General features: G+C 72.8%; 48 protein-coding genes and 1 tRNA gene (2 of these 49 cut by a window edge). 18 read left to right on the top strand and 31 right to left on the bottom strand.

Features of this window, described 5'->3' with window-relative positions; genetic code table 11:
- A protein-coding gene (gene mca / locus ACNHYB_RS14845) for a mycothiol conjugate amidase Mca (protein ID WP_418276124.1) crosses the window boundary here: on the bottom strand, positions 1-831 show its 5' portion. Its footprint begins 66 nt before the window's first position; the window shows 831 of its 897 coding nt (coding positions 1-831); its start codon is at positions 829-831; its stop codon lies off the left edge, out of view.
- Between the two features lie 53 nt (positions 832-884).
- On the opposite strand from mca, the gene ACNHYB_RS14840 reads away from it, so the two are divergent.
- The 5 genes from ACNHYB_RS14840 to ACNHYB_RS14820 all read left to right on the top strand — a co-directional run bounded on the left by ACNHYB_RS14840 (position 885) and on the right by ACNHYB_RS14820 (position 4,600).
- Positions 885-1,307, top strand: a complete 423-nt coding sequence (locus tag ACNHYB_RS14840) for a DUF4307 domain-containing protein (RefSeq protein ID WP_418276123.1) — start codon at positions 885-887, stop codon at positions 1,305-1,307.
- 219 nt (positions 1,308-1,526) lie between these two features.
- Complete coding sequence (greA, locus tag ACNHYB_RS14835) at positions 1,527-2,006, top strand: transcription elongation factor GreA (protein ID WP_418276122.1); 480 nt, start codon at positions 1,527-1,529, stop codon at positions 2,004-2,006.
- 215 nt (positions 2,007-2,221) lie between these two features.
- Positions 2,222-2,752, top strand: coding sequence for a diaminobutyrate acetyltransferase (gene ectA / locus ACNHYB_RS14830; protein WP_418276121.1), 531 nt, complete (start codon positions 2,222-2,224; stop codon positions 2,750-2,752).
- Between the two features lie 152 nt (positions 2,753-2,904).
- A complete protein-coding gene (ectB, locus tag ACNHYB_RS14825; RefSeq protein ID WP_418278074.1) occupies positions 2,905-4,152 on the top strand; it encodes a diaminobutyrate--2-oxoglutarate transaminase in 1,248 nt (415 codons plus the stop codon).
- Positions 4,153-4,189: 37 nt separating this feature from the next.
- On the top strand, positions 4,190-4,600 hold the full coding sequence (locus ACNHYB_RS14820; protein ID WP_418276120.1) for an ectoine synthase: 411 nt from the start codon (positions 4,190-4,192) through the stop codon (positions 4,598-4,600).
- A 96-nt stretch (positions 4,601-4,696) separates the two neighbouring features.
- Here the strand turns inward: ACNHYB_RS14820 and ACNHYB_RS14815 are convergent, their stop codons facing one another.
- From ACNHYB_RS14815 to ACNHYB_RS14790, 6 genes are all read right to left on the bottom strand, one after another.
- On the bottom strand, positions 4,697-5,989 hold the full coding sequence (locus ACNHYB_RS14815; protein WP_418276119.1) for an RNA polymerase sigma factor: 1,293 nt from the start codon (positions 5,987-5,989) through the stop codon (positions 4,697-4,699).
- A 31-nt stretch (positions 5,990-6,020) separates the two neighbouring features.
- Positions 6,021-6,389, bottom strand: coding sequence for a YciI family protein (locus tag ACNHYB_RS14810; RefSeq protein ID WP_418276118.1), 369 nt, complete (start codon positions 6,387-6,389; stop codon positions 6,021-6,023).
- Positions 6,390-6,399: 10 nt separating this feature from the next.
- Entirely contained in the window at positions 6,400-6,558 is a 159-nt protein-coding gene (locus ACNHYB_RS14805; RefSeq protein WP_418276117.1) for a hypothetical protein, read from the bottom strand.
- A gap of 127 nt (positions 6,559-6,685) precedes the next feature.
- Positions 6,686-7,906 carry a threonine ammonia-lyase gene (gene ilvA / locus ACNHYB_RS14800; protein WP_418276116.1) on the bottom strand — a complete coding sequence of 407 codons (1,221 nt, stop codon included), beginning with the start codon at positions 7,904-7,906 and terminating at the stop codon, positions 6,686-6,688.
- The gene (locus tag ACNHYB_RS14795; protein ID WP_418276115.1) at positions 7,899-9,176 is read right to left on the bottom strand and encodes an AI-2E family transporter; all 1,278 of its coding nucleotides are present in this window, start codon (positions 9,174-9,176) and stop codon (positions 7,899-7,901) included. The genes ilvA and ACNHYB_RS14795 overlap by 8 nt, the downstream gene beginning before the upstream one ends.
- Before the next feature lie 81 nt (positions 9,177-9,257).
- Complete coding sequence (locus ACNHYB_RS14790) at positions 9,258-9,869, bottom strand: YdeI/OmpD-associated family protein (protein ID WP_418276114.1); 612 nt, start codon at positions 9,867-9,869, stop codon at positions 9,258-9,260.
- Between the two features lie 108 nt (positions 9,870-9,977).
- Here ACNHYB_RS14790 and ACNHYB_RS14785 point away from each other — a divergent pair, with 108 nt between their 5' ends.
- Positions 9,978-11,570, top strand: a complete 1,593-nt coding sequence (locus ACNHYB_RS14785) for a Na+/H+ antiporter (protein WP_418276113.1) — start codon at positions 9,978-9,980, stop codon at positions 11,568-11,570.
- Positions 11,571-11,581: 11 nt separating this feature from the next.
- Here the strand turns inward: ACNHYB_RS14785 and ACNHYB_RS14780 are convergent, their stop codons facing one another.
- Positions 11,582-11,923, bottom strand: a complete 342-nt coding sequence (locus tag ACNHYB_RS14780; protein WP_418276112.1) for a YciI family protein — start codon at positions 11,921-11,923, stop codon at positions 11,582-11,584.
- A 192-nt stretch (positions 11,924-12,115) separates the two neighbouring features.
- Between ACNHYB_RS14780 and msrA the strand changes: the two genes are divergently transcribed.
- Complete coding sequence (gene msrA, locus ACNHYB_RS14775; RefSeq protein ID WP_418276111.1) at positions 12,116-12,781, top strand: peptide-methionine (S)-S-oxide reductase MsrA; 666 nt, start codon at positions 12,116-12,118, stop codon at positions 12,779-12,781.
- Between the two features lie 183 nt (positions 12,782-12,964).
- Positions 12,965-14,548, top strand: coding sequence for an ATP-dependent DNA ligase (locus ACNHYB_RS14770; protein ID WP_418276110.1), 1,584 nt, complete (start codon positions 12,965-12,967; stop codon positions 14,546-14,548).
- Positions 14,549-14,583: 35 nt separating this feature from the next.
- On the opposite strand, the gene ACNHYB_RS14765 is transcribed toward ACNHYB_RS14770, so the two are convergent.
- On the bottom strand, positions 14,584-15,474 hold the full coding sequence (locus ACNHYB_RS14765; RefSeq protein WP_418276108.1) for a LysR family transcriptional regulator substrate-binding protein: 891 nt from the start codon (positions 15,472-15,474) through the stop codon (positions 14,584-14,586).
- Positions 15,475-15,526: 52 nt separating this feature from the next.
- Here ACNHYB_RS14765 and ACNHYB_RS14760 point away from each other — a divergent pair, with 52 nt between their 5' ends.
- Positions 15,527-15,907: a DUF5997 family protein gene (locus ACNHYB_RS14760; RefSeq protein ID WP_418276107.1), complete on the top strand. Its 381-nt coding sequence runs from the start codon at positions 15,527-15,529 to the stop codon at positions 15,905-15,907.
- Between the two features lie 165 nt (positions 15,908-16,072).
- On the opposite strand, the gene ACNHYB_RS14755 is transcribed toward ACNHYB_RS14760, so the two are convergent.
- Positions 16,073-16,396 (bottom strand): SelT/SelW/SelH family protein, encoded by a 324-nt coding sequence (locus ACNHYB_RS14755; RefSeq protein WP_418276106.1) that lies wholly within the window; start codon positions 16,394-16,396, stop codon positions 16,073-16,075.
- A gap of 25 nt (positions 16,397-16,421) precedes the next feature.
- Between ACNHYB_RS14755 and ACNHYB_RS14750 the strand changes: the two genes are divergently transcribed.
- On the top strand, positions 16,422-17,678 hold the full coding sequence (locus tag ACNHYB_RS14750) for a class I SAM-dependent methyltransferase (protein ID WP_418278073.1): 1,257 nt from the start codon (positions 16,422-16,424) through the stop codon (positions 17,676-17,678).
- Positions 17,679-17,784: 106 nt separating this feature from the next.
- Here the strand turns inward: ACNHYB_RS14750 and ACNHYB_RS14745 are convergent, their stop codons facing one another.
- The 7 genes from ACNHYB_RS14745 to ACNHYB_RS14715 all read right to left on the bottom strand — a co-directional run bounded on the left by ACNHYB_RS14745 (position 17,785) and on the right by ACNHYB_RS14715 (position 26,502).
- Complete coding sequence (locus tag ACNHYB_RS14745; protein ID WP_418276105.1) at positions 17,785-18,186, bottom strand: FKBP-type peptidyl-prolyl cis-trans isomerase; 402 nt, start codon at positions 18,184-18,186, stop codon at positions 17,785-17,787.
- A 150-nt stretch (positions 18,187-18,336) separates the two neighbouring features.
- A complete protein-coding gene (locus ACNHYB_RS14740; RefSeq protein WP_418278072.1) occupies positions 18,337-19,575 on the bottom strand; it encodes an RNA polymerase sigma factor in 1,239 nt (412 codons plus the stop codon).
- 106 nt (positions 19,576-19,681) lie between these two features.
- Complete coding sequence (locus ACNHYB_RS14735) at positions 19,682-20,104, bottom strand: YciI family protein (RefSeq protein ID WP_418276104.1); 423 nt, start codon at positions 20,102-20,104, stop codon at positions 19,682-19,684.
- A 39-nt stretch (positions 20,105-20,143) separates the two neighbouring features.
- Complete coding sequence (locus ACNHYB_RS14730) at positions 20,144-20,572, bottom strand: YciI family protein (protein ID WP_418276102.1); 429 nt, start codon at positions 20,570-20,572, stop codon at positions 20,144-20,146.
- A 160-nt stretch (positions 20,573-20,732) separates the two neighbouring features.
- The gene (locus ACNHYB_RS14725; RefSeq protein ID WP_418276101.1) at positions 20,733-21,572 is read right to left on the bottom strand and encodes a Bax inhibitor-1/YccA family membrane protein; all 840 of its coding nucleotides are present in this window, start codon (positions 21,570-21,572) and stop codon (positions 20,733-20,735) included.
- A 234-nt stretch (positions 21,573-21,806) separates the two neighbouring features.
- Positions 21,807-25,166: an efflux RND transporter permease subunit gene (locus ACNHYB_RS14720; RefSeq protein WP_418276100.1), complete on the bottom strand. Its 3,360-nt coding sequence runs from the start codon at positions 25,164-25,166 to the stop codon at positions 21,807-21,809.
- A 103-nt stretch (positions 25,167-25,269) separates the two neighbouring features.
- Positions 25,270-26,502 carry an MFS transporter gene (locus tag ACNHYB_RS14715; RefSeq protein WP_418276099.1) on the bottom strand — a complete coding sequence of 411 codons (1,233 nt, stop codon included), beginning with the start codon at positions 26,500-26,502 and terminating at the stop codon, positions 25,270-25,272.
- 66 nt (positions 26,503-26,568) lie between these two features.
- Here ACNHYB_RS14715 and ACNHYB_RS14710 point away from each other — a divergent pair, with 66 nt between their 5' ends.
- Positions 26,569-27,063 carry a MarR family winged helix-turn-helix transcriptional regulator gene (locus ACNHYB_RS14710; RefSeq protein ID WP_418276098.1) on the top strand — a complete coding sequence of 165 codons (495 nt, stop codon included), beginning with the start codon at positions 26,569-26,571 and terminating at the stop codon, positions 27,061-27,063.
- A gap of 67 nt (positions 27,064-27,130) precedes the next feature.
- On the opposite strand, the gene ACNHYB_RS14705 is transcribed toward ACNHYB_RS14710, so the two are convergent.
- Positions 27,131-28,027, bottom strand: a complete 897-nt coding sequence (locus ACNHYB_RS14705; RefSeq protein WP_418276097.1) for an EamA family transporter — start codon at positions 28,025-28,027, stop codon at positions 27,131-27,133.
- 71 nt (positions 28,028-28,098) lie between these two features.
- Between ACNHYB_RS14705 and ACNHYB_RS14700 the strand changes: the two genes are divergently transcribed.
- Positions 28,099-29,010: a LysR family transcriptional regulator gene (locus ACNHYB_RS14700; RefSeq protein ID WP_418276096.1), complete on the top strand. Its 912-nt coding sequence runs from the start codon at positions 28,099-28,101 to the stop codon at positions 29,008-29,010.
- 74 nt (positions 29,011-29,084) lie between these two features.
- Here the strand turns inward: ACNHYB_RS14700 and ACNHYB_RS14695 are convergent.
- The 6 genes from ACNHYB_RS14695 to eno form a co-directional block, all read right to left on the bottom strand.
- Positions 29,085-29,158: transfer RNA gene (locus ACNHYB_RS14695), tRNA-Leu, on the bottom strand.
- 117 nt (positions 29,159-29,275) lie between these two features.
- The gene (locus tag ACNHYB_RS14690) at positions 29,276-30,727 is read right to left on the bottom strand and encodes an NAD(P)/FAD-dependent oxidoreductase (RefSeq protein ID WP_418276095.1); all 1,452 of its coding nucleotides are present in this window, start codon (positions 30,725-30,727) and stop codon (positions 29,276-29,278) included.
- A gap of 85 nt (positions 30,728-30,812) precedes the next feature.
- The gene (locus ACNHYB_RS14685) at positions 30,813-31,766 is read right to left on the bottom strand and encodes an exopolyphosphatase (protein WP_418276094.1); all 954 of its coding nucleotides are present in this window, start codon (positions 31,764-31,766) and stop codon (positions 30,813-30,815) included.
- A gap of 136 nt (positions 31,767-31,902) precedes the next feature.
- A complete protein-coding gene (locus ACNHYB_RS14680) occupies positions 31,903-32,382 on the bottom strand; it encodes a DUF501 domain-containing protein (RefSeq protein WP_418278071.1) in 480 nt (159 codons plus the stop codon).
- Between the two features lie 134 nt (positions 32,383-32,516).
- The gene (locus ACNHYB_RS14675) at positions 32,517-33,257 is read right to left on the bottom strand and encodes an FtsB family cell division protein (RefSeq protein WP_418276093.1); all 741 of its coding nucleotides are present in this window, start codon (positions 33,255-33,257) and stop codon (positions 32,517-32,519) included.
- A gap of 254 nt (positions 33,258-33,511) precedes the next feature.
- Entirely contained in the window at positions 33,512-34,795 is a 1,284-nt protein-coding gene (gene eno / locus ACNHYB_RS14670; protein WP_418276091.1) for a phosphopyruvate hydratase, read from the bottom strand.
- A 191-nt stretch (positions 34,796-34,986) separates the two neighbouring features.
- On the opposite strand from eno, the gene ACNHYB_RS14665 reads away from it, so the two are divergent.
- The 3 genes from ACNHYB_RS14665 to ACNHYB_RS14655 all read left to right on the top strand — a co-directional run bounded on the left by ACNHYB_RS14665 (position 34,987) and on the right by ACNHYB_RS14655 (position 38,015).
- Positions 34,987-35,661 (top strand): hypothetical protein, encoded by a 675-nt coding sequence (locus tag ACNHYB_RS14665; protein WP_418276089.1) that lies wholly within the window; start codon positions 34,987-34,989, stop codon positions 35,659-35,661.
- 138 nt (positions 35,662-35,799) lie between these two features.
- Positions 35,800-37,332 carry an ABC transporter permease gene (locus ACNHYB_RS14660; protein WP_418276087.1) on the top strand — a complete coding sequence of 511 codons (1,533 nt, stop codon included), beginning with the start codon at positions 35,800-35,802 and terminating at the stop codon, positions 37,330-37,332.
- A 14-nt stretch (positions 37,333-37,346) separates the two neighbouring features.
- Positions 37,347-38,015 (top strand): ABC transporter ATP-binding protein, encoded by a 669-nt coding sequence (locus ACNHYB_RS14655; protein ID WP_418276085.1) that lies wholly within the window; start codon positions 37,347-37,349, stop codon positions 38,013-38,015.
- A gap of 128 nt (positions 38,016-38,143) precedes the next feature.
- On the opposite strand, the gene ppdK is transcribed toward ACNHYB_RS14655, so the two are convergent.
- The 5 genes from ppdK to mfd form a co-directional block, all read right to left on the bottom strand.
- On the bottom strand, positions 38,144-40,774 hold the full coding sequence (gene ppdK / locus ACNHYB_RS14650) for a pyruvate, phosphate dikinase (RefSeq protein ID WP_418278070.1): 2,631 nt from the start codon (positions 40,772-40,774) through the stop codon (positions 38,144-38,146).
- A gap of 98 nt (positions 40,775-40,872) precedes the next feature.
- Positions 40,873-41,793 carry a pyruvate, water dikinase regulatory protein gene (locus tag ACNHYB_RS14645; RefSeq protein WP_418276084.1) on the bottom strand — a complete coding sequence of 307 codons (921 nt, stop codon included), beginning with the start codon at positions 41,791-41,793 and terminating at the stop codon, positions 40,873-40,875.
- Between the two features lie 362 nt (positions 41,794-42,155).
- The gene (locus ACNHYB_RS14640; protein WP_418276083.1) at positions 42,156-42,710 is read right to left on the bottom strand and encodes a DUF4190 domain-containing protein; all 555 of its coding nucleotides are present in this window, start codon (positions 42,708-42,710) and stop codon (positions 42,156-42,158) included.
- Positions 42,711-43,137: 427 nt separating this feature from the next.
- Positions 43,138-47,298 (bottom strand): endo-1,4-beta-xylanase, encoded by a 4,161-nt coding sequence (locus ACNHYB_RS14635; protein ID WP_418276082.1) that lies wholly within the window; start codon positions 47,296-47,298, stop codon positions 43,138-43,140.
- A 161-nt stretch (positions 47,299-47,459) separates the two neighbouring features.
- Positions 47,460-51,140 (bottom strand): transcription-repair coupling factor, encoded by a 3,681-nt coding sequence (gene mfd / locus ACNHYB_RS14630; RefSeq protein ID WP_418276080.1) that lies wholly within the window; start codon positions 51,138-51,140, stop codon positions 47,460-47,462.
- 284 nt (positions 51,141-51,424) lie between these two features.
- Between mfd and ACNHYB_RS14625 the strand changes: the two genes are divergently transcribed.
- The 3 genes from ACNHYB_RS14625 to ACNHYB_RS14615 all read left to right on the top strand — a co-directional run bounded on the left by ACNHYB_RS14625 (position 51,425) and on the right by ACNHYB_RS14615 (position 55,613).
- Entirely contained in the window at positions 51,425-52,387 is a 963-nt protein-coding gene (locus ACNHYB_RS14625; RefSeq protein ID WP_418276079.1) for a glycosyltransferase, read from the top strand.
- A gap of 107 nt (positions 52,388-52,494) precedes the next feature.
- Positions 52,495-54,189: a hypothetical protein gene (locus tag ACNHYB_RS14620; protein WP_418276078.1), complete on the top strand. Its 1,695-nt coding sequence runs from the start codon at positions 52,495-52,497 to the stop codon at positions 54,187-54,189.
- Between the two features lie 2 nt (positions 54,190-54,191).
- Positions 54,192-55,613, top strand: coding sequence for a hypothetical protein (locus tag ACNHYB_RS14615; RefSeq protein WP_418276076.1), 1,422 nt, complete (start codon positions 54,192-54,194; stop codon positions 55,611-55,613).
- Between the two features lie 83 nt (positions 55,614-55,696).
- Here the strand turns inward: ACNHYB_RS14615 and ACNHYB_RS14610 are convergent, their stop codons facing one another.
- On the bottom strand, positions 55,697-56,383 hold the full coding sequence (locus ACNHYB_RS14610; RefSeq protein WP_418276075.1) for a hypothetical protein: 687 nt from the start codon (positions 56,381-56,383) through the stop codon (positions 55,697-55,699).
- Positions 56,384-56,397: 14 nt separating this feature from the next.
- Positions 56,398-57,671: the final stretch of a PKD domain-containing protein gene (locus ACNHYB_RS14605; protein WP_418276074.1), read on the bottom strand. Its footprint extends 2,410 nt past the window's final position; the window shows 1,274 of its 3,684 coding nt (coding positions 2,411-3,684); its start codon lies beyond the right edge, outside the window; it ends in the stop codon at positions 56,398-56,400.

The following is a 57,671-nucleotide window of genomic DNA, read 5'->3' as shown; positions in this document are numbered from 1 at the left end:
GGCGAGCTCGAAGTCCTCGGTGGACCAGACGTCCGCCTCGATGTCGCGGGGGACGGCGAAGAAGAACCCCGCCGGGTCGATCTGCGAGGCGTGCGCCACCAGGGCGGCGTCCCGCTGGGCGAAGTAGTCGGCGACCTCGATCCGGGTGGTGACCTCGCGCTCGGGGATCTCGCGGGCGTCGCGCGAGGAGATCCAGTCGCCGAACGGCGACTCCAGGCCCGCGCCGAGCATGGCCTCGTGGGCGGCCCGCAGGCGGTCGATCGAGAAGCCGTGGTTGTAGTAGAGCTTGAGCGGTTCCCAGGGCTCGGCCCCTCCCTCGACGACGTACCGCTGCGCGTCACCGGCGGCGTGGTACGCCTCGAAGGCGACCTCGTGGCAGCGGATGTGGTCGGGGTGCGGGTACCCGCCCGAGGGGTCGTACGTGGTCATGACGTGCGGACGGAACGTCCGCACCAGCTCGACCAGGGGTGCGGAGGCCTCCTCGAGGTCGAGCAGGGCGAAGCAGCCGTCCGGCAGCGGGGGCAGGGGGTCGCCCTCGGGCAGCCCCGAGTCGACGAACCCGAGCCAGTGGTGCTGCACGCCGAGCGCCGCGGCGGCGGCAGCCATCTCCAGGCGGCGCACCGCCCGCTTGGCCTCCAGCGTGGTGAACTCGTGGCCCTCCGGCACCGCGAAGGTGGGGTTGAGCACGTCCCCGCGCTCCCCGCCGGTGCAGGTCACGACCAGCACCTCGACACCTTCGGCCGCGTAGCGCGCCGTGGTGGCGGCGCCCTTGCTCGACTCGTCGTCGGGGTGCGCGTGCACCGCCATGAGACGCAGTGGTTCGCCGGACAAGGGTCCTCCTGGAGGGGGTTCGGAGCTGCCTGGGAGTCAGGGACAATGGTGTCATGTCCTCATCGCAGTCCCCCACCACGCCGGTCGGCCGGTACGGGGCGGCGCCCCGGGCAGATCGAGGTCCCCTCGGCCGCGGCGGGAAGGTCGCGATCGGCGTGGCGCTGGCCGTCGCGGTGGGCCTGGTCGCCTGGTACACGTTCCTCCAGCAGCTGGCCCAGCCCGTCACCCACGACATGATCGGCTTCGACGTGCGTGGCGCGGAGAGCATCGACGTCACCTTCCAGGTGCACATGCCGCCGGGCACGACGGCGGTCTGCACCGTCGAGGCGCTCTCGCCCAGCTACGCCCAGGTCGGCACCGTCGACGTCGAGGTGGGGCCCTCCGAGACCCGCACCACCGTCTACGAGGTGCCCGTCGGCACCTCGCAGACGGCGACGACGGGCGTGGTGGCGGGCTGCACCGCCACCGACCGCTGACGACGGGTCCGAGGACCGGACCGAGGGCGGACCGAGGGTGGACCCGCAGGGTTCACCCGCCCGCGTCGGCCGCGGATGCGCCAAGATCTGCGGCGTGTCGGCTATCCTGAGGGATTCACACGCCAGTCCCGCACGAGCCGACGCGCGTGCCGACGTCGTCGGTACGACCTCGCGCGGCCCGATCCGGGCATCATCGAGCACCAGGAAAGGAGAGCCCTCGTGGCCGACAACGTCACCTGGCTCACCCAGGAGGCTCACGACCGGTTGAAGTCGGAGCTGGACCACCTGTCCGGCCCTGCCCGCACCGAGATCGCCGAGCGCATCGCCGCCGCCCGCGACGAGGGTGACCTCAAGGAGAACGGCGGCTACCACGCCGCCCGCGAGGAGCAGGGGAAGAACGAGGCCCGCATCCGCGAGCTGACCGAGAAGCTGCGGCACGTGCAGGTCGGCCGTCCGGCCGACGACGGCACGGTCGAGGCCGGCATGGTCGTCACCGCGCTGGTCGCCGGGGACGAGATGACGTTCCTGCTCGGCTCGCGCGAGATCGCGGGGACGACCGAGCTCGACGTCTACTCCCCCACCTCGCCGCTGGGCGCCGCCATCGACGGCAAGAAGGTCGGCGACAAGGCGAGCTACACCGCGCCGAACGGTCGCGAGATCCCGGTGGAGGTCACCTCCGCCACCCCGTTCGCGGGCTGACGCGCGGGTCCGTGGGCGCCGTCGCAGGTGCCCACGGACCGGCGTCCGGCACCCTCCCGGACGACACGCCGGGGCGCGACACGCCGAAGCGGGCAGATCGACGGACAATCCGCGACCTAGCAGCGGTGAGACCCCCGCTCCGGGGGTCTCAGGGCGGGTTCCGGTCATGGTCAGGGTGAGAAATTCTCACAAGTATGTCTATGGTCGGTGACGGTATGACGATCTTCGACACAGCCCCAGACGCCCCCGACTCCGACGCGGACACCTCCGACAGTGCCCCGCTCGTGATCCGCCGCCCCACCGTCCACGACGGCGGGGCCATGTGGCGGGTCGCCCGCGACTCCGGGTCGCTGGACCTCAACTCCTCCTACAGCTACCTGCTGCTGGCCGACCACTTCGCCGACACGTGCCGCATCGCACTCCTGGGCGACGACGTCGTCGGCTTCGTGACGGGGTACCGGCTGCCGGCCGACCCCAGCCGCTACTTCCTGTGGCAGGTGGCCGTCGACGCCGCCGCCCGCGGACGGCGCCTGGCCGGACGCCTCGTCGACGCCGTCATCGACGACCTCGACGGTGTCACCTCGCTGACCACCACCGTGACCGAGGACAACCTCGCGTCCCGGGCGGTGTTCCGCCGCTGGGCCGACGAACGCGGCGCCACGCTGGCGGAGACCGACGGCTTCACCACCGAACACTTCCCCGACGGCCACGAGGCCGAACCGCTCCTCGTGATCACGGGGTTCTGAGCACGACGACGACTCCGGGCTGCGCCGGTCCCGCGCGCAGGTGACGACGCAGCCCCCGTTCCACTCGACGCACCCGCGCGCACCACCTCAGAGGAGTGTCCTTCGTGACAACCTTGACCCCCCCGACCGACGCCCAGGCCATGGACGACCCGATGGGCTTCGCCGCCCTGGAGTCCGAGGTCCGGAGCTACTCGCGTGCCTGGCCCGTGGTCTTCGACCGCGCTGTCGGAGCCACCGTCTACGCCGAGGACGGCACCGAGTACCTGGACTTCTTCGCCGGCGCCGGCTCCCTCAACTACGGGCACAACAACCCCGTGCTGAAGAAGGTCCTGCTCGACTACCTCAGCAGCGACCGCATGGTGCACTCCCTCGACATGTTCACCTCGGCCCGCCGGGAGTTCCTCGAGACCTTCCACTCGCTGATCCTGCAGCCGCGCGGGCTCGACCACAAGGTCGTCTTCCCCGGGCCGGGCGGCGCCAACGCCGTCGAGGCGGCGCTCAAGCTCGCCCGCAAGATCACGGGCCGCGAGTCCGTCATCAACTTCACCAACGCGTTCCACGGCATGACGCTCGGTGCGCTGTCCGTCACCGGCAACTCGATGAAGCGCGGCGGCGCGGGCATCCCCCTCGTCCACGCCACGCCGATGCCGTACGACGACTACTTCAACGGTGACGTCGACGACTTCCAGTACTTCAAGCGCCTCCTGGAGGACGGCGGCTCCGGCCTCAACGAGCCCGCCGCCGTCATCGTCGAGACGGTGCAGGGCGAGGGCGGCATCAACGCCGCGCGCGCCGAGTGGCTGCGCGGCCTGGCCGACCTGTGCCGCGAGCACGGCATCCTGCTGATCCTCGACGACATCCAGATGGGCTGCGGACGCACCGGCGGGTTCTTCTCCTTCGAGGAGGCCGGCATCGTGCCCGACATCATCTGCCTGTCGAAGTCGATCTCCGGCTACGGCCTGCCGATGGCGATCACCCTCGTGCGTCCCGAGCTGGACGTGTGGGAGCCCGGCGAGCACAACGGCACGTTCCGAGGGTTCGCCCCGGCGTTCGCCACGGCGTCCGAGGCGATCCGGACCTACTGGTCCGACGACACGCTCGAGAAGGACGTGAAGGCCAAGGGCCTGCTCATCGAGAGCCACTTCAACTCGGTCGTCTCGCGCTTCCCCGAGCGTGAGCTCGTCGCCAAGGGTCGCGGCCTCGCCCGCGGCCTGCAGCTGCCCGACGGCGACCTCGCCGGCCAGGTGACCGAGCACGCGTTCCGTCACGGCCTCCTCGTGGAGACGTCCGGGCCGAACGGTGAGGTCGTCAAGCTGCTGCCCCCGCTGACCATCACCGAGGACGAGCTGCGCCGCGGTCTGGCCATCCTGGACGACGCGTTCGCCGCCGTCCTGGCCTGACCCGCCCGCCGACCCGAACGACCGAGGAGAACCACCCATGATCGTCCGCACCCTCGACGAGATCACCGACACCGACGCCGACGTCAAGAGCGAGAACTGGCGCTCCAAGCGCATCATCCTCGCCAAGGAGGGCGTCGGCTTCTCGGTGCACGAGACCACCCTGTACGCCGGCACCGAGAGCTTCTTCTGGTACGCCAACCACATCGAGGCCGTGTTCATCACGTCCGGCGAGGGCGAGATCGAGGACCTCGCCACCGGTGAGGTGCACCAGCTCGCCCCCGGCTCGCTGTACCTGCTCAACGACCACGACAAGCACAAGGTGCGCCCCCGCACCGACATCACGTGCGTGTGCGTGTTCAACCCGCCGGTCACCGGCCGCGAGGTGCACGACGCCGACGGCGTCTACCCGCTGATCACCGAGCCGGAGCCCGCCACCGCGCAGGCCTGAGACCTCCGTCCCGCGGGAACGACCCTCTCGCGGCGGATCGACCGTCCGTCGATGCCGCCGCCGGAGGGTCGTCGCCGTCTCAGGAGCGTCGCCGTCTCAGGGTGCGGCGTCCGGCAGGTCGTCCAGCCGACGGCGCAGCAGCCGGCGGTCCCCCTCACGGTCGACCAGGTCCAGGGCCGCACGCAGCGCCGACGCCGCCGGAGCCCGTCGGCCCAGCCGGGTGAGCATCTCGGCGCGCACGGCGGGCAGCAGGTGGTAGCCGGCCAGGCGCGGGTCGTCCGCCACGGCGTCCAGCGCCGCCAGCGCCGCGACCGGCCCGGACACCTGCCCGAGGGCCACCGCGCGGTTCAGCGCGACCACGGGTGATCCCGTCATGGCGACCAGCACGTCGTACAGCGCGAGGATCTCGGCCCAGTCGGTCTCCGCGGACCGCGGTGCCCGCGCGTGCAGGGCCGCGATCGCCGCCTGGACCTGGTAGGGGCCGGGCCGGCGCGACGCCAGGGCGTCGTCGAGCAGCCGCAGACCCTCCCGCGTCTCGTCGTCGCGCCACCGCGAGCGGTCCTGCTCCGCCAGCACCACGGCCGCGCCGTCCCGCCCCGTCCGGGCGTCACGCCGGGCGTGCTGGAGCAGCATCAGCGCCAGCAGGCCCTGCGCCTCCGCCTCGTCGGGCAGCAGACGGACCACGAGCCGGGTCAGCCGGACGGCGTCGCCGGCCAGCGCCCGCCGCTCCGCCGCGCCCGCCACGTCGTCGGCGGGTTCCGCCCACGCGTCGTAGCCCTCGGTGAACAGCACGTACAGCACGGTCAGGACGCCCGCGGTGCGGTCCGCGAGGAGCTCCGGGGGCGGCACCCGGAACACGATGCCGGTCCGCCGGATCCGCCGCTTGGCACGCACCAGCCGCTGCGCCATCGTCGCCTCCGGCACGAGGAAGGCGCGCGCGACCTGCGCCGTCGTCATGCCCGTCAACGACCGCAGCGTGAGCGCCACCCGCCCCTCGACCGGGATCGCCGGGTGACAGCAGGTGTACACGAGGCGCAGCAGGTCGCCGTCGGGGTCGTGCGGGTCCCCCGCGAACCCTGACGGCTCCTCGACGAGCGCCGGGTCCTGCGACGGCGTCGTGCGCTCCTCGGCGCGGGACGCCGTCACGACCCGTTCCGCCTCGGTCCGACGACGGCGCAGCACGTCGATCGCGTGCCGCCGCGCCGTCGTCGTCAACCAGGCACCGGGCCGGTCGGGCACGCCGTCCCGGCCCCAGGTGCGCAGCGCGGTCGCGAACGCCTCCTGCGTGCACTCCTCGGCCAGGTCCAGGTCGCCCGTCGAGCGGGCCACCGCGGCGAGGACGCGCGCCCACTCGGTGCGGAACGCGTCCTCGACCGCGGCGGACGTCACGGCGCGCACCCTCGCGGCGCCGGGCGGATCGTCACGCCGTCCCGGCCGGTCCGTCCAGGTCCAGCGGCCAGACCGGACGGAGCTCGATCGCCCCCGCGTGAGCCATCGGGTGCTCGGACGCGACGACGATCGCCGTGTCCAGGTCGGGGGCCTCGATGACGTCGAAACCGCCGATCGCCTCCTTGGCCTCGGCGAACGGCCCGTCGGTGACCAGCACCTTCCCGCTCCGCACCCGCACGCCGACGGCGTCCTCGGGCGGGCGCAGCCGGTCGCCCGCCGAAGCGGTCCCGTCGCCGTAGTAGCGGTCCACCCATCCCTGGATGGAGGGCGCTCCCGCGGCGTCGGCGTCGGTCAGGTCGGGGTCGTCGGGCGTGGACAGCACCAGCATCAGGTAGCGCATGTTCGTCTCCTCAGCGGACTCGGTCGACCGGACGGAGCACGAGGGGGCCGTAGAGCAGCACGTCCGCGGTCTCGATGCCGTCCCCGACACCGTAGCGCCGCTGTGCGACGGCGCGCCGGTGGCGCTCCACCTCCGGGCCTCGGCGCAGGATCGTCTCCAGGAACCTCATGGCCTTCTCCGTCCGGTCGGCGGCGGCCCTGGTGGCCGCTCTCGTCAGCACGACGAACGGCGACGGCGCAGATCGACACCCGGAAGGAACTCATCTCGGCGGCGGCCGGGCGTGCCGTCGCCGGACGTCAGGTGACGAGGTACCCGTCGCGCCGCAGCCGGTCCAGCACGGCGGCGCAGTGCTCGGGCCCCTTGGCCTCGAGCTGGAGCGTCACCAGCACCTCGGACACCTCCAGCGTCGTGTCGGTGCGCCGGTGGTCCACCCGCACGATGTTGCCCTCGGCGGCGGCGATGGTCTCCAGCAGCGAGGCCAGGGCGCCCGGCTCGTCGTCGAGCCGCACCGAGATCTGCAGGTACCGGCCCGCGGCGACCAGACCGTGCTGCACCACCCGCTGGAGCAGCAGCGGGTCGATGTTCCCGCCGGTGAGCACCGGCACGACCGTGCCCGCGAACGCGCCCGGCGCGGCGAGCACCGCGGCCACGGACACCGCGGCGGCCGGCTCCACCACCAGCTTGGCGCGCTCGGCGACCAGGAGCAGCGCCCGGGACATCTGGTCCTCGGTGACGGTCACCACCTCGACGCCGAGCCGGTGCAGCACCTCGAAGGGCACGTCCCCGGGCGTGCCGACGGCGATGCCGTCCGCCATCGTGCCGCTCAGCTTCGCCGACAGGGGCCGACCGGCGGCCAACGACGCCGGGTAGGCGGCCGCGGAGTGCGCCTGGACCCCCACCACCCGCACGTGGGGCGCCGCCTCGGCGAGCACCGTCGCGATGCCGGCCGCCAGCCCGCCGCCCCCGAGCGGCACCACGACCGTCCCGACGTCGGGCACCTGCTCGAGGATCTCCAGCGCGACCGTCCCCTGACCGGCCACCACGTCCACGTGGTCGAACGGGTGGATGAGGGTCTTGCCGGTCCGGGCGACCTCGGCCCGCGCCTCGGCGAGCGCCTCGTCCACGCTGGTGCCGACCTGGCGCACCTCCGCGCCGTACCCCCGCGTCGCGGACAGCTTGGGCACCGAGGCGCCGAGCGGCATGTAGACGAGCGCCGGGATGCCGAGCTGCTGCGCCGCGAGCGCCACCCCCTGGGCGTGGTTGCCGGCCGACGCGGCCACGACACCGCGCTCCTTCTCCTCGGCTCCCAGCCTCGAGAGCCGCGTGTACGCGCCCCGGATCTTGAACGACCCGGCCCGCTGGAGGTTCTCGCACTTCAGCACGACGTCGGTGCCCGCGATCTGCGCCAGCGCACGGAAGCGCTGCACGGGGGTGCGGGTGATGGTGCCGGCCAGCAGGTCTGCGGCGGCCCGCACGTCCGCGAGGGTCACTCGGTCCAGGGGCGTCGGTTCAGTCACGTCGTCCAGTATGGGGGCCGTCGGCAGCGTCCCCGTCGTGGTGCTCGTCGCTCCCGGCGTCCTGCGGGCCCGCGAGCGGTGCGGCGGGCGTGCTCGGGTGACCGCCGCGGTTCGCCCACAGCAGGGTGCCGGGCAGGTCCGCGAAGGTCGGCCGCCGTCTCAGCAGCGGGACGTGGTCGTCCGTGCCGAGCTCGGGGAACTTGTCGTGGCCGTGCAGGTACTGGATGACGGTGTTGAGGACCGCGACGAGCGGCACCGCGAACAGCGCACCGATGATGCCGGCGACGAGGCTTCCGGCGGCCACGACCAGCACCACGGCGACGGGGTGCAGCGAGACGGCGTGCCCCATGAGGAAGGGCTGCAGGATGTGGCTCTCCGCCTGCTGCACGAGCAGCACGATGCCGAGCATGATGAGCGCGGACACCCACCCCTCGGCGACGAGCACGACGAGGCAGGCGATGGCGCCGGTGACGATCGCGCCGAGGATGGGGATGAAGGATCCGACGAACACCAGGATGCCGAGGGAGACGGCCAGCGAGGGCACGAAGAACGCCGCGCCGACGCCGATGCCGATGGCGTCGACCAGCGCCACGAGGATCTGTGTGCGCACGTACGACGAGAGGGTCACCATCCCGCGCCGGCCGGCCTGGTGCACCTTCTCCCGGGAGGACATCGGCAGCAGGTTGACCACCCAGGTCCAGATGGCTCGCCCGTCCTGCAGGAAGAAGATCGTGCAGAAGATGGTGATGACCATGCCGACCAGCACGTGACCGACGGTGGTCGCCGCGCCCAGCGCGCCGGAGATCAGGGTGCTCGACTGCCCGGCGACGAGGTCCTGGGCCTGGTCGGTGAGCTCGTCGAGGCGGACGCCGTCGAGACCGAGCGGGCCCTCGGAGAGCCAGTCGAGGAACTCGTTGAACCCGGCGACGGCCTGGTCCCACAGGTCCTGGAAGCCGTTGACGATCGACTGCCCGGCGAGGGTGACCAGACCGGCGACGAAGGCGATCAGCCCGACGATGGACAGGGCCGTGGCGAGGCCGCGCGGGACCTTCACCCGTTCGAGCGCGCGGCGCATCGGCGCGAGCAGGATCGTCAGGAGCAGGGCGACGGCGACGGGGACGACGATCGTCTTGAGCTGGCCGAGCACCCAGACGAGGCCGGCGACGCCCGCGGCGATGAGCAGCAGCCGCCAGGACCAGGACGCGGCCCCGCGCACGCTCAACGGGACGGTGTCGCCACCGCTGGTTCGGGGGGTGCCGGGAGTGCTCACCCCGTCACCCTAGGACCGGTGAGGAACAAGCGCTCGGCGATGTCCGTGCAGGTCCTGTGCGTGTCCTGGGCGCCACGCGGGTCACGGCAGACCCAGGTCCCGCTTCTGGGGGTGGAACGTGCGCCCCTGCTCCAGCATGGCGGTGAACTTCTCGGCGTTGCGCACCCGCGACTCGGGTCGCTTGAGCGTCACCAGCCGGTGCAGGATGGCGTAGCGGTTCTGCGACGTGAGGTTCCCCCAGGCGGTCGTCGCCCGCGGGCTCGCGGCGAGCGCGACCGTGAGCTCCTCCGGGACCTCGATGGTGGCGGGGCCCGCGTACGCGGCCTCCCAGCGGCCGTCCGCCTTCGCCCGGTCGATCTCCGCCTGCCCGCGCGGACGCATCCGGCCCTCACGCGTCAGCCGCGCCACGAACTCCTGGTTGCGCACCGACCAGATGCTGCGGGGACGCCGCGGGCAGTACCGCTGCAGGGAGGAGTCGGCGTCGCGTCCCAGCGCCTGGGCGTCGATCCAGCCGCTGCACAGCGCCTCGTCCAGCGCGTCGGGACGGAGCAGCGTCGTCGGCGCGTCCGGCCGCCCCTTGCGGGCCACCACGAGCCACACGCCGTCGGGCACGGTGTCCTCGTGCTCGTCGAGCCAGGCACGCCAGGCCGCGGCGTCGGGCAGGACCAGGGGACTCTGCGGCGACGACGTCATGGGACGACCGTAGGCGCCACCCCCGACACCCGCCCGGGCCAGCCCGTGCGCACGCCCGCCGCCCGCGGCAGACTTGCCGCGACCGGCGGGCGGAACTGGGGAGGGTGCATGTCGACGATCGCGCTGTGGGGTCTGATCGTCGCGGGCATCGTGGTCCTCACGCCCGTCGCGGACCGGATCCGGATGCCCCTGCCCGTGCTCCTGACGATCTTCGGCATCGTGCTGCCCCTGCTGCCCGGCACTCCCGCGCTGCACCTGGAGCCCGACCTCATCCTGCCGCTGGTGCTCCCGCCCCTGCTGTTCGCCGCCACCCAGCGCGCGACCGTCCGCGAGTTCCGCGAGCAGGCACGGCCCATCCTCGTCACCGCGGTCGGGCTCACCCTCGCCTCCGCCGCCCTGGTCGCCGTGCTCGCCCACGCCGCCGGCGCCCCGTGGGCGGTCGCGTGGGTCCTCGGTGCGATCGTCTCCCCGCCCGACCCGGTGGCCGCCACCGCCGTCGCCCGTCGCCTGCGGCTGCCCGGACGGGTCGTCACGGTGCTCGAGGGCGAGGGCATGTTCAACGACGCGACCGCGCTGGTGCTCTACCACGTCGCCGTCGCCGCCGTCCTGGCCGGGTCCGTCACCGCCGTGGAGGTCGGGCTCGACCTGCTGCTCGCCGTCGTCGTCGGCGTCGCCGTCGGACTGGCCGGCGGCTGGCTCGGGCACCTGGTCCTCGGTCGCCTGCACGTCCCCGCCGCCGAGACCACCGTGACGATCGCGCTGCCGTTCGCCGCGTACCTCGGCGCCGAGGAGCTCCACGGCTCCGGGGTGCTCGCCGTCCTCACGCTCGGTCTGGTGCTGCGGTCCGTGACGCACGCGTCGGTGACGTCCGGCGGCTGGCTGCTCGGCCGGTCCGTCTGGGAGTACGCCGACTACCTCATCACCGGCGTCGTGTTCGTGCTGATCGGGTTCGAGCTGACGAGCGTGCTCGACGACAACCCCATCACCCAGCAGGCCCTGCCGCTGGCGATCGCCGTCGTGGTGCTGCTGATCGTCGTGCGCTTCGCGTGGATGTTCCCCGCCGTGTGGTGGCTGGAGCGCGGGATGGCGGCCCGCGCCCGCCGGCAGGGGGTGCCCGAGGAGATCGCCGGCATCGGGGCGTTCACCCGGCGCGAGACCGTCGTGATGTCCTGGGCCGGGATGCGCGGCGTCGTCTCGGTCGCGTCCGCGCTCGCGCTGCCGCACGTGATGGACTCGGGCGAGGACTTCACCGACCGGGCCACCCTGGTGTTCGTCGGACTGGTCGTGGTGCTGGCGACGCTCGTGGTGCAGGGCCTCACGCTCGCCCCGGTGGTGCGCCGCCTCGGCGTCGGGTCGACGGCGGACGAGGCGGCCGAGGTCGCCGAGCTGCGCGAGCAGGCCACCCGCGCCGCGCTCGACGCCGTCCGCGGCCGCGACGACGTCCCCGGTCCCGTCCGCGAGGCCGTCGCGCTGCAGTACGAGGGCTACCTCACCGCCCAGCTCGCGCTGTCCGAGGCGCGGCGGGCGGGCGACGACGCCGAGGGCCACTACGGCGAGCAGGTCGACGCCCTGCTGCGCGACGCCGTGGAGGTCGAGCGGGACGTCGTCGTGCGGGCCCGCAACGAGGGCGCGGTCACCGCGCACGTCGCCGACGAGGTGCTGGCCGACGTCGAGGCCCGCGCCGTGCGCGACCTGGACTGACCCGGGCACCGTCAGGACTCCGGGTCGTCCATGATCTCGCGCACCTCCTGCACGCACCGGCACGCGGCCGCCGTCCTCGCCGCCCACACCACCGCCTCGTCCCTCGTGGCCACGTCGACGACGCAGAACCCGCCGACGACGGCCTTCGTCTCCGGGTTCGGACCGGGCCTCACCGTGCCGTCCGTCCCCACCAGCAGGGCCTGCTGCCGCTGCAGCCCGCCGCCGAACACCCACACCCCCGCGGCCTTCGCCTCGCGCGTCACCGCGTGCGCCGCCTCGGCCACGGCGGGAAGGTCCGCGTCCGGTATCGCGTCCATCGATCCGTCGTCGAACGAGATCAGGTACTTCGTCATGACCGTGCTCCTCCCGCCGCGGCGCCGTCGGCCGCTGTCCGTGGCAGGGTGGACGGTCCGGGCGCCCGGAACTCATCCCTGCTCCTTGCTGCCTGGTGTCCGCAGCTCACGACCCCGGGGAAGGGAACACGGTTCGGTCGCCCCGTGTTGCGCATCATGGGTGCCACGAGCACCCGCCCAAGGAGGGAAATGATGATCTTCGAGAACCTGTTCGGCAGCGGCAAGACGACGATGGTCGCCCCGGAGGAGGCGCTGCCCGGTCGGCAGTCGCCTCTGCTGCCCGCCCCGCGCCCGCACACCGTCCTGGGCACGTCCCTGACCGGACCGTGGGAGCCCGGCACGCGCGTGCTCTACCTGGCGATGGGCTGTTTCTGGGGTGCCGAGGAGATCTACTGGCAGGTCCCCGGCGTGGTGAGCACCGCCGTCGGGTACATGGGCGGCACGACGCCGAACCCCACCTACGAGGAGGTGTGCTCGGCACGCACGGGCCACACCGAGACGGCGCTGGTCGCCTACGACCCGTCCGTCGTGTCCGAGGAGGAGCTGCTGCGGATCTTCTGGGAGCGGCACGACCCGACCCAGGGCTACCGCCAGGGCAACGACGTCGGCACCCAGTACCGCTCGGCGGTCTACTGGACGACGCCGGAGCAGGCCGAGGCCGTGCGTGCCACGGCCGAGCGGTACGGCGAGGTGCTGGCCGCCAAGGGCTACGACCCGATCACCACCGACATGGCGTCGGCGGCCGAGGCGGGGCCGTTCTTCTACGCCGAGGACTACCACCAGCAGTATCTGTCCGCGGCCAAGAACCCCCACGGCTACCGCTGCCACGCCACCACCGGGGTGCCGTACCCCGCGTGACCGCGGTCGGGGCTCCGGCCCCGCGGCGTCGGGGCTCACGCATCGTCGGTCGATGCGTGAGCCCCGGACCCGCGGCCGACCGCCTCACCGCCCGACCGCCGACCGACCTGCTGGCCGGCTGCCTGACCGACCGGACGACCGGCATCCCGCGCGGGTGTCACAGGGCGCTGCCACGATCGAGGGGTGCTGCTCGCCGAGCTCGTCCGTGCCCACGCCGCCGTCGCCGCGACGCGCTCGCGCCTGACCAAGCGGGCCGAGCTGGCCGCCGTCCTGCGCGCTGCCGCGGGCTACACCGACCCCGACCGGCCCGACCACGTCGAGCCCGACCAGCCCGACGGTGACCGACCCGACGGCGACGAGGTCGAGATCGTCGCGTCGTACCTCTCCGGGCGGCTGCGCCAGCGCCGCACGGGCGTGGGCTGGCGATCTCTCGCCGACCTGCCGCCCGCTGCCCCCGACGCCTCCCTGACGCCGCGCGACGTCGACGACGCCCTCGAGGCCGCGTCCCACCTGTCCGGCCCGGGCTCGGCCGCCGCACGCACGGCCGCCGTCACCGACCTGTTCGGCCTGGCGACGGCGGACGAGCAGGGCTTCCTGCGCGGCCTGGTCCTGGGCGAGCTGCGCCAGGGCGCCCTGGACTCCCTGCTGCTCGACGCCGTCGCGGACGCCGCCGACGTCCCCGTCGCCCTGGTCCGGCGGGCGGCGATGTTCAGCGCGGAGTCGGGCCCGATCGCCCGCGCCGCGCTCACCGGCGGCGCCGACGCGCTGGAACGGTTCGCCCTGGAGGTCGGGCGCCCGGTGCGGCCCATGCTCGCGTCGTCGGCTCCCGACGTCGCGACCGCCGTCGCCAAGCTGGGCGGTGGCGAGGTGGTCGCCGACGTCAAGCTGGACGGCATCCGCGTGCAGGTGCACAAGCTCCACGACGAGGTGTGGGTACTGACCCGTTCCCTGGACGACGTCACCGCACGTCTGCCGGAGATCGTCGCGCTCGCCCGCTCCCTCGACGTCGGCGTGGCCGTGCTGGACGGCGAGGCTCTCGCGCTGGACGACGCCGGCCGGCCGCGCCCGTTCCAGGAGACGGCGTCCCGCGCGGGCACCCACGACGTCGCAGAGGTCGCCGCGGCGGTCCCGCTCACCGCCCGGTTCTTCGACGTGCTGCACGCCGACGGCGTCGACCTGGTCGACGCGCCCGCCCGCGAGCGCCTCGCCGTCCTGGACCGGATCGTGCCGGCGCACGTGGCGGTTCCCCGCCTGGTCACCGACGACGTCGCCGCGGTCGAGCAGTTCTTCGCCGGGGCGGTCGCCGGGGGCTACGAAGGGCTGGTGGTCAAGGATCCGGCCGCCCCGTACGCGGCCGGTCGCCGGGGCGCCGCCTGGGTGAAGGTGAAGCCGCGCCACACCCTGGACCTGGTGGTCCTCGCCGTCGAGCGCGGTTCCGGTCGCCGCGAGGGCACGCTGTCGAACATCCACCTGGGTGCCCGCGACGGTGACGGGTTCGTGCTCCTGGGCAAGACCTTCAAGGGCATGACCGACGAGATGCTCGCCTGGCAGACCGGGCGGTTCCGCGAGCTCCAGACCGCCGACGACGGCTGGGTGGTCACCGTCCGGCCGGTGCAGGTCGTGGAGATCGCGTTCGACGGCGTGCAGCGCTCCACCCGCTACCCGGGCGGCGTCGCGCTGCGGTTCGCCCGCGTGCTGCGCTACCGCGACGACAAGCCCGCGGCCGAGGCGGACACGATCGACGCCGTCCGCGCCCACCTCGGCTGATCCGGCCGCGACGAGGGTGGCGGGCCTCGTGCAGATCAGCGACGCTTGCCGCGCCCGGACGACCGCCCACCGCCGCGCGGCCGCGCGGGACGGTTCGCCGTCCGGCCGCCGGCACCGCCCTTGCCCGACCCTGCTGCACGCCCGCCGGCGCCCGTGCCCCGCCGTCCGCCCTCGCCGTCGTCGCGCCGCTTGCGGGCCTGCTTCGTCTCGGTGCCGGACGTCGCCTGCGCGCGCCCGCGCGAGCTGTTCGCCGTGCGGCCGCGCACGATGCCGACCATCTCCTCCACGAGCTCGGCGGTGGCGTCCGGCAGCCCGTCGCGCCGCCACACCAGACCCACCGGCGACTCGGGCCCGTCGGCGAGCGGGCGCGAGACCGTGTCCTTGCGGTGGTGCAGCCGCGCGAGCGACATCGGCACCACGACGATCCCCGACCCGTTGGCGGCCCAGGCGACCGCCTCCGCGGTGGACGCCGGGGCCGGCTCCACCAGCGTGCCGGTGCCGTCGTCGTACGCCTCGGGGGCGCGACCCGGCCGGGGGGCGTCCCCGCCGAACAGGACGTCGTCGGCCGGGACCCACAGGACGTCGTCGGCCAGCTCCGACGCCGCGGCCTGCTCGCTCTCCTCGCTGGCGGCGAGCAGGTGGTCGCGCGAGACCACCACGACGGGCACCTCGACGTAGAGCTGGATCGCGTGGAACACGTCCCGGTCCACCGGCAGGCGGCCCAGCGCCGCGTCCACGTCGCCCGCGGCCAGCGCCCCGGCGACGTCCGCCGCCTCCACCTGGACCAGGTCGAGGCGGACGTCGGGCAGCCGCTCCGACCAGGTGCGCGCCCACTTGCCGGGGGTCGCGCCCGGGACGTAGCCGAGCCGGAAGGCGCGCGGCCCGTCCGCCGGGGTGCCGGCGTCGTCCGCCGTGTCGTCGCTCACGCGACCAGGCTACGTGTCGGCGGGGCGACCCACGCGCGTCTACGCTGGGCCCATGGCCGGAACCCCCTTCTCCCAGCAGGTGCTCAAGCCGATGAACGCGGCGAAGAAGCTCGGCGTCCATCTGCCCGCCACGCCGCCGGAGTTCCAGGAGCGGGGCATCACGCGCGCCGAGCTCACGGCGCTCGAGGAGAACCCTCCGCAGTGGCTCGCCGACCTGCGACGCAACGGTCCGCACCCGCGCCCCGTGGTGGCCGGTCGGCTGGGCGTCTCCATCGCCGGGCTGGCGCGCGGCGGCGTCACCGAGCCGCTGACGACCGAGCAGATCAACGAGCTGCGCGACGACCCGCCCGCCTGGCTCGTGCAGGAGCGCGAGACGGCGGCGAAGGTGCGCGCCGAGGACGAGCGGCTCGCCGCGGAGCGCAAGAGCTCCTGACGGGGTGCACGCGGGCCCGCTGGCGGGATCTGTGCGGCAGTTGGTGATCTGTGCGGCAGTCGTGACTGCCGAGTTGATCACAGACTGCCGCGAGGATCACGAACTGCCGCGTTGATCGCCACGTACCGGGCGGGTCAGCGCGTCGGCGGGCGACCCGGCGCACGCTCAGTCGCCGGTGGCGACCCGGTCCGTGTGACCGAGCGACATGTCCGGGGCGACGGCGTCGCGCACCGCCTTCTTCAGCGGCGGGATCTCGGGGAACCCGCCGTGCGTCCTGCGGTCCCACAGCAGCACGGGCTCCTCGCCGGGCGCCCGCACGAGCTCCACCCGGAACACCCCGTCGACGCCCGGGACCAGCGCGACCTCGCCCAACCGCGTACGGAAGGTCTGCAGCAGCTCCTGGGCGACCCAGGCCGCGCGCATCAGCCAGCGGCACTGCGTGCAGTAGGTGATGGTCACACGGGCGTCCGACGACGTGGCTTCGGTCATGCGCCCAGACTACGGTCGTGTCGTGATGCCCCCCGTGCTCCCCGAGTCCGTGACCGCCACGCTGGACCGCCTCGTGCCGTGGCCCGACGACGGCACCCGTGCCGACGGCCCGGTCGCGGTCGACGCCACCGACCGGCTCCTGCTCACCGAGGCGGCGCCGCTGCTCGCCGGCCTCGGGCGGTCACGGGCGGACGACGGCGACCAGGCCGCGGGGGTGGACGACGTCGTCGTGCTCGGGGACCGGTTCGGTGCCCTCACGGTCGGGGCGCTCGCCCTCGGGGCGGCGGGCCTGCGCGGGCACACCGACGCCGTGACCGCCGAATGGGCGATCGCCCGCAACCTCGAGGACTCCGCCGCGACCCTCGGCGTCGGGCGCCCGGTGCGGTCCTTCGGTGCGCTCGGCCCGGAGCTGCTCGCGGGCGCGCGGCTCGTGCTCCTCCAGCTCCCCAAGTCGCTCGCCGAGCTCACCGAGATCGTCGAGGCGGTGGCCCGGTACGCCCACGACGACGTGATCCTGCTGGCCGGAGGCCGTGACAAGCACATGTCCCGCACCATGAACGACGTGCTCGCCGACCGGTTCCGGGAGGTGCGGGCCACGCTGGGCCGCGGCAAGTCACGGGCGCTGGTGGCCTCCGGGGTGCGGCCCGACGCACGTGCGGCGGCGCCGCTCTACCCGGTGACCGAACGGCTGACCGACTCCGAGCTCCTCGCGGCCGCCACGCCGACGTCCGCCGCCCACGGCCCGGACCACGTCGTCGTCGTCGCGCACGGCGCGGCCTTCGCCGGGGCGACGCTCGACCACGGCACGAGGTTCCTGCTGAGCACCGCCGGGCGCTGGCCGGCCGCGTCCCGGGTGCACGACGCCGTCGACCTGGGGTGCGGCACGGGGCTGCTGGCGACCGTGCTGTCGCGGCGCTACCCGGACGCGGTCGTGGTGGCGACGGACCGTTCGGCCGCGGCGGTCACCTCGACCCGCGCGACGCTCGCCGCCAACGACCTGACCGCCGAGGTGCTGCTGGACGACGCCGGCGACGGGCTGGCCGACGCGAGCGCCGACGTCGTGCTCCTCAACCCGCCGTTCCACGACCGCACGGCGGTCAGCACCGACGCCGCGCACCGCATGTTCGCCACCGCGGGCCGGATCCTGCGCCCGGGCGGCGAGCTGTGGTGCGTGTACAACACGCGGCTGCGCTACCGGGGTTCGTTGAGCCGCGCCGTCGGGCCGACGGACCACGTGGCCCAGGACCCGCGCTTCACGGTGACGCGCTCCCGCAAGCCCTGACGCCGACCGGACGGGCGGTGACGGCGGGGCAGGACGCCCCGCCGTCACCGCATGACGCTCAGCTGCTCAGCTGCTCAGGTGCTCAGGTGCTCAGGTGCTCAGGTGCTCAGCGCACGTCGACCACGTCGACGACGAACACGAGCGTCGCACCGCCGGGGATGCCGGCCTGCGGCACGCCGCGCTGGCCGTAGCCGTGCTCGGCGGGGATGGACAGCAGCACCCGGTCGCCCACGTTGCGCCCGACGAGACCCTTGTCCCAGCCGCCGATGACGGCGCCGACACCGATCGGGAAGTCGATGGTCGCCCCGCGGTCGTAGGAGTTGTCGAACACGTCGCCGCCCCAGGTCTGGCCCAGGTAGTTGACGACGATGGTGCGGCCGGCGTCGACCACGGGGCCGGAGCCCTCGGTCAGCACCTGGACCTGCAGGCCGGCGGGGGCCTCGGGCGTGGGGAACGTGATCTCGGGCTTGTCGCCGAACGAGCCGGTGGCGGTGGGGAGCGTGGTCACGGTGTACCTCATCGTGGTCGGGGGGCCGCCGGGCCGTCCCGGCGGCAGTGCGCCGTCCAGCCTACGCGGAGACGGGTACGGGCACCGCGGCGGGCGCCGGCACTGCGGTGGACGTCACGGTGGACGTCACGGTGGACGTGACGGCGGAGATCACGGCGACAGCGCCGCGGCCTTGCGTTCCAGGACGCCGCGCTCGCGATCGTTGCCGCACAGCCGCGCGGCGAGCTCCAGCTCGGCCCGCGCCTCGGCGTCTCGCCCGAGCCGGGCGAGGAGCTCGCCGCGCACGCTCGGCAGCAGGTAGGAGCCGGACAGCACCTCGCGGGCGACCAGGTCGTCCACGATCTCCAGCGCGTCGCCCGCCCCGTGCGCCATCGACACGGCCACCGCCCGGTTCAGCTCCACGACGGGTGACGGCGCCACCTGGCCCAGCGCCTCGTAGAGCAGCACGATCCGCTCCCAGTCGGTCTCCTCGACCGACGGCGCGACGTCGTGCTGCTCGGCGATCGCGGCCTGCAGCCCGTAGGGTCCGAGACCGCGTCCGGCGGCGACGGCGCGCCCGAGCGCGGCCCGCCCGCGCCGGATCGCTGCGATGTCCCACCGGCGCCGGTCCTGGTCCGCGAGCATCACCGGTGCACCGTCGGGCCCGGTGCGCGCTGGGAACCGCGCCGCGGTGAGCTCCAGGAGGGCGAGCAGCCCCGCGACCTCGGGCTCGTCGGGAACCAGGCGGAACAGCACGCGCGCCAGCCGGATCGCCTCGCGCGCCAGGTCGAGGCGGATCCAGTCGCTGCCGCCCGACGCCGTCGACCCCTCGGTGAAGATCACGTACAGCACGTTGAGCACGGAGCCGAGCCGCTCGCTGCGCTCGTCGGCGGGCGGCACCTCGAAGGGGACGCGGGCGGCGGCGAGCGTCTTCTTCGCGCGGGTGATGCGTGCCTGGATCGTGGGCACCGGCACGAGGAACGCCCGCGCGATCTCCTCGCTGGACAGACCGGCGACGACGCGCAGCGTCAGCGCGACGCGCGCCTCCTTGGACAGCACCGGGTGGCAGGCGGTGAAGACCAGCGCGAGGCGGTCGTCCTCGATGCGGTCCGGGTCCCACAGCAGGTCCGGCTCGTCGTGGTCCGACGGCGCCGCCCCGCCGTGCGCCCCTCCCTCGGCGAGCCCGTGGGCGAGGGCGGCGTACCGTGCGTCGCGGCCCGACCGGCGTCGGAAGGCGTCGATGGCCCGACGTCGTCCCGTCGCAAGGAGCCACGCCGTCGGATCGCGGGGGACGCCGTCGCGCGGCCAGGCGACGAGCGCCTCGGCGAGCGCCTCGGAGGCGACGTCCTCGGCGAGCGCGAAGTCGCCCGTGTAGCGGGCGAGCGCACCGACGATGCGTGCGGCGTCGATGCGCCAGACCGCCTCGACGGCGCGGCGTCCGGCGTCGTCCCCGCCTGCGGGGCGGGCGCCGGACGCCGTGGGCCGGTCCTGCTCGGTGTCGTTCACCGGGGGCCGTTCACTCGGTCCCGAGCTCGGCCCGCCACTGCTTCTCCTTGACGATCCACTCGTCGTCGGACGGGAAGTCCTCGGGGCCGTTGACGCGCCGGACCTCCAGCTTGGTGCCCGGCCCGCTCAGCGGCGCCCGGCGGGCCCACTCGACGGCCTCGTCCTTCGAGGCCACGTCCAGGATCCAGAAGCCGTTGAACAGCTCCTTGGTCTCCCCGTACGGGCCGTCGGTGACGACGGGGGTGTCGGTCGAGAAGTCGACGACGGCGCCCTCGGACGCGTCGGCCAACCCCTCCCCCGCCGAGAGCACCCCGGCGTCCATCATCTGCTCGTTGTAGCGCCCCATCGCGGCGATGACCTCCGTGAGGTCCGTCTCGGCGTGGTCGGTGGCGCCCTCGTCGGTCCCGCGCATGATCAGCATGTACTTCGCCATGGTCGCTCCTGGTCGCGTCCGGAAGGTGGTCGGGCCGGCTCAGAGCTGGCCGGTGCGTTCGCGCCAGGCCCGCTCGCGGCGGACGTACTCGTTGTCGGACGGGAACTCGTCGATGGACGGCACGCGCCGGATCTCCGCCTTCATGCCCGGTCCGGCGAGCGGTGCCCTCTTGGCCCAGGCCACGGCGTCGTCCATGGTCGGCACCTGCAGGATCCAGTAGCCGTTGAACAGCTCCTTCGCCTCGCCGTAGGGGCCGTCGGTGACCGTGGGCTCCTCGGTGGAGTAGTCGACGACGACGCCCTTGCTCGCGTCGTCGAGGCCCTCGGCGGACACGAGCACGCCGGCCTCGATGAGCTCGTCGTTGTACCGGCCCATCGTGGTGAGCATCTCGTCGAAGTCCATCCCGGACTCGGCGAACGCCTGCTCGGCCTCAGCGCCGGCACGCATGATCAGCATGTACTTCGCCATGGTGGTTCCCTCCTCGGTGAAGGTCGCCTGCCGACCTCCTCACCCCCAGGTCGAACGGCGGGCGGACGGATCGACACCGTCCGGGGACCATCTTGTCCCGCGACGACGACGGCCGGCCACCCCAGGGGGTGACCGGCCGTCGGGCGGTGGTGCTGTCGCGTCACTCGCGGAAGATCGCGAGCAGCCGCAGGATCTCCAGGTACAGCCAGATGAGGGTGACCATGAGGCCGAACGCGGCCGACCAGGCGAACTTGGCGGGGGCACCGCCCTCGACACCGCGCTTGATGGAGTCGAAGTCCACCATGAGGGACATCGTCGCCAGGATGACGGCGATGATGCCGATGGCGATGCCGAAGCCGCCCTCGCGCAGGCCCCAGCCGGACAGCACGTTGGTCCACAGCAGCACGGCGTTGACGAGGGAGAACAGCAGGTAGCCGACCATGGCGATCAGCAGGAACCGCGTGAACTTGGGCGTGACGCGCACCTTGCCGGAGCTGAACAGCCCCAGCGCGGCGGCGAACACGCACAGCGTGGCGAGCACGGCCTGGCCCACGATGCCGGGGTCGATCGTGTTGTACCAGGCCGAGATCCCGCCGAGGAACAGACCCTGCGCGCCGGCGTACAGCGTGATGAGCACCGGGCTCGGGTTCTTCTTGAAGGCGTTGACCAGGCCGAGCACGAGACCGACGATCATGCCGCCGATCCACAGCAGCGGCATCGTGTCGTAGACGGCCCAGCTGGCGGCCGCGGCGACGACCAGCAGCGCGAACAGGCCGGCCGTCTTCATGATGACGTCGGTGTAGGTCAGGCGCTTGGTGTCGACCGGTGTCGCGGCCGGCGCGTCGTACATGTTCTGCAGCGACGCGGCGTCGGCGGCCTGGGCACCGTAGGCGCCGTACTGCGCCTGCGGTGCCTGCTGCGGCGCGGTGGCGGTGCCTCCGCGGCCGGTGCGGCGAGGCTCGCCGAACACGTTGCTGTTCGAGAAGACGGGGTTGCTCATGAGCTCCTCCTGGTCGCGGCTGCCGGGTGCCCGACGACGGGTCGTCGCGCGGGCAGGGCCGGGTCGCTGGCCGTGGCCATCATTCTAGGCAACGCGCGACGTCGCGCACAGGTTCCCGCACGGCCCCCGCTGTTCGTCACGGCGCGCGTTCGGCACTGCGCCCGTTCGGCACTGCGCCACCGGTGCGGCAGGAAGTTCTGCCGAACCGGGGCGCAGTGCCGAACCGGTGCGAGGTCAGTCCGCCTGGGCCGACGCGGCCTCGGCCGCCTCGCGGTCCTTGCGCTCCAGCTGCTTGCGGTCCTTGCGCTCGTCCCGACGACGACGCCGCTCGGCCTTGCGCTCCTTGCGCCCCTCGACCAGCACGTACAGCACCGGCACGATGAGCAGCGTCAGCAGCGTGGACGAGATGAGGCCGCCGATGACGACCAGCGCCAGCGGCTTCGAGATGAACGCCCCGCCGCCCGTGAGCCCGAAGGCCATCGGGGTGAGCGCGCCGATGGTGGCCAGCGCCGTCATGACGATCGGGCGCAGACGCTTGCGGGCGCCCTCGCGCACCGCCTCGTCGAGGTCCCGTCCGCGCTCGCGGTACTGGTTGATGAGGTCGATGAGCACGATGGCGTTGGACACCACGATGCCGACCAGCATCAGGACACCGATGAGCGCCGGGACCCCCAGCGGGGTGTCGGTGACCAGCAGCGCGATCAGCGCACCGGTCGCCGACAGCGGCACGGACACCAGCAGGATGAGCGGCTGGATCAGCGACTTGAACGTCGCCACCATGATCACGTAGACGATGAGGATCGCGGCGAGCAGCGCGAGCCCGAGGTCGCCGAAGGCTTCCTCCTGGTCGGCGGCGACGCCGCCCACCTCGACGCTGGCGCCCGCCGGGAGCTCCAGGGCGTCGATCGTGGTGGTGACCTCGGCGCTGAGCGTGCCGAGGTCCTGCGCACCCGGGGTCACCGACACCGTCGCGGAACGCTCCCCGCCGACGCGGCTGATGGACGCCGGCGTCTGGGCCTCCTCGACGGACGCGACGTCCGTGAGCGGCACCGTGCCGGTGGCGGTCGGGATCTCGATGTCCTCGATCTCCGCGATCGTCGCCGGCGCCTCGCCGGTCACGACGACGACCTCGACGGGACCGTCACCGAGGTCGACCTCGCCGGCGTTCTGCTCGGGGTTCATCGTCGCGGACACCAGGCCGGAGACCTGCGTCTCGGTCAGGCCCGCCTCGGCGGCGGCCTCGCGGTCGACGCTCACCTGCAGGATGGTCCGCGAGGCGGACAGGTCGTTGCTGACCTCGGCGACGCCGTCCAGCCCGGACACCTCGTCCTGGACCGTCTGGGCCGCGGCGTTCAGGTCGTCGCTGTCGTGCGCACGGATGACCAGGTCGATGGTGGTCGACCCGAAGCCGGAGTCACCGCCGGAGACGCTGACGCCCGTCGTCGGACCGTCGCCCGTGAAGCCCTCGGCGACCTCGCGGACGTCGTCCTGCACGGCGACGCCGTCGGCCTCCTCGTCCAGGGTGATCGAGAAGGTCGCCGACGTCCCGCCGCCGCCGAAGAACGCCGCCTCGGCGGCGTCGCCGGCCCCGACGGACGTCTGGACGGTGGCCACGCCGTCGACGGCCGTGATGGCCTCCTCCAGCGCGGCGGCCGCCTCGTCCTGGGCCTCCAGGGAGGTCTCGTCGGCGAAGGACTGGGTGACCGTGACGGTGTCCTGGCCGGAGTCGCCGATGAAGTTCGTCTCCAGGCGCGGCACCAGCGCGAGGGTGCCCGCGAGGATGCCGACCGCGATGACCACGGCGATCCAGGGGTGGCGCAGCGACGCGGCCAGGCTCGGCACGTACGCCCGCTGCCACAGGCCGCGGCGCTCCTTGTTCTCGGCGGCCTCGCGGATCGCCTCGCCACCGTCGGTGGCGTCCTCGGTGCCCTTCGGGGGCTTGACGAACCAGTACGCGAGCACCGGGACGATCGTCAGGGCGACCACCAGCGAGGCCAGCATCGCGATGGCGACGGTGAAGGCGAACGGCCGGAACAGCTCGCCCGTCATGCCGGAGACGAGCCCGAGCGGCAGGAACACCGCCACGGTGCAGATCGTGGAGGCGGCGATGGCGCCGCCCACCTCCCGCACGGCGGTGAGGATCGCCTCGGACTTGTCCTCGCCGTACGACAGGTGCCGCTTGATGTTCTCGATGACGACGATGGCGTCGTCGACCACGCGACCGATGGAGATCGTCAGCGCGGCCAGGGTGAGGATGTTGAGCGAGTAGCCCGTGGCCTGCATGACCAGGAACGCGGTCGCCAGCGACAGCGGGATGGACACCGCCGAGACGAGCGTGGCCCGCACGGACAGCAGGAACACCAGGATGATGATGATCGCGAAGACGAGGCCCAGGCCGCCCTCGGTGGCCAGCCCCTCGATGGACTCCTCGATGAACGGCGCCTGGTCGAACACGACCGCCGTCTCGATGCCGGCCTCGGCCAGCTCGGCGGAGTTGTCGTCGATGACGTCCTGGACCGCGTGCGACACCTCGACGGTGTTGCCCTGCGGGGTCTTGGTGATGGCGATGCCGAGCGAGGGCTCGCCGTCGAGGCGCGAGTACGACGTCGCCTCGCTGGGCTCGACGCTGATCTCGGCGACGTCGCCGAGCAGGACGGGCTCCGGGACCGCCGGGGGCGCGTTCGCGTCCGGCAGGGCGTCGGTGTCGGTCCCCGCGCCGCCCTCGGCGGCGGACGTCGGGTCCTCGGTGCCGGTCGACGGCACGTCCGCGCCGTCGGGGAGCGTCGCGCCGTCGTCGCCGGTGCCGCCGTCGGCCGTGCCGGCCCCGGTGGGGTCGCCGGTCCCGGCGGTGGCGGTGGGCACGAGCGGGAGGTCCTCGAGGTCCTCGACGCTCTCCAGGCGGGTGCCCGCCTGCAGGGACAGGGTCGCGTCGTCCTCGGTGACGGTGCCGGCCGGCAGCACGACGCCGTAGTCCTGCAGGACCTCGGTGACCTGGGTGAGCTCCAGGCCCTCGGCGGCGAGGTCGGCCGGGTCGACCTCGATCAGGACCTGGTCGGCGACGGCGCCGGTGACGGCCACCGAGCGGACGTCGTCGATCTCCTCGAGCGCGGGGACCAGGACGGTGTCGATGTCGTCGGCGAGCGCGGCGAGGTCGCCGTCGCCCGACGCAGCGAGCTGGATGACGGGCAGGTCGTCCAGAGAGCCGGTGATGACCTGCGGTTCGACGTCCTCGGGGAGCTGCTGCTGCACGCGGGTGACGGCGGTGGTGAGCCGTTGGGTGGCGGCGTCCATGTCGGTGCCGTAGGCGAACTCGACCATGGTGGTCGACAGCCCGGTGGAGGCGGTGGAGCTGATCGACTCCACGCCCTCGACCGCCTGTGCCGCAGCCTCGACCTGTTCGGTGACGTCCTGCTCGACGACCTCGGGCGAGGCGCCCGGGTAGGTCGCGACGACGACCCCGGCGGGGAGCTCGAGGGAGGGGATGAGCTCCTGCTTCAGGGACGTCAGGCTCAGCGCCCCGAAGACGAAGATCCCGACGGTGACCAGTGCGACGACGGCACGGTTCGCCAGGGACAAGCGGGCAAGGCGGAACACGCTCACTCCAGAGGGTGGGGGGAGTGCACGACGGCTCAGTCGTACGGCTTCTCAACGGAGCCTACCGCCGTGCGGTTCCCGTCCGGTACGACGAGGTTCGCGCTCAGAGCCGGGACGCGGCTTCCTCGGGGGTGTTCTCGACGGCGCGGGCGGCGCGGTTCCAGCGTGACCACGTCACGCGCTCGCCGAGCGGTGCGGCCATGCGGTGGGCGGTGAGGAGGAACACGACGGCGCCGACGGCGAGCACGCCGGCGGCGACCCGGTAGGGCACGGTCGCGCCCAGGGGGTGCAGGAGCCCGGCGATGACGGGGGCGGGTGCGGCGAAGCCCCAGCGCACGAGGTTGAAGGCCCCGGTGGTGACGCGGCGGTCGGGGTCGCCGAGGGCGAGGGACAGGTCGGTGAGGACAGCGTTCGCGACGCCCATGAAGACGCCGGCGACGACGAGGACGACGATCGAGCCGGCGGTCGGCAGGCCGAGGGCGAGCAGGACGGTGGTGACAAGGACGCCGCCGACGGCGATGCCGAGGGTCTGCACGGCACCCAGGGCGTGGGCCAGGCGGTGCCCGAGGAGGAGGATGCCGGCGGCGAGCCCGAGTCCCCAGGCGGTGAACACCAGGCCGAGGGGGACGACGTCGAGGCCGAGGAACACCGGCGAGTACCCGAGGATGACGAAGAACACGAAGTTGTAGGTGGCGGTGACGACGGCGAGGGCGAGGAACGCGGGCTTGCGGAAGAGCGCGAAGACCTGCCCGACGTGCAGGGGGCCGGGCTTGTCGACGGGGTCCTTGAGCAGGGTGACGGCGAGCACGAGCGCGACGATCATGAGCAGGCCGCAGGCGAGGAACGGCACGCGCCAGCTGATGCCGCCCAGGAGTCCGCCGAGGAGGGGTCCGACGGCGAACCCGAGACCGACGCAGGTCTCGAAGATGCCGACGACCCACTCGCGGTCGTCGGCCAGGGACACGAGGAGCACCATGGCGGTGGCGAAGAACATGGCGTTGCCGAGTCCCCACACGCCGCGCAGCGCGGCGAGCTGGCCGATGGTGGTGCTGAGCGCGGCCAGGGTGGCGGCGACGGCGACGAGGGTGACGCCGGCCGCGAGGATCTTCTTGTAGCCGAACCTCCCCGTGGCCAGGACGGCGGGGATCATGCCGACGGCCATGACGGCGATGTAGGCGGTGAAGAGCAGCTCGATCTGCCAGGTGGTGGCACCGATCTCCTCGCCGATGATCGGCAGGATCGGGTCGACGACGGCGATGCCGGCGATGGCGAAGAACGCGGTGAGCGCGGTGGCGTAGATCGCGGTCCTGTTCGGTTCGTTGCGGGCGGCTGCCACGGGGTCTCGCTCCTTGATGCACATATTTACCTGCATGATGCAGGTACCTGCCGGTAGAATACACCCGTGATTGATGCCCAGGGAAACGGTCTCGTCGAAGGCGGGGCGGACGACGACGTCCTCGCCCGCCTCGAGCTCGAGCTCGCCCAGCTCCTGCGCCGCGCCGAACGCAGCGGCGCCGCCGCCCGCCGCCGCAGCGGCCTGCACGACCTGGACCGCTCCGGCTACCTCCTGCTCCACACCCTGCACGACGACGGCCCCCAGCACGTCCGGACGCTCGCGGACCGCCTGGGGCTCGACGGCTCGACGGTGACCCGCCAGGTCGCCGCGCTCGAACGGGCGGGCCACGTGGAACGCGCGCGCGACCCGCACGACGGGCGCGCCGTCGTCGTCACCCCCACCCCGGACGGACGCCGCGCGCTCGCCGCACGCCGCGCCGACCGCCGCGAGCTGTACGCCCGGGTGCTGGACGGCTGGTCGGACCGCGACCGCGAACGCCTCGCCACGCTGCTGGCCCGCCTCAACGACGACCTCGACGCGGACAAGCGCGCCCACGGCTGAGCCCGACCGCCCGCCCCGGCGATCCCGACCGGCCCGTGCCTCGCCCGGTCACGGGCGAGGGAGCGCCTCACGGGGCGACGGTGCCGGGCACCCGGACCGGGCGGGGCCGCGAGCTGCCGACCAGCACCCCCGCCACGACCAGCAGCGCACCGGCCAGCTCGGCCGCGGTGACGGACTCCCCCAGCACGATCCACGCCGACGTCATCCCGACCACGGGCACCAGCATCGAGAACGGGGCGACGACGCCCGCGGGGTGGCGGGCCATGAGCCAGGTCCACAGGCCCGACCCGACGACGGTGCCGAGCAGGACGGTGTACGCCAGGCCGACGACGGCCCCGGCCGCCGCGGGGTCGTCGTAGCGGGTCAGCGAAATCCAGATCCGCTCGGGTCCCTCGACCGCCCAGGACACGGCGAGCATGGGCAGCGGCGGCACCACGGACATCCACAGCACGAGGTGGAGCGGGTTGCGCGGCCTGGCGAGCCGGTTGCTGACGTTGCCGATCGCCCAGCCGAACGCGCCGGCGAGGGTCAGCAGGAAGGGCAGCAGCGCGGCGTGCTCCGCGCGCTGCCAGCCGACCGCGGCCAACCCGGCCACCGCGACCAGGATCCCGACCATCTGCCGACCGGAGACCCGTTCCCGCAGGAACGTCGCCCCCAGCACGACCGTGAACGGTCCGGAGGTCTGCAGCACGAGCGAGGCCAGCCCGGCGGGCATCCCCGCGGCCATCCCCCAGTAGAGGAACGCGAACTGCAGCACCCCGAAGCCCAGTCCGTAGCCGACGAGCCACCGCACGGGAACCCCGGGCCACGGGACGAGCAGCACGGTCGGGATCGCGAGGACGGCGAAGCGCAGCGCGACGAGGAACATCGGCGGGTAGTGCGCCAGGGAGGCGTCGATCGCCAGGAAGTTCAGACCCCACAGCAGGGCGACGACGACGGCGAGCAGTCGGTGGCGGATCGGCATGCGGCCATCCTGAGTGCGTCCACCGTGAAGGACAACCAAATTGTTGTTCACCCACCACGTAGGCTGCCTACATGGACGTTCGTCATCTGGAACTGCTGCGCGAGCTCGCCGACCGCGGCAGCGTCGCCGCGGTCGCCGCCGCGACCCGCCGCACGCCGTCCGCCGTCTCCCAGCAGCTGCGCACCGCCCAGCGCGAGATGGGCGCACCGCTCGTGGAGCCCCACGGCCGCGGCCTGCGCCTCACCGACGCCGGGCGCCTCCTCGCCACCGGTGCCGTCGACGTCGCCGCCGCGATCGCCGAGGTGCAGGCCCGCTGGGACGCGTTCCGCGGCGCACCCGCGGGCGTCGTGACGCTCGCGGCCCTGCCCAGCGCCGCCACCTTCCTGCTGCCGCTCGTCGAGCAGGACCTCGCCGGCACCGGTGTGGAGCTCCACCTGGCCGACGTCGACCTCGCCGAGGCCGAGTTCGGGGCGCTCACCGCCGACCACGACGTCGTCGTCGCCCACAGCCTCACCAGCGTGCGGCCCCGCGGGACCGACGGGCTCGACGTCGTCCACCTCACCGACGAACCCCTCGACGTCGCGATGTCACCGCGGCACCCGCTCGCCGCGCACACCACCGTGAGCGCCGGCGACGTCGCCGGCGAGGCCTGGGTCGGCGTGCCGCGCGGCTACCCGTTCGACACCGTCCTGCGCGGCATCGAGCAGGCCACCGGCGCCCAGCTCGACGTGCGCCAGCGGATCGTGGACAACCGTCTCGTGGAGGCGCTCGTCGCCGCGGGCGACCGGATCGCCGTCCTGCCCCGCTTCACCACGCCCACGGGCGACCGGCTCACCCTGCGCCCGCTGACAGGGGTTCGCGCCGTCCGGCACGTGTCCGCCGTGCTGCGTCCCGACCGGGCCCGCCGGCGCGCCGTGCAGCGGGTGCTCGACGCGCTGCGTCGTGCCGCCGACGACGTCGCGCGCCGGCACGACGCAGGGTGAACAGCGCGGGATGAACAGCGCCGGGTCAACAGCGCCGGACGCACGCGGCCCCGAGCGGGTGACGTCCGTCGCTGTGCCCCCGCCCGGGTTCGAACCGGGACTGTGCCGGGTTTAAGCCGGCTGCCTCTGCCAGTTGGGCTACGGGGGCGAACGGCCGGGAACGCGAAGAGCGGCCCGGATCGGCAGATTCGATCTCGTTCGGCACCCAAGGTACCGACCAAGGTCGGAACTACCGAGCCGGACCGCTCGGACGGCTCGTGCGAGCTCAGCCGCGCTCGGCCTTCGCGGCCGACGCCTCCGCCTTCTGCTCGACCTTGTCCCCCACGGGCTTCGGCGGGACCGACGCCTTGCGGAACTCGTCGCGCGGGTCGTGCAGCGAACCCAGCGACACGATCTCGCGGCCCATGAGGAACTGGCCGATCCAGCCGACCAGGATGCGCAGCTTGCGGTTGCCGGTCGGCATCGCCATCACGTGGTAGCTGCGGTGCGCCAGCCACGCCAGCGGACCGCGCAGCTTGACGAAGCCGAACAGCTCCGCGACGCCCTTGTACAGTCCCAGCGACGCCACGACGCCCACGCTCTTGTGCTTGTACTCCACCGGCTGCTCACCCTTGAAGGTGGCGATGAGGTTGTCGGCGAGCTGGTTGGCCTCGCGGATCGCGTGCTGCGCGTTCGGCGGGCAGAACGAGCCGGGGTTGAGCAGGTCCGGCACGGCGGCGCAGTCGCCCGCGGCCCAGGCGTCCGGCACGATCGTGCCGTTCTCGTCCTCGACCTGCAGGGTCGCCCGGACGGTGACACGGCCCATGCGGTCGAACGGCAGGTCGGAGTTCTCCTTGATGACCGGGTTGGCCTTGACGCCCGCCGTCCACACGATCGTCTCGGTGTCGAACTCGACGCCCGTGGAGGTCACGACGTGCCCGTCCACGCAGGAGGACAGGAACGTGTTGAGGTGGAACTCGATGCCGCGCTTCTTCATCTCCTCCAGGGCCCACAGGCCCATGGGCTCGGAGACCTCCGGCAGGATCCGCCCGGCACCCTCGATCATGACGAACCGCAGGTCCGACTCCTCGATCGTCGGGTAGTTGCGGGTCGCGTAGCGCGCCATGTCCTCGATCTCGGCCAGCGCCTCGATGCCGGCGAACCCGCCGCCCACGAACGTGAACGTGAGCATCCGGCGGCGCATGTCGGCGTCCCACGTGGACGACGCGACGTCCATGCGGTTCAGGACGTGGTTGCGCACCGCGATGGCTTCCTCGACGTTCTTGAAGCCGATGCCCTCCTCCGCCAGCCCCGGGATGGGCAGCGTGCGCGAGACGGAGCCCAGACCGATCACGACGTGGTCGTAGGAGACCTCGTAGTCGAGGCCCTCCTCCGGCGAGATCGTGATCTTCTTGTCACCGTGGGCGATGTTGACGACCTTGCCCTGGAGCACGTCGATGCCCTTGAGCGCGATGCGGTGCGGCGCCACGACGTCGCGCGCGTCGATCGACCCGGCACCCGCCTCCGGCAGGAACGGGGCGTACGTCATGTACGGGCGGGGGTCGACGACGACGATCGCCGCCTCCCGCTTGCCGAGCTTCTTGCGCAGGCGACGCGCCACGTACAGGCCGACGGAACCACCGCCGAGCACCACGACGCGAGGCACCTTGCGCGGGCGCGAGGTGGTCTCCACCACGCTCAGGGCAGAGTTGTCCGAAGACAGATCGTTCTGAGGCATACCCACAGTCTACGACCGTACGCCGGTGCCCCTTCCCGCGCGCCCTGGAACGGGCCTTCTGCGCCCTGCCCGGCCAGGCCGCGGGTCAGTCGGCGAGGGACAGCGCGATGCCGTCCAGGATGTCGCTCTCGCTCGTGACGACCTGCGTGAGCTCGCCGCCGGTGGCCGCGACCGCGTCGCGCACCCGCTGCACCACCTGTGCCCACACCAGCGCCCCGGCACCGATGACGTCGGCACGGCCCGGGTGCATGAAGCCCAGCGCGAGGCGCTGCTCACGGGTGCGCACCAGGAGGTCGTCGCACGCCGTGAGGACCTCGCCCACCGACAGCACGGTGCCGTTGACGGCCTCGCGGCGGTAGGCGGGCAGGCCGAGCGCGTGCGCGGTCACGGTCGTGACCGAGCCGGCCAGCCCCACGAGCGTCGCCGTGCGGCCGAGCGGGACGACGGCGGACGCCGCGTCGAGCGCCGCCGTCACGTCCGCGCGGGCCTGCTCGACCTCGTGCGCGGTGGGCGGGTCGGAACGCAGGTGCCTCTCGGTGAGCCGCACCGAGCCGACGTCCATCGAGATCGCTGCCTCCGGCGTCGTCGTGCCCAGGACGAGCTCCGTGGAGCCGCCGCCGAGGTCCACCACCAGGTAGGGGCCGGGGTGCGCGGACGCCGAGCCGCTCGTCGCGCCGCGGAACGACAGCAGCGCCTCCTCCTGCCCGGTGACGACCTCCGGGTCGACGCCGAGCGCGGCGCGCACACCCGTGACGAACTCGTCCCGGTTGCGGGCGTCACGGGTGGCCGACGTCGCCACGAACCGCACGCGGGTCGCGCCCAGCTCGCCGGCGACCGTCGCGTACTCGCGGGTGGCGGCCAGGGTGCGGGCGAGCGCCTCGGGCGCCAGCTCGCCCGTGCGGTCGACGCCCTGGCCGAGGCGCACGATCTCCATGCGGCGGTCGAGCTCGGACAGGGTGCCGTCGTCCGCGACGTCGGCCACCAGGAGACGGATCGAGTTGGTGCCGCAGTCGATCGCGGCCACACGGGTGCTGCTCATCACCACCGCACCCTCTCACCCGGCGCCGACACGTGCGACCCGCATCCACCGGGCCGGGGCCCGCCCGGCCCGGGCCGGACCACGATCAGCGGTCAGCAGTCAGCAGTCAGCAGTCAGCAGTCAGCACGAGCAGCGGTCAGCACGAGCAGCGGTCGGGACGCCACTGGTCGCGCACCCGCTCCAGCGCCTCGTCGCCCAGCGGGTTCACGCCGGGGCCGGCGGCGAGCGCGTGCCCCACGAGCACGTGGAGGCACTTCACCCGCGTGGGCATTCCTCCCGCCGAGATCCCCTCGATCTCGGCGACGTCGCCCAGCTCCGCGCGACGGGCGAGGTAGTGCTCGTGCGCGGCGGCGTACGCGGCGGCGAGCTCGGCGTCCTGCCCGAGCCGCTCGGTCATCTCCTTCATCACACCCTCGGCCTCGAGCCGCGACGCGGCCGCGACCGCGCCGGGGTGCGTGAGGTAGTAGGTGGTCGGGAACGGCGTGCCGTCGGGCAGGCGCGGCGCGGTGCGCACCACGAGCGGGCGTCCGCACACGCACCGGGCGGCGATCCCGACGACGCCGCGCGGGGTGCGGTCGAGCTGTTCCGCCAGCACCTCGAGGTCGTGCGCGGTCACGGCGGTCGGGTCGGCACCGGGGCCGGTGGTCGTCCCGGGCTCGGAGGTGGCACCGGGTTCAGGTGTCTGGGAGGTCACCGCCCCATTGTCCCCGACGTCGGCGCGCCGCCCCCGCCGCGCACGTGTCGGACCCGTCACCCGCCGGGCGAGGACTCCGGGTCGCCGCTCGGGTCGGGGTCGCCGCCGGGGCCAGGGCTGCTGGGGTCGGGGCTGCTGGGGTCGGGGCTGCTCGGGTCGGCCGTCGGATCCTCGTCGACGGCAGCCCGGTCGGTCACCTGCACGGACTCCCACATCGCCTGGTACCAGGGCGCTCCCGTCGTGGCCGATCCCGTCACCTGGCCCGGGACGGCCGCCTCCGGGGCGGGCGCGCCCTCGATCTCCTCGGCGTCGACCACCCGCCACGCGGTGTCCCCCGGCAGCACGTAGTTGAGCCGGCTGCGCGCCTGCTGCACCACGTACGACCGGTCGTCCCACCGTTCGAGCTCGTTGCGCAGCTCGTCCCGCTCCGCCGTGCTCGCGTCGAGCTCGGCCTGCAGCTGGTCGAGCTGGGCGCGCTGCTGGACCGCTCCGCGCACCGTGGGCAGCAGCAGCACGAACGACAGCAGCAGGACGACGGCGAGCACCAGCAGGCGGACGGTGAGCACCTCGGGCAGCACCAGACCGAGCCGGCTGCGGCGACGTTCGTCACGGGACGGGCCCGCCGGACGCCGGGCACCGGCGGGCTTGCCGGGAGTCGCCGTCGTGGAGCCGCCGCGCTTGGTCGCCCCCGTGGCCCGGGTCCGGCCACCGCGTCCTGCCCCGGACGACGACGGACGCGTCGTCGGCCTCGCTGCAGGACGGCGGGACTTCGGGGCGGCAGGACGACGGGACGGCACGCCTCGATTCTGCCGAACGCGCGCGCCCGGGCCGGGGACCGTCGTCGGCGCGCCTGGGAGCCGCTGCCGGGCGCACCGGCGAGCGCGACGACAAGCACGACGACAAGCACGACGGCGAGCACGACGGCGAGCACGACGGCGAGCACGACGGCGAGCACGACGACATGCACGGCCCGGGCACGACGACGGCCGGCCACCCCGCAGGGGTGACCGGCCGTCGCGCAGACCGGGTGCTGCCTCGTCAGAGGCGGCGGTCAGGCCTGGAAGCGCGGGAACGCCGAACGACCGGCGTAACGGCCGGCGTCGTCCAGGGCCTCCTCGATGCGCAGGAGCTGGTTGTACTTGTTGATGCGCTCGCCACGGGCCGGGGCACCGGTCTTGATCTGGCCGGCGTTGGTGGCCACCGACAGGTCGGCGATCGTGGTGTCCTCGGTCTCGCCGGAGCGGTGCGAGGTCATCGTGGTGAAGCCGTTGCGCTGCGCGAGCGTGACCGCGTCCAGCGTCTCGGTGAGCGTGCCGATCTGGTTGAGCTTGACCAGCAGCGAGTTCGCGGACTTCTCCTCGATGCCCCGGGCGAGGCGCTCGGGGTTGGTGACGAACAGGTCGTCGCCGACGACCTGCACCTTGTCGCCGACCTCGGAGACGAACTGCGTCCAGGCGCCCCACTCGTCCTCGGACAGCGGGTCCTCGATGGACACGATCGGGTAGTTGTCGACCATGGACTCGTAGAGCTTGATCATGTCCTCGGTCGAGTGCACCTCGCCGTTCTTGAAGTGGTACGCGCCGTCCTTGAAGAACTCGGTGGCGGCGACGTCCATCGCGATGGCGATGTCGGTGCCCGGCGTGAAGCCGGCCTTCTGGATGGCCTCGAGGATGAGGTCCAGCGCGGCCACGTTCGAGGGCAGGTCGGGGGCGAAGCCGCCCTCGTCACCGAGACCGGTGGAGAAGCCCTTCGACTTCAGCACGCCCTTGAGGGCGTGGTAGACCTCGGTGCCCGAGCGCAGCGCCTCCTTGAAGGTCGACGCGCCGACCGGGGCGATCATGAACTCCTGGAAGTCGACGGTCGAGTCCGCGTGGGACCCGCCGTTGAGGATGTTCATCATCGGCACGGGCAGGACGTGCGCGTTCGGGCCGCCCACGTAGCGGAACAGGTCCAGGCCCGCGCTCTTCGAGGCGGCCTTCGCCACCGCGAGGGACACGCCCAGGATCGCGTTCGCGCCGAGCTTGCCCTTGTTCGGGGTGCCGTCGAGCTCGATGAGCGCCTGGTCGATGAGGCGCTGCTCCTCGGCGTCGTAACCGATCAGCTCGGGCGCGATGTCGTCGATGACGGCGTTGACCGCACCTTCGACTCCCTTGCCCAGGTAACGACCCTTGTCGCCGTCACGGCGCTCGACGGCCTCGAACGCGCCGGTGGAGGCGCCCGACGGGACCGCGGCACGGGCGAAGGTGCCGTCGTCGAGGGCGATCTCCACCTCCACGGTGGGGTTTCCGCGAGAGTCCAGGATCTCGCGCGCGCCAACGGCTTCGATGCTTGCCACGGATGCTCCTTCTGACAGGGCTCGCAGGCTGTCGCTGCCGTGCTCGGCGCACAAGCGCCCGGGCAGCCGAAGCCCGCGACGATGGAGGGTTGACGCCCCCCAGCGTAGCCCCGTCGGCGACCGCGCGCGCCAGGTCCCACCTGTCGGTCGTGCCGGGTGCGACCCGGGGCGCGCTCGCTATCGTGAGTGCGGTGGACGGCTTCTGGGACTTCGTCGGCTCCTACTGGTGGCTCGTCTTCCCGCTGGGCGGGATCGTCGGGGGCTGGTTCCGGGGTGCGCGCAAGTGGGACGAGAAGCGCCGTCGGGACAAGATCGAGCTCTACCGGCTCAAGTACGCCGACAAGGCGGCCCGGGTGGAGGCCGCCGAGGCCCTGACCAGCGAGATCGACCGCACCGTCGCCGAGCACGACGAGACGCTGCGCCGCTGGCTCGACTACGAGCTCGACGCGGTGAAGATCCTCGAGTACCCCGTCATGACGGACATGCGCGAGCAGGTCACCGTCGACTTCCACCGGGCGCGCCGCGACGCCGACGGGCTGCGCCCCGACGACCTGGAGGAGCTGCGCGACCCGCGGCGGCTCGACCGCTACCGCGACGCCGTCCGCGAGCTGCAGACCCGGTTCGACGTCGCCGAGCGCGAGGCCCGACGGCGGCGGGCGTCGTCGCTGACGGACGACGAGCGGCGCGCCGTCGACCGCGCCAAGAAGCTGCTGGCGGTCGCGGACGACGACGGCGCCTCCCAGGTCGAGCGGCAGACGGCCTACCGGCGCGCCACCAAGGAGCTCGAGGGGATCATCGTGCTGCCCGACGCCGCCACCGACGCGATCGAGCAGCGCATCGCCGGTGCGATCGAGCGGGCGGACTGACACCGCCCGCCCGGCTTTCACAGGATCGTCACAGGTGGGCGGCAGGTTCCCGCCAGGTCCGAGCCCTACCTTCCGGAGCACCGGACGCGACGCGCGCCGGTTCGTCCCCGGGCCGTCGGCCCGCCCAGAAGGAGTGGCATGTTCCTCACCTACCTGCGCCGCGAGCTGCGGCACCGTCGCAAGCAGACCGCCGTGGTCGCCGTCGGGCTCGCCGTCGCGATCGCGCTGGTCATGGTCGTCTCCTCGGTGTCCGCCGGCGTACGCGACGCCCAGGGCGCCGTCCTGGAGTCCGTCTACGGCGTCGGCACCGACGTCACCGTCACCCAGGCGGGCGCGCCCGGCGGTGGCGGCGGACCCGGCCGGTTCGAGTTCGACGCCGAGTCCGGCGACGCCGACGCCGAAGGCACCCGGTCCCTGGACCAGGCACAGCTCTCCGTCGAGCGCGGGAGCGCCTCGTTCGACGACACCGCGCTGACGACCGTCGAGGACGTCGAGCACGTCACCGACGCCGCCGCCACCCTGACCCTGTCGAGCACGTCGTTCAGCGGCGAGATGCCCGACTTCGAGGCCCTGCAGGAGCAGCGCGAAGCCGGTGGCGGGCCCGGCGGCCAGGACGGCGACACCCCCCGCACGGGCGGCGCCGACGGTGCGGGCGGCAGCGCGTTCGAGATCGACTCGTTCACCGTCACGGGCGTCGACCCGTCGGCCGCAGCCGTCGGACCCCTGACGACCATCGAGGTCGTCGACGGTCGCAGCCTGGCCGCCGACGACACCGGTGCCGCCGTCCTGGACGCCACCTACGCCGAGACCGCCGAGCTCGCCGTCGGCGACACGGTGTCCGTGGGCGGCACCGACCTGGAGGTCGTCGGCACCGTGGCGTCCACCACCGGCGAGGGCGTCGCCACCGCGTCCGACGTGTACATCCCGCTCGCGCAGGCCCAGGAGCTCGCCGACCTGGCCGGCCAGGTCACCGACGTCTTCGTCGCGGTGGACTCCGCGGACAACGTCGACGCCGTCGCCGCCGCCGTCGCCGCCGACCTGCCCGACGCCTCGGTCAGCACCCAGGCGGACCTCGCCGGGGACGTCACCGGCTCGCTGTCCACCGCCTCCGACCTGGTCGGCAAGCTCGGCACCTGGCTCAGCCTCGTCGTGCTCGCCGCCGCGTTCGGGCTGGCGATCCTGTTCACCGTGTCGGGCGTGAACCGGCGCACCCGCGAGCTCGGCACCCTCAAGGCCATCGGCTGGTCGAAGAGCCGCGTCGTCGGCCAGGTGTCCGGGGAGTCCGTCGCCCAGGGCCTCATCGGCGGCGTCGCCGGGATCGTGCTCGGCGGGATCGCCGTCGCCGCGATCAACCTCGCCGGCATCACGCTCAGCGGCAGCTCCGGCGGCGGGGTCAGCCTCGGCGGGCCCGGCTCGCGGGGCGGCGGCCAGGGTCAGGTCGCCGGCGGCGGCCAGGTCCCCGGCGGTGGCGGTGGGGGCGGCGGCCCGTTCGGCCAGGCGGCCGACGCCGCGACCAGCGCCGTCGACGTCGTCCTGCAGGCGCCGGTGACCGTGTGGGTCGTCGTCGCGGCCGTCGGCCTGGCCGTCCTCGGCGGCCTGCTCGCCGGCGTGGTCGGCGGATGGCGCGCCGCACGCCTGCGTCCCGCCGAAGCCCTCCGTTCCCTCGCCTGAAAGGCAGCCCCACCATGTACCAGCTCACGGACGTCACCAAGACGTACACCGGCAAGCGCACCGTCCACGCCCTGCAGTCCGTCGACCTCGAGATCGGCGACGGCGAGCTCGTCGCCGTCCAGGGCCCCACCGGGGGCGGGAAGTCCACCCTGCTGCAGATGCTCGGCGGGCTCGACCGTCCGACGTCGGGCAGCGTGCGGCTCGCCGGTGACGACCTCGCCCGGCTGGGCGACGGCGCGCTGACGAAGGCGCGCGCCCAGCGCATCGGGTTCGTGTTCCAGCACTACAACCTCATCCCCACCCTGACGGCCGCCGAGAACGTCGCCACCGCCCTGGTGCCCGCGAAGGTGCCCGCGGCCGAACGGGACCGGCGCGCGCTCGAGGCGCTCGCCTCGGTGGGCCTCGCCGAGCGCGCCGACCACCTGCCCGGCGAGCTGTCCGGCGGCCAGCAGCAGCGCGTCGCCATCGCCCGGGCCCTCGTCAAGGAGCCGCAGGTGCTCCTTGCCGACGAACCGACGGGCAACCTCGACGAGTCCACCCGCGACGAGATCGTCGAGCTCCTCGAAGGGCTGTGGAAGGAGCAGGGGCTGACCATCGTCCTGGTCACCCACGACTCCGCCGTCGCACGGCGCGCCCAGCGACGGCTGCGGATCGCCGGCGGGAAGGTCACGGAGGCGGCCTGACGTCGCCGTCGTCGACCATGCCCTCCGGACCGTCGACCATGCCCTGATGGCCCGTCCCGCTGCCGGGACGGGCCATCAGGGCATGGTCGGCGGGTGGGGGGTGGCCGGTCGGCGGGTGGGGGGCCGGGTCAGCGGGAGCCGAGGGCGACCTGAGCGGCGGCCAGGCGCGCGACCGGCACGCGGTACGGCGAGCAGGAGACGTAGTCCAGCCCGATCTCGTGGAACAGGGCGATCGAGGCCGGGTCGCCGCCGTGCTCCCCGCACACCCCGGTCTTCAGGCCCGGCGTCGTCGAGCGGCCCTTGCGGACCCCGATCCGCACGAGCTCGCCCACGCCGTCGACGTCGACGCTCGCGAACGGGTTCGCCGGCACGATCCCGGCGTCCACGTACGTGTGCAGGAACGACCCCTCGGCGTCGTCCCGGGAGATGCCGACCGTCGTCTGCGTGAGGTCGTTCGTGCCGAACGAGAAGAAGTCGGCGTGCTCGGCGATCGCGTCGGCCACGAGCGCCGCCCGGGGCAGCTCGATCATCGTGCCGACGGTGTGCGGCAGGTCGCCGCCGTCCGCACCGACCTCCTCGGCCCACGTCGTCTCGACGACGTCGCGCATGCGGCGCAGCTCCTCGGCGAACCCGACGAGCGGCACCATGATCTCGACGCGGGGGTCCAGACCGTCGGCCCGCACGGCGCGCGCGGCCCGGGCGATCGCGCGCACCTGCATCTGCGCGATCTCGGGGAACAGCAGCGCGAGCCGGACGCCGCGCGTGCCGAGCATCGGGTTCGCCTCGCTGAGCCGCTTGACGTGAGCGAGCAGCGTCCGCGCGTCCTCGAGCTCCGCGCCGCCCGTGCCCGCGTCCTCCAGGCGCTGCACCAGCAGGGACTGCTCGACCAGGTCGGGCAGGAACTCGTGCAGCGGCGGGTCGATGAGCCGGATCGTCACCGGCAGCCCGCTCATGGCCGTGAACAGCTCCGTGAAGTCCGCCTGCTGCATGGGCAGGAGACGGTCCAGGGCGGCGGCACGCTCGTCGGGCTTCTCGGCGAGGATCATCGCCTGCACCACCGGCAGCCGGTCGGCGTCCATGAACATGTGCTCCGTGCGGCACAGGCCGATGCCCTCGGCACCGAGCTCGCGGGCCTTGGCGGCGTCGGCGCCCGTGTCGGCGTTGGCGCGCACGCCGAGCCGACGCACCTCGTCCGCCCAGCCGAGCACCTCGGTGAAGTCGTCGGTGATCTGCGGCGGCACCAGGTCCAGCGCACCGGCGAAGACCTCGCCCGTGGAGCCGTCGATCGTGATGGTGTCGCCCTCGGTCAGGGCCGTCTGCCCGATCGTCAGGGTGCGCGCCTCGACGTCGATGCGCAGGTCTCCCGCACCGGCGACGCACGGACGGCCCATGCCGCGCGCGACCACGGCGGCGTGCGACGTCATGCCGCCGTGCGACGTGAGCACGCCCTGCGCCGCGATGACGCCGTGGATGTCGTCCGGCGTCGTCTCCCACCGCACGAGCACCACGGCCTCCCCCGCCTCCCCGCGCTCGGCCGCGGTGTCGGCGTCGAACACGACCTGGCCCACCCCCGCACCCGGTGAGGCGTTGAGCCCGCGGGTCAGCGGGGAGGTGCCGTGGTCGGGGTCCAGGCCGGGGTGCAGGAGCTGGTCGAGCTGTGCGGGCTCGATGCGCAGCAGCGCGGTCTCCCGGTCGATGACGCCCTCGGCGACCAGGTCGCGGGCGACCTTCAGCGCGGCGGCGGCCGTGCGCTTGCCGGTGCGGGTCTGCAGCAGGTAGAGCTTGCCGTCGTCGACGGTGAACTCGATGTCCTGCATGTCGCCGTAGTGGTGCTCGAGGCGGTCCATCGTGTCGAGCAGCTCGCGGTAGGCGTCGGGGAGCACCTGCTCCATCTCGGCCAGGGGCCGCGGGGTGCGGATCCCTGCGACGACGTCCTCGCCCTGGGCGTTCACGAGGAACTCCCCGTACAGCTCCTTGGCGCCCGTGGACGGGTCGCGGGTGAAGCAGACGCCCGTGGCGGACGTGTCGCCCCGGTTGCCGAACACCATCTGCATGACGTTCACGGCGGTGCCCAGGTCGTCCGGGATGCCGTTCGCCCGGCGGTACACCCCCGCACGCGGGGTGTCCCAGGAGGAGAACACCGCCTGGACGGCCCGGCGGAGCTGTTCGCGCGGGTCGGTGGGCAGCTCCTCGCCCGTGTGATGACGGGCCACCGTGCGGAACGTCGCGACCAGCTCGGTGAGGTCGTCGACCGTGAGACCCGTGTCCTCGGTGATGCCGCGCCGGTTCTTCAGCGCCGCGATCTCGTCGGAGAACGCGTGCGCCGGCACACCCTCGACGACCTCGCCGTACATCTGCAGGAACCGGCGGTAGCAGTCCCAGGCGAAGCGCGGGTTTCCGGACTCCTCGGCGAGCCCGACGACGGACTCCTCGGAGATCCCCAGGTTGAGGATGGTGTCCATCATGCCCGGCATGGACACCACGGCCCCCGAGCGCACCGACACCAGCAGGGGGCGTCGCGCGGCGCCCAGGCGCCGGCCGGTGCGCTCCTCGAACGCGTCCAGGTGGGCCTCGATCTCCGTCCACAGACCGTCGGGCCAGCGCCCGCCGTCCTGCATCGCGGCGACGCACGCCTGCGTCGTCACCGTGAAGCCGTCGGGCACGGGCACGCCGACACGGATCATCTCTGCGACGCCGGCCCCCTTGCCGCCGAGGAGCGGCTTCATCTCGGCGCTGCCCTCGGCGAGGTCGTACACCATCCGGTGCGCCGCGGTGCGGGGGTCGGGGCCGGGGGTGCCCTCGGGCACGGGTCCGGTGGTGGGCTGCGGGGTGGGCTGCGGGGTGGGGGCCTGGTCGCTCATGGCTCGTGCGTCTCCGTCTCGGCTGCTGGCGGATCGGGTGTCGTCGGCAGATCGAAGTGCTTGTCGAGGACTGTATGGGCCCGACGCCGCGCTGTCACCAGGTCGATGATGCGACCTGCCGCCTCCTCCAGGGCGAGAGACGTCGTATCCAGCACCGGGCAGCCGAGCCTCCGCTGGACCGTCGCGATCTCGTCGAGCTCGTCGTAGATGCGCGCGAGGTCGGCGTAACCGCCGAGCCGGCCGCCGTCCGCGGCACCCGCACCCATGAGGTCGACCCGTCGTCGCCGGATGGCGAGCAGGCGCTCCGGGTCGATCGTCAGCCCCACGATCTTCCAGCCGGCGACACGGAACAGCTCCGGTGGCGGGGCGACGTCGGCGACGAGCGGGATGTTCGCCGTGCGGTAGCCGAGGTAGCCCAGGTACATCGACAACGGCGTCTTGCCGGTGCGCGAGGCGCCCGTCAGCACGATCTGGGCCTCGTGCAGGCTCTCGTCGCTGACGTGGCCGTCGTCGTTCGCGATGGCGAACTCCATCGCGTGGATGCGCTCGAAGTAGTCGGCCGCCAGCCCGACCGGCTGCACCAGCCGGGTCGGCGCGGCGCCCGTGCGCGCGGTGACGGCGTCCAGCCCGGGGGTGAGCAGGTCGGCGCACGGGATGCCGAGCTCGGCGCACCGCTGCAGCACCTGACCGTGCAGCACCTCGTCCACCACGGTGCAGAACACGACCGCCGGGGCGGGGTCGGCGCGCAACTGCTCGACCACCTCGTCGAGCCCTTCCTGGCTGTGCAGGCGCGGGTGGCGCACGACGGCGACGTCGTGGTCCGGGTACTGGGGCAGGACCGCGCGGGCCACGCGCGCGCCGGTGTCCCCCGTCGAGTCCGCGACGACGTGGATGACGACCCGCTCCGGCGTGCCCATGCCGGTCAGGTTAGACCGACGCCCTCGTCGCCGCGTCCGCGCGGGATCCTGATGAGTCCTGATAGGTCCTGACGAGCCCTGATGAGCCCGCGAAGCCGGAGCGAGTCAGTTGATCGCGGGACGGCGGGCGATCGGCCGGCGGTCGGAAGGTCTGTCTTGTGGCGATGTTCGGTCTGCCGGATCGTCGACGCCTCAACGGGTCCCAGTCACGCTCAGCGTGAATGTCGTGCTCAGCGTGATGGCGTATCGCGCAGCGCACGCGAGTCCCGCGAACCTGACACCCCGAAAATAGCGACTCCATGACCTCGTCGGAGATCTTCGGCGACCTCGTCGGAGAGCTCGTCGGCCTTGACGCGCACCCCTCAGGGGTTGACGGACCCCAGCAGGTCGGAGCACGCCGCGACGTCGCCGCCCTGACACTGTTCGCCGAGGTCGCCGAGCTGGCCGAGGTCGCCCAGCGCCCCGGCCAGGTCACCGAGCCCGTCGAGCGACAGGTCGCCCGGAGACCAGTCGCCGGTCAACGACCCGAGGGCGAGGTCGGGCAGCGTGATCTCGGTCTGCGACAGCTCGTTGGCACGGTCGATGCCCGCCTCGATGTCCTCACCGTAGGCGTTCCAGAAGGCCATCGCCCCGATGACGGCAGCAGTCGTGACGACCACCTGGAGGACGCCGAGCACCGTGCCCGTCGTCGCCAGGCCACGCCCACGGGTGCCCCGACGCTCGGCCCGGTCGCGCCCGATGCCGCCCAGGATGATCGCGAGGATCCCGACCAGCGGCACGACGATGCCGACGATCCCCGCGACCAGGGACGCGACCGCCGTCGGTTCGGTCCCGGGACGCGCCGGAGCAGGACGGACGGCCGGAGCAGGACGGACGACGGGAGCAGAGCCGACGACGGGCGCAGGACGGGCCCGCACGGGCACCGGAGCCTGCCGCGCGGCGGACTGCGACTGCGGAAGCGGTCGCGGGGGCGACGCCACCGGGACCGACGCCACCGGGACCGACGCCACCGGAACAGAGGGAGGCGCGGGCGCCGGGTCCCACGCCGGCATCACACGGGTGGCATCGAGAGGCGGCGGAGCCGGGGGCCCGGGACGGAGCACCTGCGTCGCGTCGTGCGCGGGCACCACCCGGGTGGGCTCGACGGGTGGCGGGTACCCGGGCGGCTGGCTCATGTTCCTCCTGGCTGGGACGGCGTCGCCGATGCTACCGACCTGCGCGGTGGTGCCGGAACGGCCCGGGCCGACCGTGCTCGATACCCGTACGGGATCGTCACGAGACCCTCCCTCCTGCGCATCGCCGCAGGTGGGAGGGCCTCGACCACGGTCGGGCGCGGCACAGCCGCTACTTGCGCACCTCCACCGGTTCGGCGGTGACGGTGACGTCGTCCAACCCGCGGGCGTGCGCGGTGACCTCGACGGTCAGCTCGTGCCCGCGGTCGGCCCGGGTGACCAGGTAGGTGGACCCGGTGACGGACCGCAGCGCCGAGGGGTCCCCCTGGCCGTGCAGCACCTGGAGCGCCACCTGGACGAGCCGCACCAGGTCGGTCCCCGTGCCGTTCGTGCGTGCCACCGGCTCGCCGTCGCGCAACCACCGGTAGTTGTGGCGCACACGCTCTCCGTCGGGCGTGGTCCACTCGCCGGGATCGACGACGAGGACGGCTCCCGGGGCGGTCCCGCGCCGGGGGTCCGGCTGGACCGTGGGCGCGACGGTGTTGACCAGCCCCTCGGGCTCGGGCTCCGGCTCGGCGGCGACGAGCTCGACCACGCCCCAGCGGTCGGTGTACTGGTAGCCGGTCCCCGTGGGGTCGGCCCACGTGGTGATGCCCGTCCGGGTGCCGTCGGTCGCGTCGTTGACCTGGAGGTCCAGGCCGTGGAACGTCCCCGCTCCCCCGAGACCGACCAGCGTCACCGACGCCTCGACGAGGTAGCCGTCGTCGGTCCGGGCCGTGGCGGACCGCAGACGGTCCGCCTGCGTGTCAGGGTCGCCCGTGCCGAACGACACCTCGTTCTCCGCGCTGATGCGGATCTGGGCGTCGTCCGCCTCGTAGCCGCCGTTCTTCGCGTTGCCCGCGTCGAGGAAGATCTCGACCGAGTCCTGGACCCACGGGTCCGAGGCGCTGACGTCGACGCTCGGGTCGGCCACCTCCGCCAGCACGTACAGCGTGTCGCCCTCCCACAGGGTCCGCACGGTCGCCTCGGCACCGTCCTGGCCCTGCAGCTGCTTGGCCGTGGTGATCGCCTCGACGTCGTCCCAGACGCCGTCGATCTCGCCGTCGACGGTCGGGGCCGTCGACGTCTCGGCGACCCGGGTGAAGCTCAGCTCCTCGACGAGGGTGAGCGTGCCCGTCGCGCCCGGGCTGTTCCAGCCCGTCGTCTCGCCGTCGTCCGTGACCCGGACGTCGAGCGCGAGGGTGTCGCCCTCGGCCGCGGCGTCCAGCGGAAGGTGCGCCACGACGTCGTACCCGGCGTCCGTCGCCGTCACCTCCGCGGCGACGTCGCCCGACGTCGACCCGTCCCGTCCGAGGGTCGCGACCGCACCGGCGAGCTCGAGGGCGACGGCGTCGTCGGCGTCCGGCGAGTCGTCGTCCACCTCGACGTACACCGTGCGGTGGTCGGGAGCCCAGCGGGACTGGAACCGTGCCACCGTCTCGCCCGCGGCGGCCACGGGGTGCAGGGGCAGGCGGTCCCACCGGGGCGAGTCCGCCGCCCCGCCGTCCAGAGGCACGTCACCGGCGAACACGTCCGCGCTGCGCTGCTGGGGCGGCAGGTCGCCGTCCACGATGCCGTGGTAGGCGGGCTTGGCCTGGTAGGCGTCGTCGAAGACGAGCGGCGCACCGGCGTCGGCGCGCCACGACCGTCCGTCCGTCAGGCCCCACACCGTCACGGAGAACAAGGACTCGCCGTGGTCGCGGAAGACGCCGAACGCGTCCCGGAACCAGTAGCCCTGCTCGACGAGGTTCGCCTCCGTCTCCGGCGTGCCGACGGTGACGTCGAGCTCGGTGACCGCCTGGGTGACCGGGAGGTCCTCGAAGCGCTCGATCGCCGCCTCCAGCGCGGCCACCGGCATCGCGAGCGACACGTGGAACTGGTGACCCACGCCGTCGACCGGCACGCCACGCTCCAGCAGCCGCTCCACCAGCGCCCGGTAGCGGTTCTGCTTGTCCACCTGCTCGGTGTTGTAGTCGTTGATGAACAGCGCCACCGGGCGGTCGGAGCCGTCGGCGGCGTAGACGTCGTTGAACGCGGAGTCGGCGTACTCGAAGGACAGGTCGACGAACTCCTCGCCGAGGATCCGGTACCACTCGCTGCGACGCATCCCGTCGTCCGTCGCGCCGTCGGACACGACCTCGTTGACGACGTCGAACGCGGTGACCGGGTTACCGGCGCCGAACTCGCCGTAGCGCTCCGCGAGCGAGGCGGCGACGGCGAAGACGTGCGTGCGCAACCGGTCGCGCAGGACCTGCTTGTCCTCGGCGGAGGTGGTCAGCGGCGTGCCGGCGTCGTCGGTGAAGAACCAGTCCGGCGTCTGGGAGTGCCAGGTCAGCACGTGGCCGTAGACGTCCAGGTCGTTCGCGGCGGCGAAGTCCATGAGCGCGAGCGCCTCGGGGTGGGGGCGGAACGTGCGGTCGTCGTCGTACCAGGCCTCCGGCTTCATGTGGTTCTCGGGCGTGATCTGGCCGAAGTGGCGCAGCAGCAGGTCGGCGGCGGCACCGGTGGTCTCCCGGGAGTCGATCGCGACGCCGGCCCCGAACGGCACGGTCTCCTGGATCGGCGTGAGGTCCTGCACGACGGCGGGCTCGGGCACGGTGATCGCGACGTCGTCGACGAGCAGGTCGCTCGTGTTGGCGCCGTTGTAGTCGGTCTCCAGGTACAGGAACGACTCGTCGGCGGCGGGGGCCTGGAACGTGGCGGTGGCCTCGGTCCAGCCGTCCGCGGTGACGTCCGTCCACTGGGCGAGCGTCGAGTAGGTGGTGGCGCCCTCGACCGTCGAGGCGAGGGACAACCAGACGGAGTCGGTGTCCTGGCCCGGAGCGAACCGCACCTGGGCGGAGACCTCGTAGCGCACGCCCGGCGCCAGGACGTCGGTGACGTCGCGGCCGATGCCGTCGCCCTGGCTGTCCCGGTCGGTGACCATCGCCGACTGCGTGCCGGAGACGGCGTCGTCGGTGGTGATCCCCACCGTGGGCGGGGTGTCGTCGCCGCTGCGCGGCCCCCAGCCGTCGAGGCCGTCCTCGAAGTCGGTGCTCAGCACCGGACCCGTCACCGGGGGCGTGCCCACGGGCGTCGTGAACTCCCAGCCGTCGGCGAGCGCCTCGGTGACGACCGTGCGCGTGGCCGCCAGCGACCCGGCACGCTCGCCGCCGCCGTCGTGCACGAGCACCAGCTCGCCGTCGGTGAGGGCGGCGCGCAGGTTGTCGGTCAGCGTGGCCTCGTCCTGCGTCTCCCAGTCGGCGATCGTGTTCGTCACGGCCAGCGGCTGCATGCCGAGCTTCACGGCCACCTGCGGCGTCGCACCCCAGGACCCGTTGGGTGCCCGCCAGAAGGGCACCTTCGCGTCCGGGTCGCCGAGGGCGTCGCGGATGACGTCGAGGTTCGCGACCATGTCGGCCTGCGCCACCTCCGGCGTGGCCGAGCCCATGTCGGCGTAGCCGGTGGAGTGGTTGCACAGGACGTGCCCGTCCGCCACGATGCGTCGCAGGATCTCCGCGCCGCCGTCGGCCTGGACGTTCTGCCCGATGACGCAGAACGTGGCCCGCAGGTGGTTCTCCGCGAGGAAGTCCAGGAGCGCCGGCGTCGTGCCCGGGTTCGGGCCGTCGTCGAACGTGAGCGCGGCGACGGGGACGTCGGCGCTGCTGCCCGCCTGCGCGGCGACGACGGGCGTGGCGGTCGGCGCCACGGCACCGCCGGGCACGAACCCGTCGGGAAGATCGGTGCCGAGCTCCTGGCCCGACACGACGACGTCGTCCACGAGGAGGTCGGGGTGCTCGCCACCGACCGCGGCGGCCTCCAGGTAGAGCTGTGCACCCGTGAGTCCCTCGGGCATCGTGTAGGTCCCGCCGACCTGCACCCAGTCGTCGGCGGACGCCGTCACCTCGCCGCCGACCCAGGTGTAGGCGTCACCGTCGGCGGACGTCTCCTGGACGGTGAAGTGGACGCCGGTGGTGGCGGTCGCGTCGGCGGGCAGCTTGACCCACGCCTCCACCTGGTAGACGCCGCCCGGCACGAAGACGCCCGCCACCGACGTCGCCGGGCCGTTCCAGCTGCCCGTCCGGCCGGTGACGCTCAGCGCGCCCGCGCCGGTGCGGGCGTCGTCGACGATCGCGAGCGTGACCGGCCCGCGCGGGCCCCACGGCTCGTACGACGTCTCGAAGTCGTTGGAGAGGACGACGGCGTCCGCCGCCCACGCCCCCGCCGATCCTGCGACGAGGGCGCCACCCGTGCCCGCCGTCGCCAGTACGGCCGCTGTCGCGCCGGCCACCGTCCTTGAGAACCTGTGCCTCATCGTCGCTCCCTCGCGAGTCCGCCGACGGCGCCGGTGCCGCAGCGCGGGCACGTGCGATGCCCGTGGTGACGAGGCTAGGAGGGGTTCGAAAACGTTGTCAACGAATCAGGCGAAGGTTGCGACGACGAAAGGTTTCGGTCGGCGCGAGCTCGCCCACCCGCTCAGCGCGCCGCGGTCCCCACCGACGCGGCCGCCGCCACCTCGCCCAGGACCACGGCGTCGATCAGCTGCTTCGCCCAGGCCAGCAGCGCCGCACCCCGCAGCGGCTTGCCTCCGATGCGCGCCGTCGTCGGGAACGGCACCAGGACCGCCCGGATGCCCGGCTTGAGGATCGTGCCCGGGTAGAGCCGCTTGAGGCGGAGCTGGGCGGACTCCGCCAGGTCCACCGGCGCGAACCGGATGTGGCGGCCCTGCGCGGTGATGTCCGTCAGGCCGGCGCGCCGGGCATGGTTGCGGAACGTCGCCACGTCGAACAGCGCCTCCGTCGGCTCCGGCAGCTTGCCGTACCGGTCGAGCAGCTCGTCGCGGATCTCCGCGAGCGCCGCGTCGTCGTGGGCCGAGGCGATCTTCTTGTACGCCTCCAGCCGCAGCCGCTCGGTGGCGATGTACGTCTCGGGAAGGTGCGCGTCCACGGGCAGCTCGATGGTGACCTCGGGCTCCTCGGCCTCGCCGTCGCCCTTGAACGCCCGCACCGCCTCGCCGACCATGCGCACGTACAGGTCGAACCCGACGCCCGCGATGTGACCCGACTGCTCGCCGCCGAGCAGATTGCCCGCACCACGGATCTCCAGGTCCTTCATGGCGATCTGCATGCCGGCCCCGAGGTCGGTGTGCGCGGCCATCGTGGCGAGCCGGTCGTGCGCCGTCTCCGTCAGGGGACGTTCCGGCGGGTACAGGAAGTAGGCGTAGGCGCGCTCGCGGCCACGACCCACCCGGCCGCGCAGCTGGTGCAGCTGGGACAGCCCGAACGTGTCCGCCCGTTCCAGGATGAGGGTGTTCGCGTTCGAGATGTCCAGGCCCGTCTCGACGATGGTGGTGCACACCAGCACGTCGAGCTCCTTCTCCCAGAAGCCGCGGATCACCTGGTCGAGCTGGCTCTCGGACATCTTGCCGTGGGCGACACCGACGCGGGCCTCGGGCACGAGCTCGCGCAGCCGGGCCGCCGTCCGGTCGATCGTCTCCACCTTGTTGTGGATGTAGAAGACCTGGCCCTCGCGCAGCAGCTCGCGCCGGATCGAGGCGCCGATCTGCTTCTCCTCGTAGGCGCCCACGTAGGTGAGGACGGGGTGTCGCTCCTCCGGAGGGGTGGCCAGCGTCGACATCTCCCGGATGCCCGTGACCGCCATCTCCAGCGTGCGCGGGATCGGCGTCGCGGACATCGCGAGCACGTCCACGTTGGTGCGCAGCTGCTTGAGGGTCTCCTTGTGCTCGACGCCGAACCGCTGCTCCTCGTCGACGATCACCAGCCCCAGGTCCTTGAACCGCACCGCACCCGTGATGAGGCGGTGGGTGCCGATGACGACGTCGACCTTGCCGGTGCGCAACCCGTCGATCGTGTCCTCGGACTCCTTGGCGGACTGGAACCGCGACAGGGCGCGCACCGTCACAGGGAACCCCGCGTACCGCTCGGAGAACGTGTCGAAGTGCTGCTGCACGAGCAGGGTCGTCGGGACCAGGACGGCGACCTGCTTGCCGTCCTGCACGGCCTTGAACGCCGCCCGGATCGCGATCTCCGTCTTGCCGTAGCCGACGTCGCCGCAGATCAGCCGGTCCATCGGCATGGTCTTCTCCATGTCCGCCTTGACCTCGTCGATGGTGACGAGCTGGTCCGGGGTCTCGACGTAGGCGAAGGCGTCCTCCAGCTCGCGCTGCCACGGCGTGTCCGGCCCGAACGCGTGCCCCTCGGTGGCCATGCGCGCCGAGTACAGCCGGATCAGCTCGCTCGCGATCTCCCGGACGTGCTTGCGGGCGCGCGCCTTGGTGTTCTTCCAGTCCGCGCCGCCCATCTTCGACAGCGACGGCGACTCCCCGCCCGTGTACTTCGTGACCTGGTCGAGCTGGTCCATCGGCACGAACAGCCGGTCACCCGGCTGGCCCCGCTTGGACGACGCGTACTCGATGACCAGGTACTCGCGCGTCGCGGCGTTCGCGCCCGCACCGAGGGTGCGCTGCACCATCTCCTCGAAACGCCCCACCCCGTGCTGCTCGTGCACGACGAAGTCGCCCGCCTTGAGCTGCAGCGGGTCGACGACGTTGCGACGCCGGGACGGCATCTTGCGCATGTCGCGCGTGGACGATCCCTGCCGGCCCGTCAGGTCGGACTCGCTGAAGACGGCGAGCCGGAGCTCGGGGGCGACGAACCCCTTGCCGACCAGCGCCGGCACCACGTGCACGACGCCGCCCTCGGGCTCGGCAGCCAGATCGATGGACAGCCGCGCGGCGGTGTCCACCGCGCCGAGCTGCTCGACCATGCGCTTCGCCGGGCCGGGCCCCTCCGTGGTCAGCACCAGGCGCCAGCCCGCGCGCTGCAGACCCTTGACGTCGTCCAGCGCCCGGGCCACGTCACCGCGGTACGACTCCACGTCACGGGCGGCGATCGTGATCGTCGTGCCGTGGTCCGACGTCGTCACCGGTCCGAGGTCCGCCACGTCGGCCGCGTCAGGCGCGTCGGCCGCGTCGGCCGCGTCGGCCGGGCCGGCCGCGTCGGCCGGGCCGGTGGCCTCAGGGCCGGTCGCCTCCAGGGAGAACGAGGACAGCGTCCACCAGCCCAGCCCGCGCCGAGCGGCGACGTCGCGGGTGTCGGCGAACGTCGCGAAGGACGCCGCCGACAGGTCGATCGGGCTGTCCGCACCGGCCACGGCGCTCGTCCACGCCGCGGCGAGGAACTCCTCCGTCGTGGCCACCAGGTCGTGGGCACGACGCCGCACCCGCTCCGGCTCGTCGAGCACCAGCAGGGCGTCGTCCGGCACCAGGTCCAGGACCGGCACCATCCGGTCCACCAGCACCGGAGCGAGGGACTCCATGCCCTCCACGGCGATGCCCGCGGCGAGCTTGTCGAGCAGGTCCGTGGCCCCCGGAAGATCCTCGACCAGGTCGGCCGCCCGCTGCCGCACCGCGTCCGTCAGCAGGATCTCCCGGCACGGCGGCGCCCACAGCCCGTGCTCCGCGATCTCCAGCGAACGCTGGTCGGCGACGGAGAACCAGCGGATCTCGCTGACCTCGTCGCCCCAGAACTCGATGCGCAGCGGGTGGTCCTCCGTCGGGGGGAACACGTCGAGGATGCCGCCGCGCACCGCGAACTCACCCCGCCGCTCCACCATGTCGACCCGGGAGTACGCCGCGGCCACCAGCCGGTCGCCCACGTCGGTGAGGTCCGCCGTGTCACCCGCGTCCAGCGCCACCGGCACCAGCTCGCCCAGGCCCTCCACCACGGGCTGCAGCAGCGCCCGCACCGGCATCACGAGGATGCGGATCTCGCCCGCCTGGCCCGCCGCAGCCGTGGGGTGCGCCAGACGGCGGAACACCGCCAGCCGCTTCGCGACCGTGTCCGCCCGCGGGCTCAACCGCTCGTGCGGCAACGTCTCCCACGCCGGCAGCACCGCGACGTCGTCGCCGCGGTCGTCCGGCAGGTAGGCACGCAGGGACGCCGCCAGCTCGTCGGCGTCACGCCCCGTCGCCGCGACGACGACCAGAGGCCGCTGCTGCGCCGCCACCGCCAGGAGCGGAGGGCGCACGCCCTTCGGGCCGACGACGTCGACCTCTCCCCCGCTCGGGACGGCCTCCAGGGCGGCGGCCGCGCCGGGGTCGGCAAGGAGGGCGGGGACGATGCCGGTGAGGTTCATGCGGGATCCTTGTTCGCTGCGGGACGGACGCGCAGGGCACGACGACGGGCCCACCTCGCCCTGGGACGGGCGTGCGGGCTTGCCCTCCCAGGGTACGCCGCGGCCGGGACCGGGCCGCTCCGCGCAGGGCTGCTGCGATCGGGCGCACCTCAAGGGCCCGCGGCCGAAATCACCCGGTGGGCGATGAGTCGGCAGTGATTGAATGACCGGTGAGCACCAGGCCCTCCGCACGGAACGCCCCCTGCAGATGAACACCGTGCCTCGTCCCCAGGGAGTCGATCACCATGCAGGCAGCGCGCACCCTCCTGGTGGCGGCGACAGGCGGCCACCTCGAGGAGCTGTACCGGATCCACCGGCGCTTCTCGCCGCCCAGTGGTTCCATGACCTGGGTGACTCATGACGATCCCCAGTCCCGGTCCCTTCTCGCCGGAGAAGTCGTTGAGCACGTCGACTACGTCCCGCCGCGCGGCTACTCCGCCCTCCTGCGGATCCTTCCCCAGGCAAACCGCATCGTGCGTGACGGACGATTCGACCGGGTCGTCTCGACAGGAGCAGGGATCGCCCTGCCCTTCTTCCTCGCAGCGCGCGCCCGAGGCGTCCCCTGTCACTACATCGAGAGCGCCGCCCGTGCGGACGGACCGAGCCTGACGGGCAGCCTGGCCTCCCGGATCCCCGGGACCCGTCTGTACAGCCAGTACCAGAGCTGGGCTGGGTCGCGGTGGAGCTATCGAGGCTCCCTCTTCGACGACTTCGACGTCACCGAAGCTCCTGATGGACCGGTGCGGCGTGTGGTGGTGACCCTGGGCACGATGCGCACGTTCGAGTTCGGGCGACTCGTCGACCGCCTCGTGACGGTGCTGCCCGAGGTCGTGGAACCCGGCGCCGAGATCCTCTGGCAGCTCGGCGCGACGTCGAGCCGACCACCGTTCGGGGACGTCCGGACCGGAGTGCCCCACGCCGAGCTGCGGTCCGCAATCGCCGCCGCCGATCTCGTCGTGACCCACGCAGGAATCGGCTCTGCGCTCACGGCGCTGGAGCTCGGCCGGCGCCCCGTCCTCGTCCCGCGCCTCAGCAGCCACGACGAGCACGTCGACGACCACCAGCTCATGATCGCGGACGAGCTGGGCGAACGCGGCCTCGCCGTCTCCGTCGGGGCGGACCTGTTGGAAGCGGGGGACCTTCGTCGTGCGGTACGCGGGCGTGTCGCCACCGAGGCCCGGCCGAGCTCCTTCACGCTGGTCGACTGAAGCCCTGATCACGGCGACATTCACCCGGGCTGCGCGGCGTGTCACCACGGCTCCCACGTACCCTTGACCAAGGCGCCGCCGACTGCCGGTGCCAGGAAGGCTGCGCCATGAGCATGATGAGGACCGATGCTGACGTCGAGCTCGCCGACTACGGCGAGATCATCCGACGCCGGTGGGTCTTCCTCGTGCTCGGACTCGTGGTCGGACTCTGCGTCGCCGCGATCGCGGCCGAGCTGATCCCGAAGACCTACACCTCCACGGCCTCGGTTCTCGTCCAGTCCACTGGCGAGGACGCCTCCGTCGAGGGCGGCCGCACCTCCGGGGACCTCAATCTCGACACCGAGGCGCAGCTGGTGACGTCCACCGTCGTGTCCAGCCTCGCGATGGAGTCGATGGACGACCCGATCGAGACCGATCCCCGCTTGCTGGCGCGCCATGTCATGGTCACCGTGCCGGCCAACACCTCGGTGCTGGACATCTCGTTCTCCGCCGGCACCGCCGCCGACGCCCAGGCCGGGGCCTCGGCCTTCGCCGACGCCTACCTGACCAACCGGCTGGCCGGTGCCGAGAGCCGCCGCACGGCCAACAGCGAAGCGATCGAGTCACAGGTCGCCGCGCTGCAGGAGGAGCTGAAGAAGCAGACCACACTGATCGACAAGCTGCCCGCAGACTCGGACGAACGAGAGTTCGAGACGTCGCAGCGCGACCTGCTCGTCAGTCAGATCGCCACGCTCAACGGACAGCTGATCAGCCTCGCCGCCACCGACCTGCAGGCGGGGAAGATCATCACCGAGGCGCAGCTGCCGACGGAACCCTCGAGCCCGAACGTGACGATCCTCGCCGTCAGCGGCCTGCTCGGCGGCCTGCTCGCGGGTCTGCTCGCAGCGGTTCTCGTGGACCGCGCCGACCGTCGTGTCCGAGGACGTCGTGACCTCGACAGGGTCGGCCTGGAGACTCTCGCGGCGGCCGTGGACCTGCCGAACCCGGAGCTCTCCTGGCTCGGCGCCGGGACGAACCCCGACTCGTTGCACCAGGTCCGCAACGCGCTCCTGGCACGCATGCACCGCGATCGCAGCGTCCTCGTCGCAGGCATGTCCGCGGACTCCACCGGATCAGCGCTGGCTCTCCACCTCGCCGCGACCTTTGCGCGCAGCGGCGTCGAGACCCTCCTCGTCTCGGCGAACTCGTCCGCGTTCGCAGTCAGCGACGTGTTCGACCGTGGCGACAGCGCGAGCCTCTCAGACGTCCTGCTCGGCAAGGCTGACGAGGTCGACGCCATCTTCGAGGTCCCGGACGTCCCGCACCTGCGCGCCGTGGCGGCGAGCGCGGACGGACGCATCTATTCGGAGCTGCTGCAGAGCGGTCGTGCACGATCGGTGATCACAGCCCTGGCCGAGCACGCCGAGGTGACGGTCGTCGACGTCGCCCCGACCAGCGTCAACGCGGACGCCCAGTCCCTCGCCACGCTGGGTCCCGGTGTGCTCCTGGTGGCGACGTCGCGGCGGACCACCCGTCCGGAAGCCGCCGACGCCCTGGACCAGCTCCGTCACGTCTCGGCCACCGTGCTCGGCTCGGTGGTGGCGAACATGCACAGCCGACGCGACGACGTGCGCCACGGCAGGGCTCCCGAGGGCCGATCACGCCCACCGCACCGTGCCACCGGCCCTGCCCACCAACGACCGTCGTCGGGAGCCTCCGCCGACGACGCCGACGAACCCGGTGAGACGCCGGGGGGCACGAGCGACAAGACCGACCCCAGCGATCGTGACAGCGACCTGCTGGGCACGGCCAAGACCACCTGACCATGACGGGGCCCCAGCCCGTCGCTCCGCAGACCGAGGGCAGCGTCGACATCCGCGAGAGTGGCGAACCGCGGGCTCGATGGCTCCGAGGACCGGCTTGGCCACTCGTCGTCCTGCTCGCAGGATTCCCGGTCTTCTGGGCGCTCGGGCTCTCCGAGTTCGCCGTGCCGGTCATGGCCGTTCCCATGGCGGTGATCCTGTACCGCCGACGCCCGCTGAAGTTTCCCCGCGGGTTCCTGATCTGGGGCGTCTTCCTGATCTGGACCCTGGCGGGCGTGCTGCTCCTCGGCATCGATCCTGCCGGATACGTCGACGGCAGCGCTTCGGGCCGCCTGATCGCGTTCGGAGTTCGTGAGCTCTCCTACTTCTCGGTCACGATCGTCATGCTCTTCGTCGGGAACCTCACCGAGGAGGAGCTCCCCACCCGTCGTCTGGTCCGCCTGCTCGGTGTCTTCTTCGCCTGGGTCGTCGCCGGCGGTCTGCTCGGACTCCTCGCCCCGCACTTTCACTTCACCTCCCCGTTCGAGATGGTCCTCCCCCACTCGATCAGGAGCGACGACTACGTGCAGAATCTCGTTCATCCGCGCGCTTCCCAGGTGCAGTCGGTCTTCGCCGCGGAGACGCCCCGACCGTCCGCCCCGTTCGCCTACACCAACGAATGGGGCTTCACGATCACGCTCCTGGGGGTGTGGGCGGTCGTCGCGTGGTACTTCCTCCCCGGGGCCAAGGCTCGGATCCGACCCACTCTCCTGGTCCTGACCGGCATCGTCATCCTGATCTACTCGTTGAACCGGGCCGCGTGGATCGGGGTCGCCGTCGCGGTCGTCTACGTCGCGATCGTGCTCGCCCTCCGCGGCCGCCTGGTCCTGGTGGTCTCCATGCTCCTGATCGGTTCGCTGGGCATGGGAGCACTGCTCGCGACGCCGCTCGGCGCGGTGGTCGAGCAGCGGCTGGAGAACGGCAAGAGCGACGACATCCGGACCTTCACCACGGAGAAGGCGTTCGAGCTCGTCACCGTCTCGCCCATGGTCGGCCTGGGTTCGACACGCTCCACGCTGGGCTCCGCATCGTCGATCGCCGTGGGTGAGAGCCCGAAATGCCCGACGTGCGGCAATGCGAGCATCGGCATGAACGGCTACCTCTACATGCTCATGGTGACGACCGGGTACGGAGGTGTCGCCCTCTTCTTCACGTTCGGCGCCGTCCAGGTGTGGCAGTGCCGAAGACTCAGGTCACCGGTCGTCCTGGGCGGCACCGCGGTCATCCTCATGACCGCCTTCTACAGTCTCTTCTACGACGCGGCGACCTGGATGCTCGTCCCGTTCGTCACGCTGGGCCTCCTCTGGCGAGAGAGTCGACGAGCCCAGGCCACTGGTGAGCAGCGACCCCTCCTCGACACGCAGGGGTCATCCTCCGCCACGTGAACGGCCTGACCTGCTGCCGGGAACGTCGAGAGCCCGCCGGTCCTGACGACCGGCGGGCTCTCGACGTTCTGCGAGCGTGACGACTAGGTCAGCTTGACGACGAAACAACCGGTGTCCTCACCGGCAGTGACCTCGAACGTCCACTCTCCCGCCGCAGGGAGCGCGATGTAGGTGTCGTAGTACCTCCACTGCTCGGCATCGCTCACGAGGTCCTGATCCGTGACGACCTTGTCGCCCGTCTTCTTGTTCGTGGCGACGACCTCGACGCCCGGCATCTCGCTGGCGTCCATCGGGATCCAGTAGAGGCGTGCCGTTCCACTGGGCTTGCCGGGCTGCTCGACGTCCCAGGACTTGCGGGCGTCATCGAAGGATCCACCCACGATGCCGCCGGAACGGACGTCGCGCTCGTCCCCCACCTTCAGGCACTTGCCGGACTCGTCGCCAGGTACCCGGTTGAAGAGCGGTTCCTGCTTCCCGTCCTTCGACGGCTGTGCCGTCTCGGCGACCTCACCGCTCGGTTCGACGACCTCCTCGCCCGAGACGTCCTCCGGTGCGGCGCTCGAGCCGTCATCCTCCGACTGCCCGTCCTTCGGCTGTCCGTCCTCGGACGTCGACGCCTCACCGCTGGACTCCGGCGACGCCCCGCCCGCTGCGTCGGCCTGCGAAGTCACGCTCGGCGCGCCGGTCGCCTCGCCGTCCTCTCCCGTGCACCCGGCGAGCAGGAGCACGGCGAGCACCCCGGCGGGGATCCCGGCTCTCTTCGTGTTCATCACCATCATCGATTCTAGGAAGCGGCTTCGAGGACGAGGGACCAGCTGATGCTGCGGGACGACGACACGTCGGTCGTGGCCGTGGCTGCCGGCACAGCGCCGGAGAGCGGTCCGCCGGAGTCACCGACGAGAGCGGAGATCCTGCCCGAGCCCGAGCTGAAGATCGAAGCCCGCTCGGAGACACCCGATCCCGCGGACCACGCGGAAGTGCTCGGTCCCTTGTCCGACCAGAACCACACCACCCACGAACCGGTCGAGGCGTTCACCGGAGGTGTCGCGTGCGTGTCCGTCGAGGCATCGACAGCCGACTCCGCGACGCCCAGGTCACCGACGCCGCGGTAAGCGCTGACGATGGTCGAGGCCTTGCGGATCTCGTTGAACTGGATGGCGACCTCCGAACCGGCGTCGCCCGCTGCGGCCGTGCGCTCCCACACGTAGCTGGCCATGCCCGTCGTCGTCCTGGTACCCACCAGGTTCCACCCCGACGGGACCGAGGGTTCAGGATTGTTGCTCACGCCCACGGTGAGCAGCAAGGTGTCACCGGCCTGGACTCCGTTGGGAATCGTCACGCGGGAGGTGGTGCTGTTCGTGTTCGACGACGCGCTGGCGACGAAGCTGATGTCTTCGCCGACGGTGGACCCGTCCGAGACTGTCACGTCCCGGGTGGTCGTGTCGGTCGCACCGTCGTCGTCGGTCACCGTGAGCGAGACCTCGTACGTGCCCGCTGCAGGGAACTCGTGCGTCGGCTCGGCCTCGTCGGCCGTCCCGGTCCCGTCGAAGTCCCAGCTGTAGTCGGCGATCGACCCGTCCGGGTCGCTCGAGCCGGAACCGTCGAACGTGCACGACAGGTCGTCACAGTCCGGCGCGCCGAACTCTGCCGCCGGCGACTCGTTGGGAACCGGCGGTGCAGTCACCGTGACGTCCCGGGTGGTCGTGTCGGTCGCACCGTCGTCGTCGGTCACCGTGAGCGAGACCTCGTACGTGCCCGCTGCAGGGAACTCGTGCGTCGGCTCGGCCTCGTCGGCCGTCCCGGTCCCGTCGAAGTCCCAGCTGTAGTCGGCGACCGACCCGTCCGGGTCGCTCGAGCCGGAACCGTCGAACGTGCACGACAGGTCGTCACAGTCCGGCGCGCCGAACTCTGCCGTCGGCGACTGGTTGGCAGGCGCGGACCCACCGTTCAGGTAGAACCCTCGTGCTCGCCAGTTCGTGCCCGACGTCGACGGCCCGTCAACGACCGTGACGCTGCCGGACGGTGTGCCGTTCGACATCGCCATCCGGTTGAGGTTGC

The sequence above is a fragment of the Isoptericola jiangsuensis genome, assembly GCF_048320105.1.
Taxonomy (GTDB): domain Bacteria; phylum Actinomycetota; class Actinomycetes; order Actinomycetales; family Cellulomonadaceae; genus Isoptericola; species Isoptericola jiangsuensis_A.
The sequence above is the reverse complement of the archived record's forward strand: the minus strand, read 5'-3'. Positions and strand labels throughout refer to the sequence as shown.

Bases quoted from the DNA above. Each gene is read 5' to 3' on its own strand.
- ACNHYB_RS14840 (WP_418276123.1), top strand. From the start codon at position 885: ATGTCCTCATCGCAGTCCCCCACCACGCCGGTCGGCCGGTACGGGGCG.
- ppdK (WP_418278070.1), bottom strand. From the start codon at position 40,774: ATGGTGTACGACCTCGCCGAGGGCAGCGCCGAGATGAAGCCGCTCCTC.
- ACNHYB_RS14735 (WP_418276104.1), bottom strand. From the start codon at position 20,104: ATGGCGAAGTACATGCTGATCATGCGCGGGACCGACGAGGGCGCCACC.
- ACNHYB_RS14780 (WP_418276112.1), bottom strand. From the start codon at position 11,923: ATGACGAAGTACCTGATCTCGTTCGACGACGGATCGATGGACGCGATA.
- ACNHYB_RS14705 (WP_418276097.1), bottom strand. From the start codon at position 28,027: ATGCCGATCCGCCACCGACTGCTCGCCGTCGTCGTCGCCCTGCTGTGG.
- ACNHYB_RS14725 (WP_418276101.1), bottom strand. From the start codon at position 21,572: ATGAGCAACCCCGTCTTCTCGAACAGCAACGTGTTCGGCGAGCCTCGC.
- ACNHYB_RS14635 (WP_418276082.1), bottom strand. From the start codon at position 47,298: ATGAGGCACAGGTTCTCAAGGACGGTGGCCGGCGCGACAGCGGCCGTA.
- ACNHYB_RS14660 (WP_418276087.1), top strand. From the start codon at position 35,800: ATGTTCCTCACCTACCTGCGCCGCGAGCTGCGGCACCGTCGCAAGCAG.
- ACNHYB_RS14730 (WP_418276102.1), bottom strand. From the start codon at position 20,572: ATGGCGAAGTACATGCTGATCATGCGTGCCGGCGCTGAGGCCGAGCAG.
- ACNHYB_RS14615 (WP_418276076.1), top strand. From the start codon at position 54,192: ATGACGGGGCCCCAGCCCGTCGCTCCGCAGACCGAGGGCAGCGTCGAC.
- msrA (WP_418276111.1), top strand. From the start codon at position 12,116: ATGATCTTCGAGAACCTGTTCGGCAGCGGCAAGACGACGATGGTCGCC.
- ACNHYB_RS14750 (WP_418278073.1), top strand. From the start codon at position 16,422: ATGCCCCCCGTGCTCCCCGAGTCCGTGACCGCCACGCTGGACCGCCTC.
- ACNHYB_RS14760 (WP_418276107.1), top strand. From the start codon at position 15,527: ATGGCCGGAACCCCCTTCTCCCAGCAGGTGCTCAAGCCGATGAACGCG.
- ACNHYB_RS14700 (WP_418276096.1), top strand. From the start codon at position 28,099: ATGGACGTTCGTCATCTGGAACTGCTGCGCGAGCTCGCCGACCGCGGC.
- mfd (WP_418276080.1), bottom strand. From the start codon at position 51,140: ATGAACCTCACCGGCATCGTCCCCGCCCTCCTTGCCGACCCCGGCGCG.
- ACNHYB_RS14805 (WP_418276117.1), bottom strand. From the start codon at position 6,558: ATGAGGTTCCTGGAGACGATCCTGCGCCGAGGCCCGGAGGTGGAGCGC.
- ACNHYB_RS14620 (WP_418276078.1), top strand. From the start codon at position 52,495: ATGAGCATGATGAGGACCGATGCTGACGTCGAGCTCGCCGACTACGGC.
- ACNHYB_RS14810 (WP_418276118.1), bottom strand. From the start codon at position 6,389: ATGCGCTACCTGATGCTGGTGCTGTCCACGCCCGACGACCCCGACCTG.
- ACNHYB_RS14690 (WP_418276095.1), bottom strand. From the start codon at position 30,727: ATGCCTCAGAACGATCTGTCTTCGGACAACTCTGCCCTGAGCGTGGTG.
- ACNHYB_RS14625 (WP_418276079.1), top strand. From the start codon at position 51,425: ATGCAGGCAGCGCGCACCCTCCTGGTGGCGGCGACAGGCGGCCACCTC.
- ACNHYB_RS14685 (WP_418276094.1), bottom strand. From the start codon at position 31,766: ATGAGCAGCACCCGTGTGGCCGCGATCGACTGCGGCACCAACTCGATC.
- ACNHYB_RS14755 (WP_418276106.1), bottom strand. From the start codon at position 16,396: ATGACCGAAGCCACGTCGTCGGACGCCCGTGTGACCATCACCTACTGC.
- ACNHYB_RS14645 (WP_418276084.1), bottom strand. From the start codon at position 41,793: ATGGGCACGCCGGAGCGGGTCGTCATCCACGTCGTCGCGGACTCGACG.
- ACNHYB_RS14790 (WP_418276114.1), bottom strand. From the start codon at position 9,869: ATGACGTCGTCGCCGCAGAGTCCCCTGGTCCTGCCCGACGCCGCGGCC.
- ACNHYB_RS14785 (WP_418276113.1), top strand. From the start codon at position 9,978: ATGTCGACGATCGCGCTGTGGGGTCTGATCGTCGCGGGCATCGTGGTC.
- ACNHYB_RS14610 (WP_418276075.1), bottom strand. From the start codon at position 56,383: ATGAACACGAAGAGAGCCGGGATCCCCGCCGGGGTGCTCGCCGTGCTC.
- ectB (WP_418278074.1), top strand. From the start codon at position 2,905: ATGGGCTTCGCCGCCCTGGAGTCCGAGGTCCGGAGCTACTCGCGTGCC.
- ectA (WP_418276121.1), top strand. From the start codon at position 2,222: ATGACGATCTTCGACACAGCCCCAGACGCCCCCGACTCCGACGCGGAC.
- ACNHYB_RS14820 (WP_418276120.1), top strand. From the start codon at position 4,190: ATGATCGTCCGCACCCTCGACGAGATCACCGACACCGACGCCGACGTC.
- ACNHYB_RS14655 (WP_418276085.1), top strand. From the start codon at position 37,347: ATGTACCAGCTCACGGACGTCACCAAGACGTACACCGGCAAGCGCACC.